This window comes from Methylosinus sp. is20ea (assembly GCF_059718135.1).
Genome location: NZ_AP046088.1, coordinates 3,665,194 through 3,721,905, shown reverse-complemented (window position 1 = coordinate 3,721,905; position 56,712 = coordinate 3,665,194). Strand labels below are relative to the sequence as shown.

50 protein-coding genes (2 of these 50 cut by a window edge) are annotated in these 56,712 nt (G+C 66.5%); 14 read left to right on the top strand and 36 right to left on the bottom strand.

What is annotated here, in order from left to right; genetic code table 11:
* The 12 genes from AC6IY7_RS17340 to recJ form a co-directional block, all read right to left on the bottom strand.
* A protein-coding gene (locus tag AC6IY7_RS17340) for a cold-shock protein (RefSeq protein WP_497780647.1) crosses the window boundary here: on the bottom strand, positions 1-449 show its 5' portion. Its footprint begins 226 nt before the window's first position; the window shows 449 of its 675 coding nt (coding positions 1-449); the start codon lies at positions 447-449; the stop codon falls past the left edge of the window.
* A 656-nt stretch (positions 450-1,105) separates the two neighbouring features.
* Positions 1,106-1,903 (bottom strand): MBL fold metallo-hydrolase, encoded by a 798-nt coding sequence (locus AC6IY7_RS17335; RefSeq protein ID WP_497780646.1) that lies wholly within the window; start codon positions 1,901-1,903, stop codon positions 1,106-1,108.
* Positions 1,900-2,709, bottom strand: a complete 810-nt coding sequence (locus tag AC6IY7_RS17330; RefSeq protein ID WP_497780645.1) for a TatD family hydrolase — start codon at positions 2,707-2,709, stop codon at positions 1,900-1,902. Before AC6IY7_RS17330 ends, AC6IY7_RS17335 begins: the two co-directional genes overlap by 4 nt.
* Before the next feature lie 15 nt (positions 2,710-2,724).
* Positions 2,725-3,231 carry a hypothetical protein gene (locus AC6IY7_RS17325; protein ID WP_497780644.1) on the bottom strand — a complete coding sequence of 169 codons (507 nt, stop codon included), beginning with the start codon at positions 3,229-3,231 and terminating at the stop codon, positions 2,725-2,727.
* Positions 3,232-3,250: 19 nt separating this feature from the next.
* Positions 3,251-4,804 carry a methionine--tRNA ligase gene (metG, locus tag AC6IY7_RS17320; protein WP_497782875.1) on the bottom strand — a complete coding sequence of 518 codons (1,554 nt, stop codon included), beginning with the start codon at positions 4,802-4,804 and terminating at the stop codon, positions 3,251-3,253.
* Between the two features lie 106 nt (positions 4,805-4,910).
* Positions 4,911-5,546, bottom strand: coding sequence for a hypothetical protein (locus AC6IY7_RS17315; RefSeq protein WP_497780643.1), 636 nt, complete (start codon positions 5,544-5,546; stop codon positions 4,911-4,913).
* 7 nt (positions 5,547-5,553) lie between these two features.
* The gene (locus AC6IY7_RS17310; protein WP_497780642.1) at positions 5,554-6,066 is read right to left on the bottom strand and encodes a DNA-deoxyinosine glycosylase; all 513 of its coding nucleotides are present in this window, start codon (positions 6,064-6,066) and stop codon (positions 5,554-5,556) included.
* An 8-nt stretch (positions 6,067-6,074) separates the two neighbouring features.
* Complete coding sequence (locus tag AC6IY7_RS17305; RefSeq protein WP_497780641.1) at positions 6,075-7,148, bottom strand: DNA polymerase III subunit delta'; 1,074 nt, start codon at positions 7,146-7,148, stop codon at positions 6,075-6,077.
* The gene (gene tmk, locus AC6IY7_RS17300) at positions 7,145-7,864 is read right to left on the bottom strand and encodes a dTMP kinase (RefSeq protein WP_497780640.1); all 720 of its coding nucleotides are present in this window, start codon (positions 7,862-7,864) and stop codon (positions 7,145-7,147) included. Before tmk ends, AC6IY7_RS17305 begins: the two co-directional genes overlap by 4 nt.
* Positions 7,861-9,012: a D-alanyl-D-alanine carboxypeptidase family protein gene (locus AC6IY7_RS17295; RefSeq protein WP_497782874.1), complete on the bottom strand. Its 1,152-nt coding sequence runs from the start codon at positions 9,010-9,012 to the stop codon at positions 7,861-7,863. Before AC6IY7_RS17295 ends, tmk begins: the two co-directional genes overlap by 4 nt.
* 192 nt (positions 9,013-9,204) lie before the next feature.
* Positions 9,205-10,179: a septal ring lytic transglycosylase RlpA family protein gene (locus tag AC6IY7_RS17290; protein ID WP_497780639.1), complete on the bottom strand. Its 975-nt coding sequence runs from the start codon at positions 10,177-10,179 to the stop codon at positions 9,205-9,207.
* Between the two features lie 279 nt (positions 10,180-10,458).
* The gene (recJ, locus tag AC6IY7_RS17285) at positions 10,459-12,279 is read right to left on the bottom strand and encodes a single-stranded-DNA-specific exonuclease RecJ (RefSeq protein ID WP_497780638.1); all 1,821 of its coding nucleotides are present in this window, start codon (positions 12,277-12,279) and stop codon (positions 10,459-10,461) included.
* A gap of 176 nt (positions 12,280-12,455) precedes the next feature.
* Between recJ and AC6IY7_RS17280 the strand changes: the two genes are divergently transcribed.
* Entirely contained in the window at positions 12,456-13,337 is an 882-nt protein-coding gene (locus AC6IY7_RS17280) for an aldose epimerase family protein (RefSeq protein WP_497780637.1), read from the top strand.
* Between the two features lie 69 nt (positions 13,338-13,406).
* Complete coding sequence (locus tag AC6IY7_RS17275) at positions 13,407-14,438, top strand: cysteine synthase A (protein ID WP_497780636.1); 1,032 nt, start codon at positions 13,407-13,409, stop codon at positions 14,436-14,438.
* A 105-nt stretch (positions 14,439-14,543) separates the two neighbouring features.
* Here the strand turns inward: AC6IY7_RS17275 and mobA are convergent, their stop codons facing one another.
* From mobA to AC6IY7_RS17260, 3 genes are all read right to left on the bottom strand, one after another.
* Positions 14,544-15,155 carry a molybdenum cofactor guanylyltransferase MobA gene (gene mobA / locus AC6IY7_RS17270; RefSeq protein ID WP_497780635.1) on the bottom strand — a complete coding sequence of 204 codons (612 nt, stop codon included), beginning with the start codon at positions 15,153-15,155 and terminating at the stop codon, positions 14,544-14,546.
* Positions 15,156-15,180: 25 nt separating this feature from the next.
* Positions 15,181-16,047: a hypothetical protein gene (locus AC6IY7_RS17265; protein ID WP_497780634.1), complete on the bottom strand. Its 867-nt coding sequence runs from the start codon at positions 16,045-16,047 to the stop codon at positions 15,181-15,183.
* Positions 16,048-16,171: 124 nt separating this feature from the next.
* Positions 16,172-21,616 carry a GH36-type glycosyl hydrolase domain-containing protein gene (locus tag AC6IY7_RS17260; RefSeq protein WP_497780633.1) on the bottom strand — a complete coding sequence of 1,815 codons (5,445 nt, stop codon included), beginning with the start codon at positions 21,614-21,616 and terminating at the stop codon, positions 16,172-16,174.
* A gap of 463 nt (positions 21,617-22,079) precedes the next feature.
* Here AC6IY7_RS17260 and AC6IY7_RS17255 point away from each other — a divergent pair, with 463 nt between their 5' ends.
* Complete coding sequence (locus AC6IY7_RS17255) at positions 22,080-22,826, top strand: hypothetical protein (RefSeq protein ID WP_497780632.1); 747 nt, start codon at positions 22,080-22,082, stop codon at positions 22,824-22,826.
* A gap of 7 nt (positions 22,827-22,833) precedes the next feature.
* Here the strand turns inward: AC6IY7_RS17255 and AC6IY7_RS17250 are convergent, their stop codons facing one another.
* Positions 22,834-23,715 (bottom strand): metallophosphoesterase family protein, encoded by an 882-nt coding sequence (locus tag AC6IY7_RS17250; RefSeq protein WP_497780631.1) that lies wholly within the window; start codon positions 23,713-23,715, stop codon positions 22,834-22,836.
* A 9-nt stretch (positions 23,716-23,724) separates the two neighbouring features.
* Entirely contained in the window at positions 23,725-24,696 is a 972-nt protein-coding gene (mbfA, locus tag AC6IY7_RS17245; RefSeq protein ID WP_497780630.1) for an iron exporter MbfA, read from the bottom strand.
* A gap of 153 nt (positions 24,697-24,849) precedes the next feature.
* Between mbfA and AC6IY7_RS17240 the strand changes: the two genes are divergently transcribed.
* Positions 24,850-25,323 (top strand): NUDIX domain-containing protein, encoded by a 474-nt coding sequence (locus tag AC6IY7_RS17240; RefSeq protein WP_497780629.1) that lies wholly within the window; start codon positions 24,850-24,852, stop codon positions 25,321-25,323.
* On the opposite strand, the gene AC6IY7_RS17235 is transcribed toward AC6IY7_RS17240, so the two are convergent.
* Positions 25,314-25,844 (bottom strand): GNAT family N-acetyltransferase, encoded by a 531-nt coding sequence (locus tag AC6IY7_RS17235; protein ID WP_497780628.1) that lies wholly within the window; start codon positions 25,842-25,844, stop codon positions 25,314-25,316. The genes AC6IY7_RS17240 and AC6IY7_RS17235 overlap by 10 nt on opposite strands.
* Positions 25,841-26,401, bottom strand: a complete 561-nt coding sequence (locus tag AC6IY7_RS17230; RefSeq protein WP_497780627.1) for a GNAT family N-acetyltransferase — start codon at positions 26,399-26,401, stop codon at positions 25,841-25,843. Before AC6IY7_RS17230 ends, AC6IY7_RS17235 begins: the two co-directional genes overlap by 4 nt.
* A 101-nt stretch (positions 26,402-26,502) precedes the next feature.
* Between AC6IY7_RS17230 and AC6IY7_RS17225 the strand changes: the two genes are divergently transcribed.
* The 3 genes from AC6IY7_RS17225 (at position 26,503) to AC6IY7_RS17215 (ending at position 29,818) form a co-directional block, all read left to right on the top strand.
* Positions 26,503-27,000, top strand: coding sequence for a GNAT family N-acetyltransferase (locus tag AC6IY7_RS17225; protein WP_497780626.1), 498 nt, complete (start codon positions 26,503-26,505; stop codon positions 26,998-27,000).
* Between the two features lie 22 nt (positions 27,001-27,022).
* Positions 27,023-28,168: a cell division protein ZapE gene (zapE, locus tag AC6IY7_RS17220; protein ID WP_497780625.1), complete on the top strand. Its 1,146-nt coding sequence runs from the start codon at positions 27,023-27,025 to the stop codon at positions 28,166-28,168.
* A 198-nt stretch (positions 28,169-28,366) separates the two neighbouring features.
* On the top strand, positions 28,367-29,818 hold the full coding sequence (locus AC6IY7_RS17215; protein WP_497780624.1) for an outer membrane beta-barrel protein: 1,452 nt from the start codon (positions 28,367-28,369) through the stop codon (positions 29,816-29,818).
* Between the two features lie 17 nt (positions 29,819-29,835).
* Here AC6IY7_RS17215 and AC6IY7_RS17210 read toward each other — a convergent pair whose 3' ends face one another.
* The 9 genes from AC6IY7_RS17210 to dusB form a co-directional block, all read right to left on the bottom strand.
* Positions 29,836-30,162: a DMT family transporter gene (locus AC6IY7_RS17210; RefSeq protein WP_497780623.1), complete on the bottom strand. Its 327-nt coding sequence runs from the start codon at positions 30,160-30,162 to the stop codon at positions 29,836-29,838.
* Positions 30,163-30,216: 54 nt separating this feature from the next.
* On the bottom strand, positions 30,217-31,608 hold the full coding sequence (gene hflX / locus AC6IY7_RS17205; protein WP_497780622.1) for a GTPase HflX: 1,392 nt from the start codon (positions 31,606-31,608) through the stop codon (positions 30,217-30,219).
* A 116-nt stretch (positions 31,609-31,724) separates the two neighbouring features.
* A complete protein-coding gene (hfq, locus tag AC6IY7_RS17200; RefSeq protein WP_024879963.1) occupies positions 31,725-31,997 on the bottom strand; it encodes an RNA chaperone Hfq in 273 nt (90 codons plus the stop codon).
* Positions 31,998-32,260: 263 nt separating this feature from the next.
* Positions 32,261-33,625 carry a nitrogen assimilation response regulator NtrX gene (gene ntrX, locus AC6IY7_RS17195; RefSeq protein WP_497782873.1) on the bottom strand — a complete coding sequence of 455 codons (1,365 nt, stop codon included), beginning with the start codon at positions 33,623-33,625 and terminating at the stop codon, positions 32,261-32,263.
* Between the two features lie 12 nt (positions 33,626-33,637).
* Positions 33,638-35,890 (bottom strand): sensor histidine kinase NtrY-like, encoded by a 2,253-nt coding sequence (locus AC6IY7_RS17190; RefSeq protein ID WP_497782872.1) that lies wholly within the window; start codon positions 35,888-35,890, stop codon positions 33,638-33,640.
* Positions 35,891-36,037: 147 nt separating this feature from the next.
* Positions 36,038-36,541, bottom strand: coding sequence for a hypothetical protein (locus AC6IY7_RS17185; protein WP_497780621.1), 504 nt, complete (start codon positions 36,539-36,541; stop codon positions 36,038-36,040).
* A gap of 162 nt (positions 36,542-36,703) precedes the next feature.
* Complete coding sequence (gene ntrC, locus AC6IY7_RS17180; RefSeq protein ID WP_497780620.1) at positions 36,704-38,185, bottom strand: nitrogen regulation protein NR(I); 1,482 nt, start codon at positions 38,183-38,185, stop codon at positions 36,704-36,706.
* 25 nt (positions 38,186-38,210) lie between these two features.
* Positions 38,211-39,449, bottom strand: a complete 1,239-nt coding sequence (locus AC6IY7_RS17175) for a two-component system sensor histidine kinase NtrB (RefSeq protein ID WP_497780619.1) — start codon at positions 39,447-39,449, stop codon at positions 38,211-38,213.
* Between the two features lie 59 nt (positions 39,450-39,508).
* The gene (gene dusB / locus AC6IY7_RS17170) at positions 39,509-40,513 is read right to left on the bottom strand and encodes a tRNA dihydrouridine synthase DusB (protein ID WP_497780618.1); all 1,005 of its coding nucleotides are present in this window, start codon (positions 40,511-40,513) and stop codon (positions 39,509-39,511) included.
* A gap of 147 nt (positions 40,514-40,660) precedes the next feature.
* Between dusB and AC6IY7_RS17165 the strand changes: the two genes are divergently transcribed.
* The 3 genes from AC6IY7_RS17165 (at position 40,661) to AC6IY7_RS17155 (ending at position 44,415) form a co-directional block, all read left to right on the top strand.
* Positions 40,661-41,869, top strand: a complete 1,209-nt coding sequence (locus AC6IY7_RS17165) for a bifunctional 2-C-methyl-D-erythritol 4-phosphate cytidylyltransferase/2-C-methyl-D-erythritol 2,4-cyclodiphosphate synthase (protein ID WP_497780617.1) — start codon at positions 40,661-40,663, stop codon at positions 41,867-41,869.
* Positions 41,870-41,998: 129 nt separating this feature from the next.
* Positions 41,999-43,843: a methyl-accepting chemotaxis protein gene (locus tag AC6IY7_RS17160; RefSeq protein ID WP_497780616.1), complete on the top strand. Its 1,845-nt coding sequence runs from the start codon at positions 41,999-42,001 to the stop codon at positions 43,841-43,843.
* A 71-nt stretch (positions 43,844-43,914) separates the two neighbouring features.
* Complete coding sequence (locus AC6IY7_RS17155) at positions 43,915-44,415, top strand: CinA family protein (protein WP_497780615.1); 501 nt, start codon at positions 43,915-43,917, stop codon at positions 44,413-44,415.
* On the opposite strand, the gene AC6IY7_RS17150 is transcribed toward AC6IY7_RS17155, so the two are convergent.
* Positions 44,400-44,870 (bottom strand): type II toxin-antitoxin system RatA family toxin, encoded by a 471-nt coding sequence (locus AC6IY7_RS17150; protein ID WP_497780614.1) that lies wholly within the window; start codon positions 44,868-44,870, stop codon positions 44,400-44,402. The genes AC6IY7_RS17155 and AC6IY7_RS17150 overlap by 16 nt on opposite strands.
* A gap of 114 nt (positions 44,871-44,984) precedes the next feature.
* Here AC6IY7_RS17150 and AC6IY7_RS17145 point away from each other — a divergent pair, with 114 nt between their 5' ends.
* Positions 44,985-45,389: a DUF488 domain-containing protein gene (locus AC6IY7_RS17145; RefSeq protein WP_497780613.1), complete on the top strand. Its 405-nt coding sequence runs from the start codon at positions 44,985-44,987 to the stop codon at positions 45,387-45,389.
* Here AC6IY7_RS17145 and lipA read toward each other — a convergent pair.
* The 4 genes from lipA to AC6IY7_RS17125 all read right to left on the bottom strand — a co-directional run bounded on the left by lipA (position 45,316) and on the right by AC6IY7_RS17125 (position 50,889).
* Positions 45,316-46,290: a lipoyl synthase gene (lipA, locus tag AC6IY7_RS17140; RefSeq protein ID WP_497780612.1), complete on the bottom strand. Its 975-nt coding sequence runs from the start codon at positions 46,288-46,290 to the stop codon at positions 45,316-45,318. The two genes, AC6IY7_RS17145 and lipA, sit on opposite strands and share 74 nt — an antisense overlap.
* On the bottom strand, positions 46,287-46,637 hold the full coding sequence (locus AC6IY7_RS17135; RefSeq protein ID WP_497780611.1) for a GlsB/YeaQ/YmgE family stress response membrane protein: 351 nt from the start codon (positions 46,635-46,637) through the stop codon (positions 46,287-46,289). Before AC6IY7_RS17135 ends, lipA begins: the two co-directional genes overlap by 4 nt.
* Before the next feature lie 230 nt (positions 46,638-46,867).
* Positions 46,868-50,335, bottom strand: a complete 3,468-nt coding sequence (gene dnaE, locus AC6IY7_RS17130) for a DNA polymerase III subunit alpha (protein ID WP_497780610.1) — start codon at positions 50,333-50,335, stop codon at positions 46,868-46,870.
* A gap of 212 nt (positions 50,336-50,547) precedes the next feature.
* Positions 50,548-50,889, bottom strand: a complete 342-nt coding sequence (locus AC6IY7_RS17125) for a phasin family protein (RefSeq protein ID WP_497780609.1) — start codon at positions 50,887-50,889, stop codon at positions 50,548-50,550.
* Positions 50,890-51,156: 267 nt separating this feature from the next.
* Between AC6IY7_RS17125 and AC6IY7_RS17120 the strand changes: the two genes are divergently transcribed.
* Positions 51,157-52,845, top strand: a complete 1,689-nt coding sequence (locus AC6IY7_RS17120) for an SPOR domain-containing protein (protein ID WP_497780608.1) — start codon at positions 51,157-51,159, stop codon at positions 52,843-52,845.
* 56 nt (positions 52,846-52,901) lie between these two features.
* On the opposite strand, the gene AC6IY7_RS17115 is transcribed toward AC6IY7_RS17120, so the two are convergent.
* Both AC6IY7_RS17115 and AC6IY7_RS17110 read right to left on the bottom strand, forming a co-directional pair.
* Positions 52,902-53,627, bottom strand: coding sequence for a DnaJ domain-containing protein (locus AC6IY7_RS17115; RefSeq protein ID WP_497780607.1), 726 nt, complete (start codon positions 53,625-53,627; stop codon positions 52,902-52,904).
* Between the two features lie 12 nt (positions 53,628-53,639).
* Positions 53,640-54,290: a VWA domain-containing protein gene (locus AC6IY7_RS17110; protein ID WP_497782871.1), complete on the bottom strand. Its 651-nt coding sequence runs from the start codon at positions 54,288-54,290 to the stop codon at positions 53,640-53,642.
* A 229-nt stretch (positions 54,291-54,519) separates the two neighbouring features.
* Here AC6IY7_RS17110 and AC6IY7_RS17105 point away from each other — a divergent pair, with 229 nt between their 5' ends.
* On the top strand, positions 54,520-55,074 hold the full coding sequence (locus tag AC6IY7_RS17105) for a DUF2478 domain-containing protein (RefSeq protein ID WP_497780606.1): 555 nt from the start codon (positions 54,520-54,522) through the stop codon (positions 55,072-55,074).
* Between the two features lie 67 nt (positions 55,075-55,141).
* Here the strand turns inward: AC6IY7_RS17105 and AC6IY7_RS17100 are convergent, their stop codons facing one another.
* On the bottom strand, positions 55,142-56,161 hold the full coding sequence (locus tag AC6IY7_RS17100; RefSeq protein ID WP_497780605.1) for an amino acid ABC transporter substrate-binding protein: 1,020 nt from the start codon (positions 56,159-56,161) through the stop codon (positions 55,142-55,144).
* Positions 56,162-56,327: 166 nt separating this feature from the next.
* Here AC6IY7_RS17100 and metC point away from each other — a divergent pair, with 166 nt between their 5' ends.
* Positions 56,328-56,712, top strand: partial view of a cystathionine beta-lyase gene (gene metC / locus AC6IY7_RS17095; RefSeq protein WP_497780604.1) — the beginning only. The gene runs 812 nt beyond the window's last position; 385 of the gene's 1,197 nt are visible here — the first part of the coding sequence; it begins with the start codon at positions 56,328-56,330; its stop codon lies beyond the right edge, outside the window.

Here is a 56,712-nt window from a genome sequence, read left to right as displayed (position 1 = left end):
GCCTGGCGACGCGGAGGCCGGTCGAAGCCGCCACTGCCGCCGCCACTGCTGCTGCGCGGGCGCTCGGCGGTCGCGGTCGAAAGATCGACCTCGAGCACGCGCGACACCTGCTGGCCCTTGACCGAGCTGGCGACCTGAACCTTCAGCTTCGCGCCGGGCGGCAAGGCGTCGAAGCCAGCCGCCTGAACCGCGCCGATATGCAGGAACGCGTCGCCCGTGCCATTGCCGAGCTCGACGAAGCCGAAGCCTTTGTCGGGCTTGAACCATTTCACGACCGCGTCGATCGCGGGCTCGTTCGAAGACGGGGGCGGCGAATCGGAAAATCCACCACCTCCGCCGAATGGCGACCGCGGCGGCCGGCTCGGCCGCGGGCTATCATAGCCGTACGGGGGGTCGTCGTCGAACCCACGTTTTCTGGGTCCCCGGAAGTCTCGACCTTTGCTGCTCATGTCTTAGTACTCGTCTCCGCCATCCGCCAAAAGACCGCTATAGCCACATGCACGGCCTCTCGCCGGGCGCAAAAGCGCCACGACGCGCGCGTCCGCCGGCGTCTCGCGGAGAGCCGGTTCCGGTGCGTTCGTAAGTGTGCCAGTTGAATGCCATATAGTCCCGCGCAATCGCCTTTTTACCAGGAAACGGCCCGTTCTGGCTAGATGAATTTGCCAGCCAAGTCGAAAAAACCACGGGCCGCTATTCGCCGCGCGACGAATCACGCGGACTGAACCCCTTGATCGAAGGCCTGAAAAGTGGCGCGAGCGCGGCAGCGGACACATTTGTCGTCGCTGTGCCCGCCGCTCATTGTCCCCGGAACACAGGAGGAGAGGGAGGGGCGTCGACAAAGTGTCGACAAGGCAAATCACCGGAAATACAAGGAGGTTACGAAACCAGAGATTCGCATAATCGATATTATGGAACCTAAAATCCATTCCGCGGAGGGGTGGAAGCGGTCGGTTCGGCGGCTGCGTCTGGTCGGCGCAGCCGCGAGGCTTTTGTTCTGCCGCGTTTCCAACGCCGAACTGGCGGCGACTTCGGCTGGAAACATTCTAGCACGCGCCAAATCGGCGCGGTTCGAGCCGCTGCGGTCATGGATAATGAAGAGATCGGCTCAGGCCAGCTCGATCCGCATTCCGTCGAAGGCCGGCGTCACATTGTCCGGCAGCGTCGCTTTGAGCGTCTCGTAATCGAGATCGACGTGCAGATCGGTCAGAATCGCGCGGCGCGGCTTGAAATGGGCGACCCATTCCAGCGCCTCGCCGACGGAAAGATGCGTGCCGTGGCGCTTGTGGCGCAAAGCGTCGATGATCCAGACGTCGAGCCCCTCGAGATGGCGGAAGCTCTCCTGGGGCACGGAATTGAGGTCCGGCGTATAGGCCAGGCCGCCGATGCGAAAGCCCAGAGCGTCCATATCGCCATGGTCGAGCCGGAACGGCATGGCCTCGATCGCTCCACCGGGCCCTTCGATCATCACTTCGCGACCGAGATGGATGCGATGCTCGTCCAGCAGCGGCGGATAATAGCTGCCGGGCGGCGTCTTGAAGATATAGTCGAAGCGATCGGTCAGCATTTTCGCCGTCGGCTCGTCCAGATAGGCCGGAATCCGCCGGCCGCTCTCCAGGACGAGGCCGCGCACATCGTCGACGCCATGGGTATGGTCGGCGTGCGGATGGGTGAAGAGAATCGCGTCGAGATGGTCGACCTTCGCGTCGATCAATTGCTCGCGCAGATCGGGCGATGTGTCGATCAGCATATTGGTTCGTGCGGCCCCGTCCGTCCGCGTCGCCAGGATCGAGCAGCGGCGACGGCGGTTCTTCGGATTGGTCGGATCACAGGCGCCCCAGCCTTGGCCGACGCGCGGCACGCCGCCCGAGGAGCCGCAGCCCAATATGGTGATCGTCAGGCTCATTCCGCCGCCCGCCGTTCGCGACTCTCTTCGATCGGCGTCATTTTGGAGAAGAGCGCCAGCGCATTGGCCGTCGTCCGCGCCGCCATCTCCTCGAAGGAGACGCCTTTGGCCTCGGCCAACGTGCGCGCCGTGTCGGCGACATAGGCCGGCTCATTGCGCTTGCCGCGATGCGGGACGGGGGCGAGGAAGGGCGCGTCGGTCTCGACCAAGAGCCGCTCGAGCGGCACATCGCGGGCGATCTCGCGCAATTCGCCCGAGTTTTTGAATGTCACAACGCCCGAAAAGGAGATGTAGAGCCCGAGCTCCACGGCCGTCTCGGCCAGAGCGCGCGAGCTGGTGAAGCAATGGAGCAGGGCCTTGAAAGCCCCCTTCCCCATTTCCTCGCGCAAAATGGCGGCGCAATCGGCGTCGGCGTCGCGCGAGTGGATGACGAGCGGCAGCCCGCTCTCGCGCGCGGCGGCGATATGGGCGCGGAAGACGCGATGCGCCAGCTCGCGTGGGGCCTTGTCATAGTGATAGTCGAGCCCCGCCTCGCCAATGCCGACACATTTCTCGTGGCGCGCCAGCGCGACGAGCTCGGCCGCGCTCGCCTCGCGCTCCTCATGCGCGTGGTTGGGATGCGTGCCGACAGTGCAAAACACATCCTCATAGCGCTCGGCGATAGCGCGGATCGCGTCGAATTTCTCGACATGGGTCGAGATGGTGACGAAACGCGCGACGCCCTGGGCCCGAGCGCGGGCGACGACCTCCTCCTGCTCCGGAGCGAAATCGGGAAAGTCGAGATGGCAATGTGTGTCGATCAGCATTCTCTATTCGCCTCGTCAGGGGCAATCGGTCACCAGTCCCTCGGCCCGTCCCGGGCGGAGCGAACGCGCGACTCGCGTCACCAGCGCATCGAATTTCTTCTTCTCGGCCGCGGGATAATCGATCGCCACACTGTTCCAGATCGTTCCGTGGCAGGACAGCAGCGATTTTCGATAGAAGATGCGGTCGCCCTTCGTCCCGGAGACCGCGAGCCAGTCTTTGCCCTGCCGTTTGTAGGTGACGGTCTCGCCCTCGCCGGGCGCGAGGCGCTCGGCGAGCTCCTGCTCCTTCTGGAAGATCCGAAAACCGCCATAGACGATGATTTCCGACCTTTTGTCCGGCGAGGCGAAGACGCGTCCGTCGTCATTCTCCGGCGCCTCGCGCATGGTCCAATCCTTCGGCACATCGGCCGTCGTCCCGAAACGCGCGTTGCGATAGCTGCGCCAGCCTTCGGCATGCAGGGCGCCCGCATAGAGGATGGCGGCGATCGCCGCCGCCGCTCGAAGCCGGCTCCCTTGCAGCATGCCCAAGATCGTCTCCGTTTCAGCTCTTCCCGCCGGCCGCTTCGCCTTCCTCCACATAACGCGGAAAGACGGGAGCAGGCGCCGGCAGCGGCGCGCCGGGCGCGAGCGCTTGCGCCTCGCCCGCATGGGCGAAATCGCGCGCGTCGTCCGCAACGCCGAGCAGCCCAAGCAAGCTGGAGGCCGCGGCCGGAATGAAAGGCTGCAGCGGGATGGCCAGCCGCCGCAGCGTCTCCGCCGTCACATAGAGAATGGTCTCCATGCGCTTCGGATCGGTCTTCTTCTTGGCCCAGGGCTCCTCGCCGGCGAAATAGCGATTGGCGTCCCCCACGACGCCGAACAGCTCCGCCAGCGCCAGATGCGGCGCATAGGCGTCCATCGCCTCGCGCGCCTTGCCGAGCGCGGCCGAGGCGTCGGCGAGCAGCGCGCGGTCGGCCTCGGTCAATTCGCCCGGCGTCGGGACGGCGCCGCCGCAATTCTTGGCGATCATCGACAGCGAGCGCTGCGCCAGATTGCCGAGGTCATTGGCGAGATCGGCATTGATGCGATTGACGATCGCCTCATGCGAATAGCTGCCATCCTGGCCGAAGGGCGCCTCGCGCAGGAAGAAATAGCGTAGCTGATCGACGCCATAGCGCTGCGCGAGATCAATCGGATCGATGACATTGCCGACGGATTTCGACATTTTCTCGCCGCGGCTGAACAAAAAGCCATGCACGACGATCTGCTTGGGCAACGGCAGCCCGGCCGACATCAGAAAGGCCGGCCAATAGACCGCATGGAAACGCGTGATGTCCTTGCCGATGACATGGGCGTTCGCCGGCCAGAAGCGGGCGCGATCCCCCTCCCCGGTCAGAAAGCCCGTCGCTGTGATGTAATTGGTGAGCGCGTCCACCCACACATACATCACATGCGGCGCATTGGTCTGCGGCTTCGGCGGGACCGGAACGCCCCAGTCGAAAGTGGTGCGGCTGATCGAGAGATCAGTGAGGCCGCGCTTCACGAAAGAGACGATCTCGTTTCTGTATTTCTCCGGCGTGATGAAATCCGGATGCGCCTCATAGAGAGCGAGCAGCTTCTCCTGATAGGCCGAGAGCTTGAAGAACCAGCTCTCCTCCTCCACCCATTCGACCGGCGTGCCCGTGGGCGCGAGCTTCTTGCCCTCGACCTCGGTGATCTCGCCTTCGTCGTAATAAGCCTCGTCGCGCACCGAATACCAGCCGGAATATTTGGCGAGGTAGATATCGCCAGCCGCCTCCATGCGCTTCCAGATCTCGAGCGCCGCCTCCGCGTGGCGCGGCTGCGTCGTGCGCACGACATCGTCGGCGAGAGCGTTCAGCGTCTCGCCCATGGCCTGGAACTGGCCGGCGGTGCGGTCGGCGAGCTGCTGCGGGGTCAGCCCCTCGCGCTCGGCGGTGCGTTGCATCTTCTGGCCGTGCTCGTCCATTCCGGTCACGAACAGCACGTCGAAGCCGTCGAGCCGCTTGAAGCGCGCGAAAGCGTCGGTCGCGATACGCTCATAGGCGTGACCGATATGCGGGGCGCCATTCGCGTAAGGAATGGCGGTAGTGATCATGAAGGTCGGACGTTCAGCCATGGGCCAAGGGTCTAGCGCGCTTTGCCGCGGCGGGGAAGCGGCAGGCGTGCAGCGCAGCAGATTTCCCTACGCCGCTCCGAGCGCTTCAATCCGACGTCGAGGCCACGATCAGCGTCAGCCGCTGCTGAGCGGGGACATGAACGGCGAAAAGGAAGACGCCCCACCAGTCGAGGCCACGTTCGAAAAGTTTCGCCGCCTCCGCCAGCTTCGGGGAACTCCAGTCGAAAATTTCGTGGTCGAGGCCCGGCGGCAGGATGAAGTCCCGGATGGCGACGAACATCTCCTGTATTTCGCTCGGCTTCGCGTGCAGGCCGTAGGGCGGCGACGAAAAGGCGTAGGCGAATTGTCCTCCCGCTCCCACCTCTGGTATCGGGCCTCCGCCCCCTGCGAGCGCGGCGCCATCGAGATCCCGAAACTTCGGGTCGACCAGCTTGCGGCCATCGCGCGTGTGGAACCAGCCCCGTTTGACGAGGGAATCGGTCTCGGAATCATACCATTCCCCGTAAAACTCTCGGTCGCCGATTTGGCGATAGTGTAGCTCGGCGAGCTTTTCCCGGTCGACGTCGGGAATGACTGTCGCAATGGCCTCGAGCATCCAAGCCTCATCGCCTCGGGCGTCGTCGAAGATCAAGAAGCCAACGACTCCGCCAGCCCCCCAGAAACGCAGGAAAGCGCTCGGCAGCTTTTCGACCGGCCGGAATTTCGGCTCCGCTTTCGTCATCGAATTCTCATAACTCCGCGAGCGCGTCCCGCCAATGTTCGAGCTTGCGTTCGAAAGGCATCGCCGCATGCGCCGGGCTCGTGGATGGGAGCACGATGCTGCGCGGCGCCGATGAGCCAAGCGTCGGCGCGACCTTGCGGCGGAACAGATCGCCGGCCTTGGCGCCGTTGAGGCAGATCAGCCCGATCTGGGCGTGAGCCACGAGAAAACCGGCGAAATCATTCGTCTCGACGCTGGCGACGTCGATTTTCTGGTCGAGACTGCCCGGCCGCCGTCCCTCGGCGCAGACGTCCCACAGCGCGACGCCCCGCGCCATCAGCCGCTCGAGCCGTTCCTCATAGGGAAGCTCCGGCGCGGCGCCGAAGAGCCGCCCCATGATCGGCCAGAAAGCGTTGCGCGGCTGGGCGTAATATTGGACGCGCGCGAGCGAGACCTGCCCGGGCAGCGAGCCGAGGATCAGCACGCGGGCGTCGGCGCGGGAAATCGGCGGAAAACCTTTCGAAATCGGAATGTCGTCCAAGGAAGCCTCTATCGACTCGCCGCTTCTTCGAGATCGGCGAAGATCGACAGAATGAGCGCTCTCTTGTCGAAATTGAAGACTTCCGTGTCGCGCGCCGCCTCCGTGATGCGCTCCCAGGCGCGTGCGTAAGGAGCGAGGCTCGCCGCGCTCGCGCCCTCGCCCGCCTTCGCCCGCACTATGCGGTCGAGGAAGCGATAGAGCCCGCTCATGAAAGTCTCATAAGCGTGCTCATTATCGCGCCCGGCGAGCCGATCCGCGAGCGAATGCACGGCGAGCCAATCCACTTGCGGCAGGCGCGCGAACATCGCCCGCAGCGCCGCGTCGAAGGCGACGCCGTCGCCATCCAGCAGGCGCAAAGCCTCGCGGACGGAGCCTTCCGCCCCCGCGGCCGCGCCGGCGAGCGTTTGCTCCGGCAGCTCTCCCCATGGCGCGCCGAGCGCGCGGATCGCGGCGACGACATCGGGCTCGGCGAGCGGCGCGAGCGTCAGCTTGCGGCAGCGCGAGCGGATCGTCGGCAGCACGCGGCCCGGCTGATGCGCGACGAGCAGGAACAGCGAGCGCTCCGGCGGCTCCTCTATGAGCTTCAGCAGCGCGTTGGCGCTGGAGCGGTTGAGATCGTCGACGCAATCCACGATGGCGACGCGCCAGCCGCCCTCGCCCGAGCTCTGATGGAAGAGATGAATCAGCCGCCGCACATCCTCGATGCGGATTTCCGTGAAATGCTTCTTGGTCTTCTCGTTCCACTCGCGGCGCAGCAGGAAGAGGTCGGGCAGCGCCAGCGCCGCTATGCGCCGGCTGACGGCGGTCGCCTCGGCGACGAAAAGCGATTGCGCGCGCGCCGCCTCCGGCGCGGACGGATCGGGATAAGCGAGCAGAAATCGCGCGAGGCGCCAGGCGAGCGTCGCCTTTCCGATTCCCTCCGGCCCGCCGATGAGAATGGCTTGGGGCAGCTTGCCGCGCCGAAAGGCGTCGAGGAATTCGCTCTCGGCGGCCACATGGCCGAACAGCGCATGGGTCTCGCGCGGATGCGGCGCGTCGGCGAAACGGTCGCTCTCCGGCGGGGCCTCTACGTCGCGCTTCACGCGATCACGCTCTGCAGAGGAATGACGATCTCGGGCCGAAAGAAGCGGGCTTCGACAATGTGCCAGATCGCCTCGGACACTTCCTGCTCCGGCGCCAGCGCGTCGACGACACAGCAGCGGCCGGGCTCGCCGGCGGCTATGTCGAGATAGGCCTGGCGCAGCCCCTTGTGGAACTCCAGCCCCTCGCGCTCGAAACGGTCGGCGGCCTCGTCCGGCGCGCGGCGTCGATGCGCGCGCTCGAGGCCGATCTCGGGCGGAAGATCGAGAATAATGGTCAAATCCGGGACGGAGCCCATCAGCGCGACGCGCTCGAGCAGAGCGATGAGCCGCGGATCGACCCCGCCGCGCGCGCCCTGATACGCCCGAGTGGAATCGGCGAAACGGTCGCAGATCACCCAGGCACCGCGGGCGAGCGCCGGCTTGATCAGCCGGTCGAGATGATCGATGCGCGCCGCCGAGAACAAGATCGCCTCGCCGAGCGGGCCGAGCGAAGCCGCCTTGCCGCCGAGCAGCGCTTCGCGCAGCACTTCGGCATGTGGCGAGCCGCCGGGCTCGCGCGTCGCGATCGCCTCGACGCCCTTTTGCGCGAGGCGTTCCTGCAAGCGGCGCATCTGCGTCGACTTGCCGGCCCCTTCGCCGCCTTCGAGCGTGATGAACTTGCCGGCCCGGCCCTTGTCCTGCCCACGCGCCGGGCCGAGCGGCGGCTCTGCGCTCATTGTTTCTTCGACAGTTTATTGTGAATGGCGCCGGCCGCATATTCATAGGCCGCGTCGAAGGCGCGGCTCGGGAGCGAGCCTTTCTCGACCGTCTCGGCGGCTTCGAGCGGCTGCTCGAGCACGACGGTCGAGCCGCGGCGGATCTCGAGCTTGGCGACCTTGGTCCCCGCCTCGATCGGCGCGATCAGCGGCCCCTCATAGACGATCTTGCCGGTGAGCTTCTCCGAGCCGCCACGCTGCAGCAGCACCTTGATGTCGCTCGGCGCACTCAGCGGCACGGAGCCGGCGGTTCCGCCATAGACCTGCGCCGAACCGACGCTCTCATTGGCCTTGAACAGCGACTTCTCCTCGAAATTGCGGAAACCCCATTGCAGCAGCTTGCGCGCCTCTTCGGCCCGATCCTTGGCCGTATGCAGCCCATAGACGGCGACGATGAGGCGCCGATCGTCCTGCACCGCCGAGCCGACCATGCCAAAGCCGGAATCGTCGATATTGCCGGTCTTCAGCCCATCCGCGCCAATGCTCATGGTGAGCAGCGGATTGCGGTTCTGCTGGCGGATCTTGTTCCAGGTGAACTCCTTCTCGCCGAAATAGCGATAGAGGTCCGGATAGGTCTTGATGACGTGCGACGCGAGCTGGACCATCTCGCGCGGCGTCACCTTCTGGTCCGGCCCGGCCTGGCCCCAGGGATTGCCGAAGATCGATTTGGTCAGGCCGAGCTCGGAGGCGCGCTTGTTCATGCGGCCGACGAAAGCCTCCTCGGACCCCGCGACGCCCTCCGCCAGAGTGATGGCCGCGTCATTGCCCGAGTCGATCACGAGGCCGCGGATCAGATCCTCGACCCGCGCCTTGCTGTTGACGGCGAGGAACATCGCCGAGCCGCCGGCCGGCGCGCCGCCGGCGCGCCAGGCATGCTCGGAGACGATGAACTCGTCGTCGAGCTTCAGCCGTCCCTCGGCGATCTCGTGGAACACGATCTCGGCCGTCATGATCTTCACCGTGGAGGCGGGCGTCACATATTCGTCGGCGCCCTTCTCGAGCAGCACCGTATGCGTTCCCGCATCGACGAGAATGGCGCGCGGCGCGCTGGTCTGAAAGCCTTCGGCGAAGACCGCCGTCGGCGCGACGAGGGAAGCCGCCAAGGCCATGCCGAGTTGGACTTTGCCGAGGCGGATGAGGAATTTGGGAAGGGAGACAGGCACGCGTCTTTCGCCTTCGTTCAAAACGCCGTCGGAGGGCGTCGACGGCCTCACGCAATGAGTTCCGCTAAAATGTGGCGCGTCGGGCCGCAGAAAGCAACGGCCTCGCGCAGAGCTCGGTCGGCGGGAGCGCCGTCGAGGTTAATTGAGTGCTTGCCTCAGCCGGACGCTGCGGGGCGACGCCGTCCCGAGGTCGAAGGGCCGCGAGGGCGGAAGCGGCGCGCTCTTGGCCATAGCGAGGGCCTTGGCCGAAACGGGCGTCGGAAGGGTCGAGATCGACTCTTTCTCAGCGGCGCGCTCGGCGGCGCGCGCCTCGGAGCGGCGCGGGCTCTCGACCTCGCGCGCTTCGGCGCGGGATACGCCCTCATCCTCCCGCGCCTCGGCGCGGGAAGCGGTCGCGCGTTCCGGCTGCGGCGTCTCTTCCGCGCGCTCGAGCCGGGCGACGCGGCTCGGCGTCTCGCGCAGATTGGTCGCCACCATGATCGGCGCGCCGCCCGGCAGCGTCGCCGGCCTTCCGTCCTCGCGCAGAGTCGCGAACAATTTGGTGTCGTCGGAGCCCGCGAGCGCGGCGTGGCCGACATAGTCGACCTTCACCCGCGCGGTGCCGATTCGGTGGAAATCGAGCGCCTCGGCGACGCGCTGCGAGACATCCATCACGCGGCCGCCGTGATAGGGGCCGCGATCATTGACGCGCACGATCATCGAGCGATGGTTGCGCAGATTGGTGACGCGCGCATAGCTCGGCAGCGGCATGGTCGGATGCGCGGCGCTGATCGAGGCGCTGTCGAACACTTCGCCATTGGCCGTCTTGCGTCCGTGGAAATCCGATCCGTACCAGGAGGCGAGGCCGACAGCCGAATAGGACCGCTCGCTCGGATAATAGGTCTTGCCGGCGATCTGATAGGGCTTGCCCACCATGTAATAGCCGCCGCCGCGCGGCACCTCCTCGCCATCCGCGACAACGCGCGGGCTCGGCGCCACGCCATAGCGCGGATCGACCTGCGAGCGCGCCATCTTGTGGACGGCGGGCGGAGCGGAAGAACATCCCGCGAGCGCGCAGAGGCCCAGAAGCACGAAGGAGTTGCGAAAGTTCGGCAGTGTTGATCTCGATCGCATGTCAGGGGCGCATTCGCTCGAAATGGGGGACGGTGTCGCTTCGCTCGCGGGGCCTCACGGAACCGCGTTTGCGACGCGCTCTGATCAACCACGCGAAATCGGCGCGACCGCACGCCTCAATGTCTCGCGCCCGAATTACTCGAGAGTTAACGCGCCTCGCGCTCCCTCTCCCGCATCCTCGAGCTTCGCCATGAGAAAGGGCGATTGCGACCAAAATGCGACGCGGCCGATCCTTGTCGCCGCGCAGGCTCCCGGGAATCGCCCGGCGTAGCGCGGCGTTCACCATGTTTCGCGATCCGGGACGGCGAGATCGACGATGCGCGTCTCCACCCGCTCCGATCCGCGAAACACATTCATTCCCAGTCGCGCAGCGACATGCAGCCGCCGCCCGCGACCCTCGAGCAGCGCATCGCCGATCGGCGTTCCCACCACGCGAAAGGCGATGGCGTCGAGCCGCGTTCCGTCGCCGGACTGGATCCGCGCCCGCACATGGGACGCGCCGACGATCGCCGCGTCGAGAATGCGATGGTCCGGATAGACGAAGAGCGGCTCGGGATTGCCGGCGCCGAACGGTCCCGCCCGCTCGAGCTCGCGGGCGAGCTCGACGCCGGCGCCGCGCGCCGTCAGCGCGCCGTCGACGAGCAGCGCATCGGAGTCGCGGGCGCGCTCGACATCCTCTTGGAGCGCGTCGTTCATGAAGGCGCGGAACGCCTCGAGCCGCTCGCTCGAAAGCGTGACGCCGGCCGCCATGGCGTGTCCGCCGCCCTTTTGGAGCAGGCCCTCCTCGACAGCGAGCCGCACCGTTCGACCGAGGTCGACGCCACTCGAGCCTCTACCTGAGCCTGAGCAAATTTCACCAGTCTTTGCAATGACAAAGGCCGGGATCTTGAACTTGTCCTTGAGCCTCGAGGCGACAATTCCGACAATGCCCGGATGCCATCCCTCCGAGGCCACGACGAGGCAGGAGAGGCGATTGGAGCGCATGAGCTGTCGATCCGCCTCGGCCTCCGCCTCCTCCAGCGTGGCCTTCTCGAGAGCCTGGCGCTCGACGTTCAGCCGGTCGAGCTCGGCGGCGATTCGGGCCGCCTCGATGGGATCGCGCAGCATCAGCAAGCGCGCGCCGAGCGCCGCATCGCCGATGCGTCCGCCGGCGTTTATGCGCGGCCCCAGGACGAAGCCGAGATGATAGGCCCGCGGCGCCCCATCCACGCGCGCCGCGTCGAGCAGCGCCGAAAGGCCGACCCGCCTCCGGCCCCGCATGACGGCGAGGCCCTTCACCACAAAAGCGCGGTTGAGGCCCTGCAGCCGCGCGACATCGGCGACCGTCCCCAGGGCGACGAGATCGAGGCCGGCGAGCAGATCCGGCTCCGGCCGCGCGCTGGTCCAATGGCCGCGCCGGCGCAGCTCGCGGGCCAGCGCCGCGAGCGCGAGAAAGGCCACTCCGGCCGCGCAGAGATGGCCGAGGCCGGAGAGATCGTCGGCTCGATTGGGATTGACGACGATGGCGTCCGGCAGGATCTCCGGCGCTTGATGATGGTCGATGACGATGACGTCGAGCCCCGAGGCGCGCCCGGAGGCGAGCGCGGCATGGCTCGTCGTCCCGCAATCGAGCGTCACCAGCAGGCTCGCGCCCCGCGCCTGCAGCTCCGCGATCGCTTCGGCATTGGGGCCATAGCCTTCGAGGATGCGGTCGGGGATATGGAGGAAGGGGAGCGGGCAGCCGGCGGCCTCCAGAAATTCGACGAAAAGCGCGGAAGAGGTCGCGCCGTCGACGTCATAATCGCCGAAAACGGCGATCTGCTCGCCGGTCTCGACCGCCCGCGCCAGACGCTCGACCGCCGCGTCCATGTCCTGCAGCAGCAGCGGGTCCGGCATGAGCGCGCGCAGTGTCGGATCGAGAAAGGCGGCCGCCGTCTCCTGCGTCACGCCCCGCCCCGCCAAGACGCGCGAGAGGGCGTCGCCATATCCGTGAATCTGGGCGATGGCGGCCGCCTGCGCCTCCTCATGCGGCCGCAAGCGGGCGCGCCAGGGGCGGCCGGCGATCGAGCGCTCGACCCCGAGGAAGGGCGGTCGGTCGCTCCCGGCGATTTTATCCAGCATCCAAGGCCCGGCGGCAAAAAGCGAATCGTTACCGAAAAGCATCGCGGCGCGGGTCCGGCGGGTCAATGCGGCGGAGCCGCGTCTCCACCGGGTTCTTACGTTCTTCACCGTCCGCAGAAGGCGCAGCGCCAGCGCGGGCCCTCCCCGGCCAGGGTCGCGCTCGCTACGATCGGCGCATGACCGATATGATTCGCCTGCAGGCCGGCCCCAGCGACATGGCCGAAATCTCGCCGCTCGGCGCCGAGCTGGTCTCCTGGCGCGCCGGCGAAGTCGATCTCGTCTGGGAGCCGCAGGCAGAGGTATGGCCGCAGACCGCGCCGCTTTTGTTCCCCGTGGTGGGCTGGACGCGCGATGGAATTCGCGTCGACGGCGCTCGTTTTCCGCTCGGCCTGCACGGTTTCGCGCGCCAAAAACGCTTCACCATCGAAGAGCAGTCGAAGGAATCCGTCTCCCTCGTCCTCGAGGAGGACGAGGCGAGCCGCGCGCTCTATCCCTTCGCCTTCCGCCTCGAGGCGCATTTCGCGCTACGGCCGGGCGCGCTGCGCGTGTCGCTCACGACCTCCAATCGCGACGCCCGGCCCCTGCCCTACGCCGTCGGCCTGCATCCGGGGTTTCGCTGGCCGCTGGGCGGCTCGGCCAAGCCCCATGCGATCCACTTTGACGCGGTCGAAAGCGGCCAAGTCCCGATCATCGCGCCGGGCGGGCTGTTCTCCGCGCGCCGGCGCGCCATCCCGCTGGAGGAAAATCGGCTTCCGCTGTCCGCCGCGCTCCTTGAGCACGAGGCGCTGTGCTTTCTCGGCGCGGCGAGCCGCCGTCTCCTTTACGACAATGGCGACGGGCTCGCGCTGGCGGTCGAGCTCGAGGATTTTCCTCATATCGCGCTATGGTCGCGGCCCCCTGCTCCGTTCCTCTGCATAGAGGCCTGGACCGGACACGGAGACCCGGAGGATTTTCACGGCGATCTGCATGAGAAGCCGTCCATGCGCATTCTCGCCCCCGGCGAGAGCGCCGCGCATGCGGCAACTTTCCGCTTGGAGCGGCGGGCGGGAAGCGAATAGGAATAATCCTTGCTTCCCTACACTCTATCGGCTAGCGCGGATTTGTCGCGCGTAAAGGACGGGTCGGACATGAAATTCGCCGCCAATGTCATCGAAGCGATCGGCAACACACCGCTCATCGAATTGAAGGCGGCGTCGAAAGCGACCGGCTGCCGCATTCTCGGCAAGGCGGAATTCATGAATCCGGGCGGCTCGGTGAAGGACCGCGCCGCGCTCTCCATCGTCGAGGCCGCTATAGCCGAAGGCTCGCTGAAGCCGGGCGGCACCATCGTCGAGGGCACGGCAGGCAATACGGGCATCGGCCTCGCGCTGGTCGCCAATGCGCTGGGTTTCCGCACCGTTATCGTGATCCCAGAGACGCAGAGCCAGGAGAAGAAGGACACGCTGCGCCTGCAGGGCGCGCAGCTGGTCGAGGTGCCGGCGGTTCCCTACGCCAATCCCAATAATTATGTGAAGCTCTCGGGCCGCCTCGCCGAGCGTCTCGCCAAGGAGAGCCCGCAAGGGGCGATCTGGGCCAATCAATTCGACAATGTGGCCAATCGCGACGCCCATATTCGCGGCACCGGGCCGGAGATTTTCGCCGACACGGACGGCGAGATCGACGGTTTCGTCTGCGCGGTGGGCACGGGCGGCACGCTCGCGGGCATCGGCATCGCGCTGAAGGAGCGCAAGCCCTCCGTCAAGATCGCTCTCGCCGATCCGCTCGGCGCGGCGCTCTATTCCTATTACACGAGCGGCGAGCTGAAATCCTCGGGCTCCTCTATCACCGAGGGCATCGGGCAAGGCCGCATCACCGCCAATCTCGAGGGCGCGCCGATCGATCTCGCCTATCAAATTCCCGATACGGAGGCGCTGCCGATCATCTTCGATCTCGCCGAGAACGAAGGTCTACTGCTCGGCGGCTCCTCCGGCGTCAATGTGGCGGGGGCGATCCACCTCGCCAAGGAGCTCGGGCCCGGCCATACGATCGTGACCATCCTCGCCGATCTCGGCACGCGCTACGCGTCCAAGCTCTATAATCTCGAGTTTTTGCGCGGCCAGAATCTGCCGACGCCGCGCTGGCTCGAGCGGACGGGGACGATCGATCCGGGGTTCGTGTGACGAGGGCGCGGGGCCTGCTCGCGGCGCCCAGGCGAAGGACGGAGTCTCGAGTCTTTTGTTTCGACGCGTTTCCGACGCCGAACCGCGTCCACGTCTGGAAAGGATCTAGAGGCTCGCCGCGATGCGCTCGGCCTGCTCGACATCCTCCGGCCGGTTGACGTTGAAGAAGGGATCGTAAGGCGCATCCGGCCATTCGACGAGCGTGTTGGCGTAGCGCTCGATGAAGCCCGAGACCTTGCGCAGTTCCTCCTTCACCAGCGCATGGCGCAGCTCCTCGCGCAACGCCACCGGCCAGAGAGCGACGGCGTGATGAATACGGTCGCCGGATTTGGCGACGGCGATCTCCGCTTTCGCCTCCGCGCGCGCGCCGGCGAGGCGCTGGGCGAGATCGAGCGGAACGAAAGGCGTATCCGCCGGAACGCTCAGCACGAGAGGAATATCCGGGAAGTTCGCGGCGACATGGTCGAGTCCGGCGAGCACGCCGGCGAGCGGCCCAGCAAAACCCTCCACCTCGTCCGGCACGATCGGCAGATGGAAGGCGGCGTAGCGCGCCGGATCGCCATTGGCGTTGAGCGCGAGGCGCACGCATTGCGGCGCGAGCCGGCGCACGACATGCTCGAGGATCGGCGCGCCGGCGACCGCGATCAGCGGCTTGGCGACGCCGCCCATGCGCCGCGCCTGCCCGCCGGCCAGAATGAGTCCGAAACAGCGCGTCATCTTCCCCTCGCCCCAGCGGCCCGTCTCAGAACCTATACCATAGGGCGCCGAGAAGGCCGCGCTCGGCGGATTCATTGACGCCGCGCAGCGCCGTGCGAACGCCGAGCTGCACGGCGACCGCCTTCGTCACATCGCAGACGGCGCTCAACTGCGCCTTTTGCGATGACATGAAAGGCGCCGAACCGCTCCAGGGCGAAAAGGCGATGAAGCTCTGGGCGAGCAGCAGCACGCCCTCGATCGGCCGCAGGCCGAAGGTCATCTCGCCGCGCAGCTCGTCGCCGCTCTGGCCAAAGGAGCGATAGCCCAATTGCGCCTCGCCGAAGCCGGAGAAGCCGAAGATTTCGAGCGGCCAGCCGAATTGCAGACGCGCGTCCTGCTGGAGCGGCCGCTTCATGTCGAGATAGGTCTGCGCGCCGGGCGTCGCGGCCCGCAGGCTCGCTTGAACGGAAAGGACCGTCGCGCCCCATTCGAGAAGACGCAGCCTGCCGCCGAGCCAGCCGGCGCCGAGCCCCTCGTAGCGCGGGCCGCCGCCGAGCCCCGGCGGCAGATAGAGCGGCGCCCCGGCGAGCGCCTCCGCGGTCAGAAACTGCAATTGCCCGAGCTGGCGCGAGCCGTCGGAGCCGCGGAAGCGCATGTAGCTCGACTCGGCGACGACGGTGAGCTCGTCGATGAGGCCGTATTCGACATAGGCCTGCGTCTCGAATTTGGCGTAGGAGGGCGCGGCGACGAGCTTGCCGCGGGAATCATAGGCCTTGTGCGCGTCGCCGAAGCTCGTCGAGAGGATGACGATCCCCTCGCCCGGCTTCTGCAGAAACGCGCCGGCGCGGCACGCCGTCGAATGGAGAATCGACAGAGCGACAGCGCAGGAGCAGAAATGCGCCCATGAACGCATAAAGGGAACGCCGCATGATGCTCGCGCGTAAGTCGCAGATCGAGCTCATAAAAGCTAAATTGAAATCACTTTGTCCACAAGCGGCGCCCGCCCCGGGCGCCGATTCATGGTGAACCGCTGCGCATCAGGCCGAGAATGTCTCGCCGCGCCAGCTCACGCTCTCGAGCTGCAGATCGCCCTTGGCCTCGAAGGCGTCGGGGCGCAGGCGCAGCTCGCCGCCGATCATCTCTATTCCGAGCAGCCCATAGGCGGCCGAGAGCATGCGCGCCGCGGCGCCCGTGTACCAGCTCCAGCCCCCGCGGCCGTCATAGCCCTCGCCCTCATAGACGTCGGCCGGCTGCTGATGCGGCGCGAGACCGTAGACGTCCGCGGCCTCCGGAGTTGTGAGGCGCGACAGCGGCGAGATGGTGAACCAGGCCCGCCATGCGCGCTCGAACAGCGCATCGGCTTCGGCGCGGTCGCCGCGATCGGCGGCGTCCAGCGCGAGGCGCGTCAGCGCATCGACGAGCCAGGAGACGCCATGCGAATATTGGCCGCCATTCTCGCGCACGCCCGGCGGATATTCGGCGCTGCGGCCGGGATAGGGGCTGGAATTCTCGTCGAAGAAAGGCGTCACCAGCAATATGCGGTCGGGCCGCGCCAGCTGCGCCAGAGCGGCGTCGAGCGCCTCCTTGCCGCGCGAAAAATCCACGGCCCCGGAGAGGATCGGCCAGGAGGCGGTCATCGCGCTCATCGGCGCCACTTCGCGTCCGTCGTCGGCATAGGCGCGCAGGAAGCGGTCGCCGCGCCAACAGGCGTCGAGCGCAGTGCGCAGCGCCTCGGCGCGCTCGCGATAGCGCGTCGCGCGCGCCACATCGCCGCGCGCCTCGAACAGAGGCGCCATGTCGACGAGAATTCCATGCAGGAAGAAGCCGACCCAGACGCTCTCGCCGCGCCCCTCGGCGCCGAGCAGATTGAGGCCGTCGTCCCAATCGCCCGCGCCCATCAGCGGCAGGCCATGGGCGCCGAAACGATCGAGCGAATAGTCGATCGCCCGCGCGCAATGGCCGAGCAGGCTGTCCTTGTCGCGCGAGGTCAGCGGGACGCTGGCGTTTCCTTCCCGGTCGGGCGGGGTGAGCTCCGCCTCGAGGAAGGGCTCGATCGCATCGAGAATGGCGTCGTCGCCCGTGCCTTTCACATAGCGGGCGGTCACATAGGGCAGCCAGAGATGCGGGTCGGAGGCGTGGGTGCGGTCGGCGATGCCGCAGCCGCCGTCGGGCGCGTCATGCCACCATTTGACCGCGTCGCCCTCGATGAATTGATGCGCGGCGTGCGTCAAAATCTGCGCGCTGGCGAGATCCGGCGCGAGATGAATGAGCGGCAGCACGTCTTGCAACTGGTCGCGATAGCCGGTCGCGCCCGAACGCTGCGCCGGGCCGGAGCGGCCCCACAGGCGCGAGACGAGCAGCTGATAGGGCAGCCAATCATTGACCAGCCGGTCGAGCTCCGGCCGATTGGTCTTCACCCGCAGCACGCCGAGACGTTGGTCCCAATCGCGCTTGGTCTCTTCCAGCGCGCGCGCGGCATAGGCCGGATCGCTGGCGAGGGCGGCGAGAATCTTGGAGCTTTCGAGCGTCGGCGTCTGCCCCATGGCGACGACGACGAGAGATTCGCCCTGAGCAGGAACATCGATCGCGCCGGAGAAGCTCGCGACCTTGCGCTGATGTTCCGGCGCGCCGGCGTCTGGATGGCCGTGCTCGACCATATAGGGAAGCGCCGGATCGCGGCTCTCATGGCCGAGGAAGCGCCGCCGCGAGGTCTCCGCGAATTCCGCCGGAACCGAGGTGGAGACGAAGGCCCAGCCCTGGACGAAATTATTGTCCGGGTTGCGGAAGTAGAGCGCGCGCTCATTCTCGCCCGCGACCGCCTCGACGCGGCCCAGGCTTTCGTTCGGCGTCTCGGCGAGGACGATCTCCATCGCCGGGGTGATCTGCAGCAGGCGCTCGTGATCGCGCCGGTTGATGATGCGCAGCAGCTTGATTTCGACCGGCTGGTCGGGCGGGACGAAGACGGTCAATTCGAGATCGAGACCATCGCGGCTCGCCCGATAGACCGCGTAGCCGAGACCATATTCGACAGAATGCTCCGCGTCGCGCCGCCGCAGCGGGGCGAAGGTCGCCGAATGCGCGTCCTGCCGGGCGAGGTCGTAGACATAGATGGCCTGACCGGCCGGCGTCATGCGCCCTTCGCCCATGCGGAAGGGCGTCAGGCTGTTGAGCCGCGAATTGCCGTGGAAGGAATAAATGTCGCCGTGATTGCCGAGCACGGCGCCCTGCCCGACCGCATTGGCGATCACATGAGCGTAGAGCCGCGGCGTGTCGGGACGTAGCGTCAGGCTGCGGCCGTCCTCGGCGAAAGCGTAGCGATGCTCGGACGGCGCCGGCGGATGCAGCAGCGCGCGCTTGCGCGCCAGCGCTGTTTCCACGCTCGCGAAATCGAAGTCGCGCGCGAGGTGTTTGGCGATCATGCGCGTCGCCGAAGCGATGTCGCGCCCCCAGCCGTCGACGATGACGATCTCCGCCGCGCCGCCCGCTGAAATTTCCAGCTCGGCGCGCAGGCTCGCGATCGGCTCGAAGCCGAACAGCAGGCCTTCGTCGGACGGATCGCGCGGCTGATCGCCATCCTGGAGGCTGTCGGGCGCGCCGGCGGCGCCGAGCCCGTAGAAGCGCGCTTTCACATCCTCATAGCCGATGAGGCGAAGCCGGGTCCCCTCGCTGGCGCCGATCGCATGGAAGCCGACCTCGGGCGACAGGCGGCGGTCGACGTCGCGGCGCGCGCCGCCCTTGAGCAGGCGGTTCTGCGCGATGATCGCATTCAGCCCCCCGACGAACCATGTGCCGATATGAATGGCGTTGTAGGCGGCGTCGCGCTGCTCGACGCCGGTCTCGTTCAGCACCCATTCGCGCAAGGTCGCGAGGGTGATCTTGCGTGGGCGCTGCTCGAGATCGACGAGGCGAAGCCGCGTGATCTCGACCGCCTCGTCCGGCGCGAGCGATATTTTCGCCTCTATGGCGAAACCGCCCTGCTCAGTCAGCAAATAGAGGAAAGTGCAGCCCTCGCTCTCCAGCGAGACCTTCTCGCAGCGAACGCAGGTCGGCGCGGAGCCGAGCGACCAGAGATCGCGGCCCTCCTCGCGGAAGAACAAAAAGCGTCCGCGCGGATGCGCGTGATCGTCCGGCCGGCGGGTGAGATCGATCGGCGGGCCGCCGCGGGCGACGCCCTCGACGCGCATCGCGCCCTGCCCGTCCTCGAACCATTGGCTGGTGACGAGGCCATTGGTCAGTTCGAAGGGCTTGGAGCCGGGCGCGCCGCCGGCGCCGGTGATGCCTTCCAGCGGCAGCTTGCCGGCCTTGGCCAGCTGCATCAGCAGGAAAATGACGAGCGCGATGGAGAGCACGCCCGCATAGGCCATATAGCCGCCCATGAGATAGGAATAGGACGGCGGTCTGAGATGCGCCATGCGCTCGGCGGCGCCCCAGGCCTGATCCCATTCCGCGCCGCGCGGAATATAGAAAGGCAGCAGCAGCGGCGCCCAGGTCGCGAAGCGGCGCAGGCCTTCCGGTATCGCGCGGCTCTTCTGCGCCTTGCCGATGAAGCGCGCGGCCTTCTCGTCGGCGACGTCGCCGCCGACGAAGGAGAGGTTCACCAAGGTCGCGACGCGCAGACCCATATGGTCGAACCAGATCAGCACGCGGATCGCGTCATAGGCGAGCAGAGCCGTGAAGATGTCGAGGCTCCAGGCGCGGAAATCCTGGTCCGGCAGCGCGTGATTCATCCATATGGCGACGCCGGTGCGGATGAGGCCGTCCTGATTGTACCAAGTCGGATCGGGCGTCGCCTTCAGGAAGGAATAGATGACCGGCGCCATCCACAGACCCCAGCGCAGGACGCGCACGGCGTTCTCGACCAGCATGTCGAGGCCTTCCCAGCTCGCGAGCTGGCGCAAAGGCGCGAGGCTGCGGCGAACGAGCGCCGTCAGGAAGAAGAGATTGATCGAGAACAAGGGCGCGGCGAACACCCATTGGATGACGCCCGAGAGCGATTCGTCGAAGAACAGCCGCACGCCGCCGTCGACGAAGCCGAGATTGGTCGCGCCCCATTTGGAGAAGAGCGGCCGGATGACGTAATCGGCCACTGGACGCCCATCGGCGGCGTAGCTCAGCGAGATATAGGCAAAGAATTTCTTGGCGATCGTCTCGAGCTGGCCGGCGTCTAGATACCAGGCGACGGCGCCGCCGACGAGGCCGCCCAGCAACGCGCCGAGCGCATAGACGCGCCAGCTGCGGAGATGCTGGCGGCGCTTCTGCTGCAGAGCATAGAGATCCAAACCCATGTCGACGCCGGCATAGGCGAGAAGACCCGCCCCCGCGCCAAAGAGGAAGCGCGCGCCGCCGTCTTCGTGCGGCAGGCCGAAGAGAAGCGCGAAGCCCACCGCCGCGCCGGCGACGACGCCACGCGGGAGATTGGCGATCCGCCGATATTCGCGCCGCAGCCGGGCGGCGAAGGGCGGCGTCGAATCCGTGCTCTCGACGATGGCGCGGACGAGCGGGAATGTCGCCGCGCCGATGAGCGCGCCCGCGACCGGCCCTGCGGCGACGAGAAGGCCGAGCGCCGGCGGGAAGGTCACGACCATACCCGCGACCAGCAGCAGCGCCATGAAGACGAAGCCATAGACGGCGCCCTTGGCCGCGCCGGTCTTCCAATCGCTGAGCACGATGACCGGCAGAGAGGGCGTCCCGCGCAGCATTCCGGCCATGGCCTGGGTGACGAGATAGGTCTCGCCCCACAGGCCCGCCTGGGCGGCGGCGGCGAGCAGCGCGGCCACGACGATGGCGATCGGCGCCGGCAGAAAGGCGACATGCGGATGCGCGCCGAGGCTGGCGATCTCCGGCGTGACGGCGGCGATCAGCGCGGCGAGGAACAGCACGCCATGCGGGCGCCATTGCTGCGGCAGATAGCGGCCGAGCGCCAGCGGCGCGCCGACGATGACGGCCTCGTTGAGCAGGAACAGGACCAGAGTCCGGGCCGCGATGACGCGCGCCGTCTGCGGCGCGTCGAGGCCCAGAAAGAGGAGCCCGCCCAAATCGCCGATCGTCCGCGAGCCGAGCGCGACCAGGAGACAGAACAGGAACGGCAATAGGAACAGCGCCCCGCGCAGCGCGAAACGGGAGCCGGGCAGAATGGCGACGCCGAGGAGATAGAGGCCGACCGCCGAGCTCGCCCCGATCGGCGTCAGCGTGAACAGATCGCCGAGCGAATCCGGCGCGCGCCAGAGCACGCCGGAGGGATCGCAGAGGAAGGCGAGCGCGCCGACGGCGGAAAAATCGAGCGCGAAATCGACGCCCTGGCGGATGCGCCCGAGCGCGGGCCGCAATAGGAACAAGGCCGTCGCGGCGAAGAAGCCGGCGACGAGCAGATGCTCCCGGCCGCCGCCCGCCTCCATGGCGGAGACCAGTCCGCAGATCGAACCGAATGCGATCCGCCCGAATCGCGCGCCGACAGTCGGCAGGCCGGCGTCGAATGGCGCCATGTGGGTCTCCAGCTTGCGCACGGCCTGCGGCGGGCTGCGGCCTCCTCCTGCGCGCGAATCGCGGGCGCCCGCTCTCGTCGGCCGGAGATTTGCCGGAAGCCGGGGCAAATGTCGACTCTTCCGCAAGCTCGGCTGTCGGCGGCGATCCTCCTCATCGCCTCCTCACGTGCTTCCATCGAAGCACATGAGGAACACTGGTAGAAAAGATGCAGGATCATCTACTATTCATGTCGAATTATAAGTATTATTCCTGATGTCACATTGGGGCGCTCGTAACGACGGTCATGTTTTATCCGCCTTTGCGGTCTAACAAGGAAAAGCTCGCCGCCGATAATGGGTCGATACATGAGACGGAGACGCTGGCCGGAGCTGTGCGGCCCCAGGCGCTTTCCAGTCGAAACTCGGTTGCGACAGGGTATAATGAATGAGAAGCGCCATGCGGTCTTTCGTGCGAATGAGTGAGATGGACGAGTCCAAGAGGGACGGCCAACCGGCGACGACGGGCGACTCGCCCGCCGCCACAGCCCTTGTCGCCGACAGGCGGGCCGCCGGAGAACGGGGCGCCGCCGGCCAGCGCGCCGTCGCCGCCGAGGCGAAGGAAACGCGCGTCGCCAATCTGACCGGCGCGATGCGACGAGCGCGGCTCGCCAACGCCGAGCGCTCCGGCGTTCTCGCCGACCTCCGCGACGCGGAGATCGCGCGGCTCGAAATATTGCGCGATCATTTGGACCCCGTCCTCGCCCAGGCGCCGAAGGATTGCGATCTCTTCGACATCGGCGTCTCGCATGGCGACCGTCCCCGACTCTTCATCGATCATGTCGGCTTCGTCGAGATGGGGCGCGACCGCCGCACCTATCGTTTCCTGCAGGACACGCGCCACGGCCGCGTCACCATCGGCGAGAGCGACAATGTCGCGACGGTGGTCGAGGCGGTCACCGAATATATCGCGCATCGGCTGATCGAGCGGGAAAGGGCGCTGGCTTTCGATTTCGCCGGCCAGGGCGGCGCCCGCGCCTTTTCGGCCGAGGCGAAGAAGAAGCGTATCGTCGCCGCGCCCCCGAGCCTGCCCGCCTTGCCTCGGCCCGGCGGGCTCGGCGAGAAATTCTATCGCGCCATTCTGTTCCTGGCGCAGGGCGCGGGCGCGGCGGCTTTCTTCTTTCTGCTGTGGCAGCTCGGCGTCTACGCCATCGGCCCCTATCTGACGCGCTGACGCTTCCTCACAGAGCGAGCGCGTCCAGATCTTCGATCGTCTCACCGTCGTCCCTGATCCCGCGCGAGCGGGCGGAGATGACGATTTTGCCGTCCTCGCGCGCGATCGAATAGAGATTATAGGCCGCGCGATGATTATGCGTGCCGGCCTTCGCCGAGGCGGAGGCCGCGCCGACGACCATCGTCTCGCCATGCGCGCCGGCTAGCCGATGCAGGCTGATCTTGTGATTATGGCCATGCAGGACGAGCTCCGCGCCATGGCGGGCGATGATCGCCTCCAGCTCGGCGGCGTCGTCGAGGCCGCGCAAAACCTTGGCGCCGCCACGATGCGGCGGGTGATGCAGCAGCACCACGCGAACGAGCCCTTCGGCCCTGGTCTTGTCGAGCAGCGCCGCCAATTTTTCGCGCTGCTCCGCGCCGAGCCGGCCGGAGGCGACGAAAGGCGCGGTCGGCACCGCCGAATCGAGGCCGATGAGCGCGACTCCGCCGCGACGCCGCAGATAGGGAAAGCCTTCGCCCTCCTCCGAAGTGGTCCAGGGCGCGAAGGTCTCGGCGATGCGCGGGACGGCCGCCGGCACATAGGCGTCGTGATTGCCGGGGGTGAAGCTCACATCCTCGGGACGGCCGAGACTCGACAGCCAGCGCCGCGCCGCCGCGATCTCGGCGTCGAGGCCGATATTGACGATATCGCCGGTCATGACGACATGGTCGGGCTTTTGCGCTTCTATGTCCTCGACGATCCGGCCGAGCACGCCCATGTCATGCGCCTGCGCGCGCTTGTTCAGCCAATTGGCGTAGCCGGTGAGCCTTTTGCCGGCGAGTTCACGCAGGCTCGGCCGCGGGATCGGCCCGATGTGGGCGTCCGAGAGATGGGCAAGCAGAAATCCCATGAGCAACCCTCACGCGCCGCCGATCAGAATGCCGGCCGCGAGCACGATCGCGCCGCCGAGCACGATCTGAAATACGGCCTGCAGGAAGGGCGTGTCCATATAGCGCGCGCGGATGAAGGCGATCGCCCAGAGCTCGACGAAGACGACCGCGCCGGCGATCGTCGTCGCTATGCCGAAGCTATTGGGGATCGAATCCGGCACGAGATAGGGGAGCGTATGGCCGAGGCCGCCGACCGTCGTCATCAGCCCGCAGACGCCGCCGCGCAGCATGGGCGAGCCGCGGCCGGTGAGCGAGCCGTCGTCGGAGAGCGCCTCGGCGAAGCCCATGCTGATGCCGGCGCCGATCGAGGCGGCGAGGCCGACCAGGAACGTCTCCCAATTATTATGCGTGGCGAAGGCGGCGGCGAAGAGCGGCGCCAAGGTCGAGACCGAGCCGTCCATGAGGCCGGCGAGGCCGGGCTGCACATATTGCAGGATGAAGAAGCGCCGATAGGCGATGTCCTCGGCCTTTTTCGCGCCGGGCGTGAGGATCTGCGCGCCGAGGCGCGAGGCCAAGGTCTCGTGGCCCTGCTCCGCCGCGGCGAGATCGCCGAGCAGCTTGCGCACGCCGACATCGGTCGCCCGCGCCGCCGCCCGCTGGTAGAAGAGCGCGCTCTCGTACTCCATGACCTCCGCTTCCTTGCGGATCGTCTCCAGCGAGAGATTGCGCGTCAGCCAGATCGGCCGGCGGCGCAGGAAGCCCTTCACATCCTCGCGCCGGATCGGCGGCAGATTGGGGCCGAAACGCTTCTGATAGAGGTTGAGCAGCGCATGGCGATGCGCCGCCTCCTGCTCGGCCATTTCCTCGAAGACCTGGGCCGAAGAGGGATAGCGCTCGGAGAGGTCTTCGGCGAAGCTCTGATAGATGCGGCCGTCCTCTTCCTCCGAGGCGATGGCGACGGCGAGAATCTCGCGTTCGGAGAGGTCGGAGAAGGATTTCAATCTGGCGCTCCTTGCGCGCGGCGGAACGGCTGCGCTAGTTAGCGCTCGACGTCCCGGTCGCGCCGGCGACGAATTAGAGCGGTTCTAGAGTGTCGAACCATGGAACGCCAGTCATTTGAATCGGCGGGGTCTCCCTCGCGGGAGCTGCAGCCGATGAGCGAGCCCGGATGGCGGACCCGGCTGACGACGCGGCTCGTGGTGCTCGGCGCCATGGCGCTGCGGCCGATGACGCTGGGCGTGCGCGGACTCGTGGTGGACGCCGAGCAGCGCGTGCTGCTGGTGCGCCACACCTATATTTCGGGATTTTATCTGCCCGGCGGCGGCGTCGAGCCGGGCGAGACGCTCGAGCAGGCGCTCGCCCGCGAGCTGGCCGAGGAAGGCAATATCCAGCTCGAGGCGCCGGCGGAGCTGCGCGGCGTCTATCTCAACCGCCGTATCTCCAAGCGCGACCATGTGGCCTTTTTCGTCGCGCGGGCCTTCCGTCAGAGCGCGCCGCGGCCGCCCGATCGTGAGATCGCCGAGGCGGGTTTCTTCCCCCTCGACGCCCTCCCCGAGAGCGCGACGCCGGCCACGCGCGCCCGCATAGCGGAGGTCTTCGCCGGCGCGCCGGTCTCGCCCTATTGGTGAGCGGCCAGCCGGCCGATGTCCCGCCAGCCATAGGCCACCTGCGCGACCCCGCGCCAGGACAACTCCCGGCCGAAGCGGCGCGCGCCCAGCGCCTCGTAGAAGCGGCGCGCGGCGAGATTGTCGCGCAGCACGACGAGGCTCGCCCATTTGAGGCCGCTCGCGCGCATGTCCTGCGCCATCAGCCGCATCAGCTCGCGGCCGAGACCGCGTCTCTGCGCGGCGCGGCGCAGATAGATCGCGCGGATCTCGCCGCCGCGGCCGAGCCGGCCGCCGAGCGCCAGCTCATGCGCGCGCCAATGCGAGAAGCCCGCCGCCGTTCCAGCCCGGTCGATCGCCAGCGTGACGCGCCCGCCGCCGGCGAAAACGCCGCGCCAATGGGCGAGGCGCTCCTCGAGCGTGAGGTCGGCGAAAAACTCCGCCGGCGCGAGATTCTCATAAGTCTCGCGCCAGCAGGCGAGATTGAGCGCGGCGAGCGTCTGCGCATCGGCGGCCGTCGCGGCGCGGATGGTGAAATCGCTCACCAGGGCTTTGCCGGCGGCGGATCGATGAGCAGGCCGAGGTCGCGCCAGCCATAGGCGACCTCCGGCACGCCGCGCCAGGCGCCTTCGACGCCGATCTTGCGACCGCCGAGCTTCTCGTAGAAGCGCCGCGCCGTGAAATTATGCCGCAGCACCCAGAGACTCCCCCATTCGACCCCGCGCTCGCGCAGAGCCTGCGCCATCATGCGCATCAAACGGCGACCGACGCCGTGGCGCTGCGCCTCCTTCAACAGATAGATCGCCTGGAATTCGCCGGCATAGCCGCGCTGCCCGAGACTATCGCTCTGCTGCGCGCCGCTGGCGGCGAAGCCGATGACGGCGCCCTCCCGCAACGCCAGAAACACGTTCGGCGGCGGCTGTTGCGGCCCGGTTCCGTCCAGAGTCTCGCGCCATTGCGCGAGGCGCGTCTCCCGCGTGTATTCGGCGAGAATCTCCGCCGGCGCCAGAGGCGCGTAGGTCTCCGCCCAGCAGGCGACATGGAGGGCGGCGATGGTCTCGGCGTCCTCCAGCGTCGCGGGTCTGATCTCGATCGCTGTCATGTGCGGGCGAGAGCAAGAGTCGGGCCGACTCGGCAGGCCACTCGCCTCCGGCGAGCGCACGCGATGCTTTGCCCTCACCGTCCCCCATGTTATGCGCAGCCATGATCGATCTCGTCATCCGCTTCTCGCCGCAGACGCCGGCCGACGCGCCCCAAATCGAAAAGCTCGAGGAGCGGGCTTTCGGTCCGGGACGCTATGCGCGCACGGCCTATCGGCTGCGTGAGGGCGTCGAGGCCGATCTCTCCCTCTCCTTCGTCGCGCATGTCGGCACGCTGCTGGTCGGCGCCAATCGGATGACCTCCATTCTCATCGACGAGACCGCAGCTCTGCTGCTCGGTCCGCTGACGGTCGAGCCCGCCTTCCGCTCGCAGGGGCTCGGCGAGGCGCTGGTCAAGACATCGCTGGACGCCGCGCGCGAGGCGGGACACGGCCTGGTGCTGCTGGTCGGCGATCTCGACTATTACGCGCGGCTCGGCTTCGCCCGCGTTCCGCGCGGCAAGATCGTCATGCCCGGCCCGGTCGACCCCGAGCGCCTGCTCTATTGCGAGCTGCGCGACAGCGCCTTCGCGGCGGCCAATGGCAGGATGCGCAGACTGTGACCTCGACGACGAGGCGCCGCGGGTGACGGCGCCACGCCCCCTCCTCTCCCGCTATGAGACACTGGTCGCGAGCGGCGCGCTCGAACGCGACCCGGCTCAGCTCGTCGCGCTCGAGCGGCTGGAAGCCCTCGCGCGCGAGCTGACGCGCCGGCCGTCCCCGGCCGCCGCCGCCAGCGGCCTGGTTGCGCGGCTGCGCCGATTGCTCGGACGCCGCGCGCCCTGCGGAACGCCGCGCGGCGTCTATCTTCACGGCCTCGTCGGGCGCGGCAAGACGACGCTGATGGACTTGTTTTTCGCCGCTCTGCCGCTCGAGGCCAAGCGCCGCGCGCATTTCCACGCCTTCATGGCCGAGGCGCACGCGCGTCTCGCCGCCGCCCGCAGCGGCGCCGCTCCCGATCCGCTCGCGCGCGTCGCGCAGGATATAGCGAGCGAGACGCGCGTGCTCTGCTTCGACGAGTTCAGCGTGACCGACATCGCCGACGCGACCATTCTCGCGCGCCTGTTCACCATGCTGCTCGCGCGCGGCGTCATCGTGGTGGCGACCTCCAATGTCGAGCCGCGCCGACTCTATGAGGGCGGCCGCAATCGCGATCTCTTCCTGCCCTTCATCGCGCTGATCGAGGAGCGGTTGGACATTTTGCGCCTCGACGCGCGCGCCGACTTCCGTCTCGAGAAGACGGCGCTGGGCGAGACCTTCTTCACCCCGGCGGATGCGCGCGCCCGCGCGGCGCTGGACGCGATGTTTCTGCAGCTGACCGGCGTTGCGCGAGGCGAGCCGACGACGCTGCGCGTCGCGCGCCGCGACATAATGGTTCCGCAGGCGGCGGGACGCGTCGCGCGCTTCCCATTCGAGGAGCTCTGCGCGCGCCCGATCGGGGCCTCGGATTATATGGCTCTCACAGAGGCCTTCGACACGATCTTCATCGACGAGGTCCCGGCGATGACGATCGAGCGCCGCAACGAGGCCAAGCGCTTCATCACGCTGGTCGATGTGCTCTATGAGAAAAAGACGCGGCTGGTTCTGTCCGCGCAATCCGAGGCTCGAGACCTCTATCGCGCGCCGACGGGACATGAAGCGCAGGAATTCGCCCGCACAGTCTCGCGGCTGATCGAGATGCGGTCGCAGGATTATCTGGCCGAATGCGAGCCGGCCGGGGCCGTGGAATAACCGACTCCCTCGCGCCCGCGGAATCGGATAGGCCTCGCTTTCGTCGTCGGACCTTCTCGGCCCGATCGACGGCGTTTTCGATCATTCCCGTTTCATTCGATTTTTTCCAAGGAAGAGGCTGGCCTGCTCGTGGTCGAGACTTTGCGGTCGAGGCTTGTGCGGTCGACGATCGCGCTGTCGAGGATCGCGGCCGGCGTCATGACGGCGACGCTCCTCGTCGCTCCCGCATCGGCGGAAGACGACGATGGCGGCGCGCTTCTGGGATGGCCGACGTTGCCTGCTTCCGCTGGCGCGCGAACCTCCTCACGCTCCGACTCGGACAAGAAAGCGGACAAAAAAAAGCCGCCGCCCTCCTGGCTCGACGCATTGAAGGTGGATGGCTTCGTCGACGCCGGCTCCACTTTCAATTTCGACAATCCCTTCAACAAGCTCAATTGGGGACATCTCTTCACCGATCGCGCCAATCAGCCGCAATTCAACGCCGGCGTGATCACGATGCAGCGCCTGCCCGATCCCGAAGCGACGAAAGACTTCGACTTCGGCTTCAAGATTCAGGGCATGATCGGCTCCGACGCGCGCTACACACATTTTCTCGGCGAGCTCGATTATGCGATGCGCGACCGCACGCAGCTCGACGTGCTCCAGGCTTTCGCGACCGCGCATTTTCCCTGGATCACCGACAATGGATTCGATGTGAGGGTCGGCCAATTCGTCACGCTCGAAGGAGCGGAATTGGTCGACAGCGCGTTCTACACGCATTCCTATATTTTCAACTTCGGCATTCCGCTCAAGCAGACGGGCGTGATGCTCTCGTCCGATCTCACCTCCTGGCTCTATGTCCATGCGAGCGTGATGTCGGGCGACAGCACGAGCCTCGGGTGGCCCGGCGACAATAATAATTCCGCCTCCTTCCAAGCGGGCGTGCGCATAAAAGCCTTCGACGGAAAGCTGACGATTCTCGGCACGACTCATATCGGTCCGGAAGATCCCCAGCAGCTCGACCCGCTCGGCGTCGGCTGGCCGAACATTCCCTATGAATGCGCCTGTGATCCCAATCGGGCCTTGTCCTACAGCAATGACGTCACGCTCACTTGGAAGGCGACGGACAAGCTCACTCTGAGCACGGATATCAATTACGTCCGCGACGACGGATGGAACGCTCTCTCGATCACCGGATTGTCCGACGGCGTGTTGAACAGTCTCGCCGATATCTATGGTTTCAACGCGGCGCTCATTCCGCGTCGGGCGCGCGGCGTCAATGGCTATGGCGTCGCGCAATATGTGTCCTATAAGATCGACGATGTGTTTCAGCTCAACGGCCGCGTCGAATTCTGGCGCGACCACAATAATTATTTCGTCGGCGCCTATCCCGGCTATTTCGATTACTCGAACGTCGAGCACGGCTTTTATACGCCCTCGGCGATCTTCCAGCCGGAGGGCCGCGGAACCAGCTATCTCGAGCTTACCGCGGGGCTGACCATCACGCCGCAAATTCCCAAAGGACTGCCCATCACCGGCCTGACATTGCGGCCGGAGCTGCGCTACGACGCGTCACTGACCGGCGCGGCGCCTTTCTTCGGCGCGAGCGGATTCAGGCGCTCGACGGGCATGTTCGCCATGGATGTGATCGTGCCCTTCACGGTGAGATGAGGCGGTCGTCGCTTCCCTCAATGCGCGGTCTGCGACGACAGGCTCAGCAAGACGACGCCGGCGATGATGAAACCCATTCCGGCCATTTCTCCGGCATTGAGCGTCTGGCGAAAAGCGAGCCAGGCGACGAGAGCGATCAGCGCCTGACCGACGCCGGACCATATCGCATAGGCGACCGCGACCGGAATGCTGCGCAGCGCGAGCGACAGCAGGAAGAAGGACACGCCATAGCCGATAACGACGATGATCGACGGCAGAGGCTTGGAAAAAGCCTCGCTCGCCTTGAGCGCGGAAGTCCCGACGACCTCGCAGAGAATAGCGACGACGAGATAAATTCGATCCATGATGCCGTTCCGCCGGTTCGAAGGCCTCGGGGCTCGAGGCGCGCCGAGGGGAAATTAGCGCGCGCGCCGCTTGGTCGGCGCTCGCGCGCGCACTTCCGCCTGCGGATAACGGCGCGTCACCTCGTCGAATCGCTCTGGCGCGACACGCACGACGAGCCGCGCGCGGCCGTCCGGCAAAGTCTGGCGATCCAGCACCTCGGTATGGGCGTGCAACCAGGCGATGCCGGCGCCGTCGGCGGGGTCGAGCTCGACCTCGAGCTGAACGCGTCCCTCGGCGAGCCGCGTCTCTATGCGGCCGAGCAGGGCGTCGAGCCCCTCCCCTGTCAGCGCCGAGACGAGAGACGGCCGATCGACGATCTTCTTCCCACGCGCGGCGATCTTCATCGCGGCGACGATGTCGTCGTCCAGCGCGTCGATCTTGTTCCAGACTTCGAGAATGCGCGTTCCCGCCTCGCCGGAAAGTCCGAGCTCGCCGAGAATGGATTCGACGTCGGACGCCTGCGCCTCCCAATCCGGGTGCGAGACGTCGCGCACATGCAAGATCACATCGGCCAGCGTCACTTCTTCCAGCGTGGCGCGGAAGGCCGAGATCAGCATGGTCGGCAGATCGGAGATGAAACCGACCGTGTCGGACAGCAGCACCTTCGCGCCATGCGGCAGGCGTATCTGCCGCAACGTCGGGTCGAGCGTCGCGAACAGCATGTCCTCGGCCAGCACGCCGGCCTTGGTCAGACGGTTGAACAGCGTCGATTTGCCGGCGTTGGTGTAGCCGACGAGCGCGACGACCGGATAGGGAACCTCGCGCCGCTTCTTGCGATGCAGGCCGCGCGTGCGCTTGACCTGATCGAGGTCGCGCTCGATGCGGGCCATCCGCTCCTCGATCAGGCGGCGGTCGGTCTCGATCTGCGTCTCGCCCGGCCCGCCGAGAAAGCCGAAGCCGCCGCGTTGGCGCTCGAGATGGGTCCAGCTGCGCACGAGGCGCGATTTCTGATAGGCGAGATGGGCGAGCTCGACCTGCAGCGCGCCCTCCTTGGTGCGGGCGCGGCGGCCGAAAATCTCGAGAATGAGCCCGGTGCGGTCGATGACCTTCGCGCCCCAGGCTTTTTCCAGATTGCGCTGCTGCACCGGCGAGAGCTGGCAATCCATCGTCACCAGCTCCGCCTCGGTCGCTTTCACCGTCTCGGCGATCTCCTCGACCTTGCCCTTGCCGAGATAGGTCGCGGGCCGGACGTCGTGCAGGGAAACGGCGATCTCGCCGACGATGTCGAGCTCGATCGCCTCCGCCAAGCCGACAGCCTCCGCGAGCCTCGAGACCGGGTCGCGCTCCGCCCGCTGCCCCGCGCCGCTCTCCGAGGGCCGCGCCCGCGTGGGATAAGGGCCCACCACGAGCGCTTTCGTGGACGTGTCCGCCGTCCGGTCCTCGGACGCTGATGTTTTTTCGTTCAACCCGACCTCGGCCCGCTGAGCGGAGCGCGTCGGCGGTTTGCCGCGCGCCTTGCCAGCGTCTGTTGTATTCGCGGGAATTTCAACGGAAAACCGGGGCCGATCTTCCGAAATCCCGCTCAGCGGTGACGTTGCTCCGGCGCGGGCTCCGCGCCCTCTTCGCCCGGCTCGAACATATGGATCGGATGGCCGGGCATGATCGTCGAGATCGCATGCTTATAGACGAGCTGCGAGTGCCCATCGCGGCGCAGCAAGAGGCAGAAATTGTCGAACCAGGTCACGATGCCCTGCAATTTGACGCCATTGACCAGAAAAATCGTGAGCGGGACTTTGTTCTTCCTCACGTAATTCAAAAACGTGTCTTGCAGATTCTGCGCGCGTTCGGAGGACATCGGCTATCCTGTTCTGTTTTTCGTTATCGGGGCGATTTGCGTCGCTCTTATCGGTCCATAGCCATCCGACCGCACATTAGAGCCCGCGTTGGCGCAATGCGCAAGACGCAACTCCTTCATGCGGCGAAAGGCCTCCACTTACGGTTCTGTAACCCGCTGTTTCGACGAGTTTACGACGAGACGAAACGCATCAACTAGAGCCAAACCGTCGCGCAGCCAATAGGAATTTTTCGCAAGATCTTGTATCGGCGAGATTTGTCGCCTCATTCGATGGCGAGCGACTTCAACTTACGATGGAGCGCCGATCGCTCCATTCCGATGAATTCCGCCGTTCGGGAAATATTGTTGCTGAAGCGATTGAGCTGAGCGATCAGATATTCTCTCTCGAACACTTCGCGCGCCTCGCGCAGTGGCAGGCTCATCAGCTTCTCGCCGCGCACGCCGGCCGGCGTCGAGGGGACGAGCTGGCCGATCTCGGAAGGCAGCATATCGGCGGAAACCTCGGCCGTGGCGTCGCCGGCGGTCAGAATCATCAGCCGCTCCACATTGTTGCGCAGCTGGCGGATATTGCCGGGCCAGTCGTGCAATTGCATTACCGCGAGCGCATCCTCGCTGATCTTGCGCCGCGGCATGCCGGAGGTCGCCGAGACCTGCTCCATGAAATATTCGATGAGCTCGGGAATGTCCTCGCGCCGCTCGGCGAGCGAGGGGATGCGGATCGGCACCACCGAGAGGCGATGGAAGAGATCCTCGCGCAGCGCCCCCTCCTCTATCGCCGAGGTGAGATCGCGCGCCGAAGAGGAGATGATGCGCACATCGACCTCGACGCGCGCCGTCCCGCCGACGCGCTGAAAGGTCTGCTCGACGAGGACGCGCAGGATTTTCGACTGCGTGTCCTTGGGCATGTCGGCGATCTCGTCGAGGAAGAGCGTGCCGCCATGGGCCTCCTCCAGCGCGCCGATCTTGCGCGGCCCGTCGCCGCCCTCGCTGCCGAACAGCTCTATTTCCATATTTTCCGGCGTGATCGTCGCCGCATTGATGACGACGAAGGGGCCGGCGGCGCGCTGCGAGGCCGCATGGATGCAACGCGCGGCGAGCTCCTTGCCGGAGCCCGGCTGGCCGGTGATGAGCACGCGCGAATTGACCGGCGCGACGCGCGCGATGACCTGCTGCAGCTGATGCGCGGGGAAGGAGCTGCCGACGATGCGGTCCGAGCCGCCGGCGCGCTGGCGCAGCGCGCTGATCTCGCGGCGCAGATGCGAGGCCTCGAGCGCGCGCTCGGCGACGAGCACGAGACGATCCGCCTTGAAGGGCTTCTCGATGAAGTCATAGGCGCCGAGCTTTATGGCGCTCACCGCCGTTTCTATATTGCCGTGGCCGGAGATCATCACCACGGGAAGGTCTTTGTGCTGCTTCTGGACCATCTCCAGAACCTGCATACCGTCGAGACGCGAGCCCTGCAGCCAAATGTCGAGAAAGACGAGATGCGGGCGGCGCTGCTCGATCGCCGCCAGCGCGCCGTCGGCGTCCTTGGCGGTGCGCACGCCATGGCCCTCGTCGCCGAGAATGCCGGCGACGAGCTCTCTGATGTCTTCTTCATCGTCGACGATGAGAATATCGCTGACCATCTGCCTCACCATTCACGAAATCCGCGCCTGCGCCTCCCCGGCCGCCGAGGCGGCCTCGCCGAGCGGAATGAACAGGCGCACGCAGGCGCCGGTTCCGGAGGGAGCGTCGAGCAATTCGAGTCGCCCGCCATGGTCCTCGATGATCTTGGCGACAATAGGCAGGCCGAGCCCGGTGCCCTCGGCCCGCGTCGTCATATAGGGTTCGAGCAGGCGCTGCCGGTTGATGGTCGGAAACCCCTTGCCATTGTCGATCACGTCGACCTCCGCCATGCCGTCGCGCACGCCGAGGCTGATGTCGATGCGCTTGGCGTCATGCGCTGCGGCGTCCTCGCGGGCGGCGATGCCCTCGGCGGCGTTCTTCACGATATTGGTGATCGCCTGCGACAACAGCCGCCGGTCGAAGACCGCGAAGACCGGCGCATCCGGCAAAGTCAACGTCATTTCCACGTCGTTATGGGCGACTCGCGTCAGAAAAAAGGCCTGGCGCATGCAGTCGCACAGATCGTCGCGCACGGGACGCGCCTTGGGCATGCGGGCGAAAGAGGCGAATTCGTCGACCATGCGCTTGATGTCGTCGACCTGACGCACGATCGTGTCGGTGCATTGGTCGAAAACGTCGCGCTCGAAGGTGATGTGCTTGCCATATTTGCGCTTCAGCCGCTCGGCGGAGAGCTGAATCGGCGTCAGCGGGTTTTTGATCTCATGGGCGATGCGCCGCGCCACATCGGCCCAGGCCGAGGTGCGCTGCGCGGTGACGAGATCGGTGATGTCGTCGAGCGTCACGACGAAATCCGAGCCGCCCTGCTGCGTGCTGGCTGAAGTGACGCGGACGGCGAGCGTCAGCTCCTTGGCGCCGCGCCTTATGTTGATCTGCGTCTGAATGGCGCGCGGAAACGCTTCCACCGCGTCGGCGAGAATGGGCGCGATCTCGGGGAGCGCTTCCGCGGCATTGGCGCCGATCGCCGCCGCGCCGCCGCCCTGCCCCGCCCCGCCGACGAGCAGCTCCTCCGCCGAACGGTTGAGCACATTGATTCGCCCCTTCGCGTCGACGCCGATGACGGCGGCCGGCACGCCCGAGAGCACGGCCTCGGTGAACAGGCGCCGCTCTTCGTTCTGGCGATTGGCGGCGAGCAGGCGGCTCTGCTGCTGCTCGATCTCGCTGGTCATATTGTTGAAGACGGAGCCGAGGCGCGCGAGATCGCCATGCGAGCGCTCGACATCGACGCGCACATCGAGATTGCCGGCCGACACTTGATCGGTCGCGGCGATGAGCGCGCGGATCGGCGCGACCAGCCGGTCGACGAAGTCGAGGCCGACCCAGACCGCCGACAGCAGCATTATGGTGGCGAGCAGCGCATACATGACGGTGAAGGCCTTTTTCACCGCGCCGCGATAGGCCTCGAAAGCGTCATAGGTGGCGATGAGGCTCGCCGCCTGCTCCGGGAATTGCACGCCGAACGGATCGACCGGACGCGTCACATAGAGGAACGTGTCCGCAAAGGTCGACAGCGGCCGCAGCGCGACGAAGGTGCGCCCGTCGTCGATGACGAGGCAGAGCGGCTCGCCGATGCGCGCATCCTCGAAATCGGAAGCCGGCGGCGCGATGACGATCGCCGAGCCGTCGGTCGTCACATCGACGCGCTCCAATATCTGCCCGTCGGTCTTGACGATCGCCGCCACCGAAAAGCCGAGGAAACGCGCCCGCGAGACGAAGAATTCGTGGAACAGCCCGCGATCGGCGTTGAACATGGCGCGCGCGCGGTCGAGGTCCGAGGCGGAGAGCTGCGCCTCCTGCAGCAGCGAGCGGCATTGCGTCTCTCGGAACACGCGCGCGGCCTCCGCCGTGCTGTGCACCGAGGTCTTCACCATGGCGAGAAATTGCGGGTTCAGCGCGCGCTCGAGCGTCACCGAGCCGACGATGGCGAGAATGATCGCCGGCGTCAGCGCCAGCACGGAGAAATAGCCGACGATGCGAATATGGAGCCCGGCCGCCGCCGCGCCGCGCCGCCAGGAGCCGATGAGCGAGCCCGCCTTGACCAGCACCAGAGTGGCGAGCAGGACCAGCGCGACCGCATCGGCGAAGAACAGCGGATAGACGACGTCGCTGGTCGGCGCGACGGGCGCGAGCTCGGCCATGACGAAGAAGGTGGCGAGCGCGCAGGCCACTGCCGCGACGACCGCGATCGGCCCGAACCACAGGCGCCAGGATCTTTTCCTGGGCGCGGTCGGCGGCGCAGGCGCCTGAATCTCTCCCGCCATGGACATGCGCCTGTATAGGTCGCGATGCGCGGAGAGGCAATGCGCCGCCTGGCCCGCTTCAATCGCTTGGTCGCCGCGCGGCATGGCGGAAGCGCAAAATCACGATTTCGTCGGCGGTCGCTCGATAATCCAAGAGATTGGCATTCGATTCATTCAAGCATATGCAAAGGCGGATCCTATTAAAAGTCCTTCACTGCATAAGACTATCATCTCAAGAAAAAATAGCTTCGCCGCCAAATCCGGTGTTAAAAACGAAGCGGGTATAAAGGAGATAAGAAAAATCACAATACAGAATAGAGCGGCAAGCCATAACGTGAGTTGAAAGGCCCGCTCCGGTCCAGGGTTTGGCATGTTTCTACGGTACTGCGCATCAGTAGCTAGCAGGCGTATGTGATCGCGAAAAAACCAACTGCCGCCGATGGCGGCCGCCCAAAATGGGATGAGCATATCTTCAAAGACACAAATCTGGTCAGAGCTGACACGCCCAGCTTCGACCAGTGGACGAAAAATCGCAATGGTCTCGAGCACCCCAACATGCGCCAGACACCAACTTACATTGAATGCCACTGTCGGTAATGCAATCGACATAACTAGCATTATGGTAGAATATACTTGGAATAACCGCTTCTGGCGATTAGCCATCTTTCCATCAAACAACGTGGTCCCCCTAAGCCATCTTCATTGTGACCGTCACTATATAACTCAACTCGGATGCCGACCTTAGCGCGAAATCCGATCAAGCAGAATCGTAGCCGCATGGCGTCAGGCTTCGCAGTGCTTCGCCGACCGCCGTAGGCCGCGGCTCCTCGGCGCGTCCCCTCACCGCGGCGAGCGCATCAGGCGGATGTCGAGGTCGTTGACCTTCTTGCGCAGCGTGTTGCGGTTGAGGCCGAGCAACTCCGCCGCCTTGATCTGATTGCCGCGCGTCGCCGCGAGAGCGGCGGAGATCAGCGGCACCTCGATCTCGCGGATGACGCGGTGATAGAGGCCCGGCGGCGGCAAGCGGTCGCCATGGTCGCGGAACAGCTTGGCGAGATGCTGCTCCACCGAGGTGGAGAGCGTCACATCCTTGTCGGAGGGGAGGAGATCCGCGCTCAGGGATGTCCCCGGCAGGTGCCGGTCGCCGGGCGAGGCCTGACGCATCTCATGCTCGAGCTCGAGCTCCACCACCTGCTCGGTGATGACCTCCTGCGGATGTAGGGCGGCGAGGCGCCGGATCAGATTCTCCAGCTCGCGGATGTTGCCCGGCCAGCGATAGCGCTTCATGCGGTCGAGCGCCGCCTGTTCGATATATTTCTGCGGCAGGCCCTCGCTCGCGGCGACCTTGAAGAAGTGATGCACGAGGTCGGCGATATCCTCCGAGCGCTCGCGCAGCGGCGGCAGCCGCAACGGCACGACGTTCAGGCGGAAATAGAGGTCCTCGCGGAACAGGCCCTGCTGGATCAGCGCGCGCAGATCCTTATTGGTCGCGGCAATGATGCGGACATTGGTCTTGATCGGCGTGCGGCCGCCGACGGTCGTATATTCGCCCTGCTGCAGCACGCGCAGAAGACGCGTCTGCGCCTCCATCGGCATGTCGCCGATCTCGTCCAGAAACAGCGTGCCGCCTTCGGCCTGCTCGAAGCGGCCGATCGAGCGCTGATTGGCGCCGGTGAAGGAGCCCTTCTCATGGCCGAACAGCTCGCTCTCGATGAGATCGCGCGGAATGGCCGCCATATTGATGGCGACGAAGGGGCCCTTCTTGCGCTTGCCATAGTCGTGCAGCGCGCGGGCGACGAGCTCCTTGCCGGTGCCGGACTCGCCATTGATCATCACGGTGAGATCGGTCTGCATCAGCCGCGCGAGCGAGCGATAGATCTCCTGCATCGCCTGCGAGCGGCCGACGAGGGGCATACCCTCCATATCGTCCGGGCCGTCGATCTCGTTCTTCTTGCGCGGCTCGGCCATGGCGCGGCCGACGATGCCGACCAGCTCCTTCAGATCGAAGGGCTTGGGCAGATAATCATAGGCCCCGCGCTCGGAGGCGCGGATCGCGGTCATGAAAGTGTTCTGCGCGCTCATCACGATGATCGGCAGATCGGGACGCAATTTCTTGATGCGCGGCAGCAGCTCGAAAGCGTTCTCGTCCGGCATCACCACATCGGTGACGACGAGATCGCCCTCGCCCGATTGCACCCAGCGCCACAAGGTCGCGGCCGTGCCGGTGGTGCGCACCTCGTAACCGGCGCGCGACAGCGCCTGCGCCACCACAGTCCTGATCGCGGCGTCGTCGTCGGCGACCAGAATCTCGCCGTGGGTCATCGGATTTTTCTCCAGCAGATCGTTCTCACGAGCGGCGCTCTCTCGGCGTCGGCTCCGGTCCCTCGGCGGTGGGATGTTGTTTTCTGGCTCGTCGCTCGTCCGCTCGCTTCTCCTCGTCCTTGTTGCGATACATCGGCATGAGAATACGGAAAGTGGTACGCCTCGGGTGGGATTCGCATTCGACGATGCCGCCGTGGTCATTGACGATCTTAGCCACCAGTGCAAGTCCGAGGCCAGTTCCAGAAGTCTTCGTGGTGACGAAGGGATCGAACAAATGCGCGGCTATGTCCTCGGGCACGCCGCGGCCATTGTCGCGCACGCAGAATTCGAGCGGCAGGCCGACCGGCCGCTTCTCGCCGAGCGTGCGCAGGCTCACCCCCGGCCGGAAGGCGGTGGAGAGCTCGATCTCGCCGTCGATGGCGTCGCCGATCGCCTCGGCGGCGTTCTTCACCAGATTGAGGAACACCTGCACGAGCTGGTCGCGATTGGCGGCCACCGGCGGCAGCGACGGATCGTAATTCTCGATGAAGCGAATGTGGCGGGCGAAGCCGCTGCGGGCGACGCGCTTCACATGGTCGAGAACGACATGAATATTGACCTTTTCCCGCTCGAGCGGCCGCGAGTCGGAGAACACCTCCATGCGGTCGACGAGGCGGACGATGCGGTCGGTCTCCTCGCAGATCAGCTGCGTCAGCGCCCGATCGGCGTCGCCGACCGAGCTTTCGAGCAATTGCGCGGCTCCGCGTATGCCCGACAGCGGGTTTTTGATCTCATGCGCGAGCATGGAAGCGAGCCCAGAAACCGTGCGCGCCGCCCCCCTATGGGTCAGCTGCCTGTCTATTTTATCGGCAATTGTGCGCTCTTGCAGCACGACCAGCACGCCGCCCTCGCTCTCGGGCAGCGGCGCGCAATGCACATCGACGCGTCTCTCTCCCTCCATTCCGGGGCGACCGAGATCGATGCGATATTCGTTGATCGCCGAGCCGCGCTCGCGCACCTGCTCGATGAGCGCGAGCAGAGGCGAGCCGAAGGGCACCAGACGGCCGAGTTCCTGCCCGATGAGGATCGGCTTGCCGATCTCGAAAAAGGATTCGGCGGCGGCGTTGGCGTCGACGATCACGCCGTCCGGGCGGATCGCCAGGATCACATTGGGCAGCGCCTCGAGAATGCAGGCGCGATTATCTTCGGCGATGACGCGCAGCCTCGCGCCGACGGGCGTCGCGAGGGCGCTCTTGCGCCGGTGCGGGTTGGATTCGGCGGTCATCTCGACACCTCGGACTCGCTTTCCGGCGCAGCGCGCCGTTCCTCTACCGGAGTTACGCGTCAGCAATATGCCGGAGCCGGCTCCCTCGGCGCCGGCTCGAGCGAGAACAAGCGGCGCAGAAGTCCGCGGACTTCGTCGGCCGAGGCGGAGGCGACGAGCGCCCTGCGCAGACGGGCGCGCTCCTCGGCGTCCCCCTCCGCCCGCTCGGCATAGGCGGAGAGATGCTTGCGCGCATGGCGCAGGCCGGCGTTCGCGCCCATGGCGGTCAGCAGGCCGTCCAAATGGTCGAGCGCCGCCTCGAGCCGCGCTGTCGCCGAAGGCGCCGCGCGGCGGCGACCGGTCGCCAGAAAATGGGCGATATCGCCGACGAGCCAGGGCTGCCCCAGCGCCGCCCGGCCGATCATCACCGCATCGGCGCCCGAGGCCGCGAGCATGGAAGCGGCGTCCTGCGGCGAGGCGCAGTCGCCATTGGCGACGACCGGAATTTTCACGGCGGCCTTGACCGCGGCGATCGCCCGCCAATCGGCCCGGCCCTCGTAGAATTGCGCGCGCGTGCGGCCATGCACCGTCACCATGGCCGCGCCCTCGGCCTCGACCAGCCGGGCGAGCTCGGCGGCGTTGCGGCAAGAATTATCCCAGCCGAGCCGCATTTTGACGCTGACCGGAACGGAAACCGCGCCGACGGCGGCGCGCGCCAGCTCGGCGGCGAGCGCGGGCTCACGCATCAGCGCGGCGCCGGCGAGGCCGCCGGTCACGCGCTTGCAGGGACAGCCCATATTTATGTCGATCAGCGTGGCTCCTGCGGCTTCGGCCCGGCGCGCCGTCTCGGCGACGGCGGCGGGATCGCGCGCCGCGATCTGGACGATATGGGTATCGAGGCCGGAGCCGTCGAGCCGCTGGCGGGCCTCGGCGTCGCCGCGCGCCAGCGCGCTCGCCCCGACCATTTCGCCGACCGCCGCAGACGCGCCGAAACGCAATGCGATCCGCCGCATGGCGAGATCGGTCACGCCGGCCATGGGGGCGAGCAGCGCCCGCCCACCGAGATGAAGCGAACCGATGCGCAAAGGCGTGGCTCCTATGGTCTCGCCTATAATTTCATCAGTTGTCATCGTGCCTACACTATATGCAGAGGGCCATACGTACGCAATGAGTACATCCCCGAGATTCGTGAAAATTGACGCGAAGTCGAAAAAGCGGGAGAGGAACCGTCTATGAGCTCTTCCTCGACCATTGCGATCCTCACCGTCGCCGGCGGCCGCGGCGTGCGTGCGGGCGACGGCCTTCCAAAACAATATCGTGCGCTTCTCGGCAAGTCTGTGCTGGCGCGCACGCTTGAGGCCATGCATCAGGCTGCGCCTTCGGCTACGCTCATCGTCGCGATCCACGCCGACGACGCCGCGCTCTATCGCGCCAGCGTGGCGGAACTCTCGGAGAGCGCGCGGGCGCGGCTGCGGGAGCCCGCGATCGGCGGCGCGACGCGGCAGCTGAGCGTGCGCAATGGCCTCGAGGCGCTGGCGGCCCTCTCCCCCGCCCCGGAGATCGTGCTGATCCAGGACGCCGCGCGGCCCTTCGCCGATGCGGCGCTCATCGGCCGGGCGATCGAGGCGGCGCGCGCCCATGGCGCGGCCGTGCCCGGCCTGCCGCTCGCCGACACGGTGAAGCAGATCGACGCGGAGGGCGTCGTGATCGCGACGCCCGACCGCGCCGGCCTGCGCTTCGTGCAGACGCCGCAATCTTTCACCTTTCCGCTGATCCTCGAAGCGCATCGGCTCGTCGCGGGGCGCGGCGGCGCCGAGCTCACCGACGACGGCATGGTCGCCGAGGCCGCCGGCCACAAGGTCCATGTGTTTGCGGGCGACGCGGACAATTTCAAGCTCACCACGCCGGAGGATTTTTTGCGCGCGCAAGACAGGCTGCTCGGCGATCTCTCGGACATTCGCACCGGCCAGGGCTATGACGTCCACGCCTTCGGCCCCGGAACCGAGGTCTGGCTCGGCGGCGTCTCCGTGCCGCATACCCACGGCCTCGCCGGCCATTCCGACGCCGATGTGCTCGCCCACGCCATCACCGACGCGCTGCTCGGCGCGCTCGCCGATGGCGATATCGGCAAACATTTCCCGCCTTCGGACCAACAATGGAAGGGCGCGCCCTCCTCCATCTTCTTGGCCTTCGCGGCCAAGCGCGTGCGCCAGCGCGGCGGGATCATCGCCCATGTCGACGCCACCATCGTCTGCGAGGCGCCCAAGATCGGGCCGCACCGCGACGCCATTCGCGAGAGCCTCGCGAAAATCATGGAAATCGATATCGGCCGGGTGGCGGTGAAGGCGACGACCTCCGAGCGCCTAGGCTTCACCGGCCGGCAGGAGGGCATGGCGGCGCTGGCGTTGGCGACGGTGCGGCTGCCGGCGCTCGCGCCCTGAGCACAATTTAAAAAAGTGGGTCCGCTGGCGGTCTGGTCCGCCCGCGGCCACCGGCCATTCACAAATATGTCATAAAAAATAATGCCTTATCGACTGCGACGTTAGCCGTTTCGAAACGCGAGCCTCTGCATGGTCGCGCGTCGCTTCCTCCTCACGGCTTTCGATCAGATGAAATCGAGCATTGCACGCAAACTCGGCGGCGTCGTCGCGCTGCTCGGGGCTCTCGCCCTCTGCCTCTCCGTTTTCGCCTTCTGGCAGTCGCGTCTCCACGCGCGGCATACGGATGAGATCGAGGCGGCCTATGACTTCGTCCTGGAGGTGCGCGGCCTCGCTCAATCCGTGCAGCATGTGGCGATCCTCGCCAATGCGGTGTTTTCGTCGGACGACAAGAACGACATCCAGCGAAAGCTGGTGATCTTGCGACAGGCGCTCGAGCGGCTGCGCGAATCGACCGACGCGCTCTTGCCTCGCGCCGGCGATCGCATGTCGGAGCAGCAGAAGACGAGGCTCTCGCTCGCGATAAGCGAATTCATCGCCTATCAGAACGATACGATCGAGTTCGGCCTGACGATCTCCCCCAAGGCTGCTCTGGTTCAGGCCAATGACGAGGCGACGATCGCCAATCGCGAGCGCATGATCTCGGAAATGGACGCCTTCGTGCGCGAGACGCTCGAGCGGCTCTCGACCGAACGTCGCGCGGAGGACGTTCGCCGGCGCCGCGACGAGGCGTTGACGCTGACCGTCCCGACCATTGCGACGGCGCTCGCCATAATCGTCGCGCTCTGGATCGTCGCCACGCAGATCCGCAGACCGCTCTCGACGATCGCCTTGGCCTTGAAGCGCGCCTCCGAAGACGAGTTCGACGAGCATATTCCCTTCGTCGAGCAGCGCGACGAGATCGGCGATATGGCGCGGGCGCTGCGCGCTTTCGAGGCGGCGGCGCAGGAAAAGCGCCGGCTCGAGCGTGAGGCCGAGGCGCAACGTCGTTTGGCGGCCGAGCTGCGCGAAGCGAGCGACGCAGAGCGCCGCCGCGCGGCCGATGAGCAGGCGCAAGTCGTCGCCACTTTGGCGCATGGGCTCGAGAGGCTCTCCGGCGGCGACTTCACATCCCGGCTCGAAAAACCCTTCGCGCCGCAATACGAGCCGCTGCGCGCCGACTTCAATCAGGCCGTCGAAAAGCTGCGGCGCGCCATGACCGCCGTGGCGAAGAACTCCAAGGCCGTTCTCGACCGGACGATGGAAGGGGCCCGCGTGGCGGATCATCTCGCCGAGCGCAGCGAAAAGCAGGCGCTGGACCTCGAGAAGGCCGCCGCCGACCTCGGCCACTCGTCCAATGCGATCAGGCGGACCGCCGAGACCACCGCCGAAGCGCGCGATCTCGTGACCCGCGCGAGCGACGGCGCGCAAGCAGGCGGGCGCGTGCTGCAGGAGACGATCGCGGCGATGAACGCCATCGAAACCTCCTCCGGCCAGATTGGTCAAATCGTCGATCTCATCGACGAAATTGCCTTTCAGACCAATCTTTTGGCCTTGAACGCCGGCGTCGAGGCGGCGCGCAGCGGCGAGGCGGGCCGCGGCTTTGCGGTCGTCGCCTGCGAAGTGCGCGCGCTCGCCCAGCGTGCGCTGGAAGCGGCCAAGGCGATCCGTCGGCTGGTTTCCAATTCGCAGACGCAGGTCGAACGCGGCGTCGCTCTGGTCAAGGAGACGAGCGGCACGCTGACGGGGCTCGTCGAGCTGACGGCGGCGACCAATGTGCTGGTCGCCGAGATCACCGCCGCGGCCAAGGAGCAATCGACCAGTCTTGGCGACATTTGCGCGACGATCGGGCGTATCGACCAGGCGACGCGCGAGAACGCCCAAATGGCCGCCCAATCCTCCAGCGTCAGCGCGGCATTAGCGGATCGCACGCAAGAGCTGATCGAGCAGGTCCAGCGATTGCAGATCACCGAAGCGCGCCCCGCACGCGCTGCATAAAGGCCGCGCTTTGACGGCTCGCGGAGCCGCACTATGCTTCCAGAAGACCCGCTCCGAGATCGATGGACGCCATGCCCGCCCCCGATATTGTCGTCCTCGCCGAACGTCTGCTCGACCTCTGTCGCGGGCAGACTCTCCGCCTTGCGACGGCGGAATCCTGCACCGGCGGGCTCGTCGCCGGAGCGATCACCGAGATTGCCGGCTCCTCCGACGCTTTCGACCGCGGCTTCGTCACCTATTCCAACGCCGCCAAGGAGGAGATGCTCGGCGTCCCGCACGATATCCTCGAGCGCTATGGCGCGGTCAGCGCCGAGACGGCGCGGGCCATGGCGAGCGGCGCGGTGGAGCGTTCCTTCACCGATATAGCGGTCTCCATCACCGGCATAGCCGGCCCCGGCGGCGGCAGCGCGGAAAAGCCCGTGGGGCTCGTCCATTTCGCCTGCCTGCGCAAAGGCTTCGGCGTGGAGCATGTGGAGCGCCGCTTCGGCCCGGAAACGCGCGAAGCGATAAGGGAAGCCTCGGTCCGCCAAGCTCTGGAGCTGATGATCGAGGCCGCTCAGCGGCGGCCATAGACCTCGCCGGCGCGCTTGACGAAGGCGTCGGAATATTTGTGGAAGGCGGAGTCGAACATCGCCCCCATGACGAGCCCGAGCGTGCGGCTGCGGAACTCGTAATCGATGAAGAAGTCGACGACCGAGCGCGGCGCGCCGTCCGGCCCCGAGACTTCGTCGGCGAAGGTCCAGCGGTTCTCGAGCTTCTTGAACGGGCCGTCGACATATTCGACGAGGATCTCGCGCTTGTTCGGATCGCAGGTGACGCGGCTGGTGAAGCGCTCGCAGACCGCCTTGAACCCCACCTGCATCTCCGCGAGAATCACCTCCACGCCGTCCTCCGTCGTGCTGCGGCGACGCACGCGCAGCGCCTCGCAGAGGGGCACGAATTTCGGATAGGATTCGACGTCCCGGACCAGGGCGAACATGTCGTCGGCGCGGAAGTTCACGCGGCGGCGGTTGCGGAAGCTCTTCATGGGCGAAGCTATTACCACTATTGCGGAAGTCGGGAAAACCGCCTTTTCGCCCGCGCGACGCGAGCGCCTCGCGCCCTATGTCGCTCCCCGGGGGCTTCGACCCTGAGGAAAAGCATGTTCAAGATCAAGCGCGCCTATGAGCCGGCGGCCGCCGAGGACGGCAAGCGCATCCTCGTCGATCGCCTGTGGCCCCGCGGCCTCGCCAAAGCGAAAGCCGAGCTGGACGAATGGGATCGCCGCGTCGCGCCGAGCGACGCGCTGCGGCGCTGGTATGCGCATTCCCCGCAGCGCTGGCGGGAGTTCAAGGCCCGCTACGCGCGGGAGCTGCGCGAGGCCTGCCCGGAGGAGCTGAAGCGTCTGCGCGCGCTCGGCCGCGACCGCGTGGTGACGCTGGTCTTCGCCTCGCGCGCGCCGGCGATGAACAACGCCGCCGCGCTGAAGGAGATTATCGAGGCGCGCCGAGCCGTTTTGCCCGCAACCTCTCGAAATCCGCGCCCGCATGGTGCGAGGAGCGGGTGAGCGGCGAGGCGGAGACCATCGAAAAACCCTTGGCGTAGGCGATCGTCGCGAAGGCCTCGAACTCCTGCGGCGTCACGAAGCGGGCGACCTCGTGATGCTTGCGGGTCGGCTGGAGATATTGGCCGATGGTGAGGAAATCCACATCGGCCACGCGCAGATCATCCATCACCTGGAGAATTTCGTTCCGGCCCTCGCCGAGCCCGACCATCAGGCCGGATTTGGTGAAGATCGTGGAATCGAGCTCCTTGACCCGCTGCAACAGGCGCAACGAGTGGAAATAGCGGGCGCCCGGCCGCACCGTCACATAGAGCGAGGGCACGGTCTCGAGATTATGGTTGAACACATCCGGCCGCGCGGCGACGACTTCTTCCAGCGCGCCGTCCTTGCGCAGAAAGTCCGGGGTCAGCACCTCGATCGTCGTCGTCGGACAAGCGGCGCGTATGGCCCGGATCGTCTCGCCTATATGCCCCGCGCCGCCGTCGTCGAGATCGTCGCGGTCGACCGAGGTGACGACGACATGGGAGAGGCCGAGCTTGGCGGTCGCCTCCGCGACCCTCTCCGGCTCGGTCGGGTCGAGCGCCGTCGGCAGGCCGGTGGCCACATTGCAGAAGGCGCAGGCGCGCGTGCAGACCGACCCCATGACGAGGAAGGTCGCGTGCTTTTTCTCCCAGCACTCGCCGATATTCGGACAGGAGGCCTCCTGGCAGACGGTCGAGAGTCCGCCGCCGCGCAATATCTCCCCGGTCTCGCGCCAGGCCGCCGAGCCCGGCGCCTTGACGCGGATCCAGTCCGGCTTGCGCGCGACCGGCGTGTCCGGCCGATGCGCCTTTTCGGGATGGCGCGGAGCGGCCGCGTCGCGCTTGCGCGGGTCGTCATTGAGGAGATCGAGAAGGACGGTCATAGCTTTTGCCTAACGTCTTTCGCTCGGCGAGACGGGCGCGCGGGGATGCGGTTCGACGCGCCGACGAGATGGCCTTCGCCATCGACTCGGGCCCAGAGCGAGACGATGATTATGGACCCGAGCAGGCCGGCGAGGAAATGGCCGATCGAGCCCGGGACGGCGAGCCCGCAGAGATCGGCGAATTGCGCGCCGAGCCAAGCTCCGGCGACGCCCACCGCCATATCGGCGAAGAGAGTGTCCGACGCCCACAGGAACACGCCGACGAGCCAGCCGGAAAGAGCGCCGATGACGACAAGAGGGAGGAAGCCCACGTCTGGCCTTCCGAGAAAACCGATCGCCTCATTCATTCCCGCCTCCTCGATCGAAGCGAGCGCCGCCCCGCGCGGCGAATGCATTCTAAGATAGGCGCGCCGTCCGCGCGCCAGAAGTGGCGCAGCGTCGCAAGACACGAAAAGGCAGGCCACGAAAAGAGATGTCGAAGTGAAGTCTCAGGCGAAAAGTCTTCTATATGATTTTCAATACTTAAGGATAAGCACTTAAAGTAGAACGCCAAGCGCTTGCGCGCCCGAGCGCGGCCTCAGACATGCTCCACGGCGAGGACGCCGGGGATCGTCTTCAGCGCCCCGGCGACATCGGCCGAGACGGAATAGCCGCCCGGCAGTTTGATCTCCACCTCGCTGGCCATACGCTCGAGCGCCACCACGATCGACACCTCGCCTTCGCCTCGCGTCGTCAGCCGCGACTTCAGCGCATCGAGCGGCGCGGCGTCCTGCAGGAAGATGCGCAGCCCTTTTTGCGCCCGCGCCGCCGCGGCGGCGAGCGGCTGCACCTCGGTGATGCGCGCCCGCACATCCTCGCCCTCGAGCGCGGCGGAGAGCGTCACCAGCACCGTCGCGCCCTTCTCGAGCAGGTCGCGATATTGATTGAGCCCCTCCTGGAACAGGATCGCCTCATATTGCCCGCTGTCGTCCGAGAGCTGGACCACGCCCATTTTCGAGCCCGATTTGGTCCGCCGCTCGGCGCGGTCGAGCACGACGGCGGCGAGCCGCGCGGCGGTCGCTCCGCGCTTCACAGCCGCGGTGAACTCCGCCCAGCGCGTGAGCCGCAGCCGACCGAGCACGCCCGCATAGGCGTCGAGCGGATGGCCGGAGAGGAAGAAACCGGCGGCGTCGAATTCGCGCTTCAGCTTTTCCGAGGCGGTCCAGGGCTGCGACTTGGGCAGGACGATCTCCTCCTCCGCCTCGGCGCCGCCGAACAGCGCATTCTGGCCGGCCTGCCGATCCTCGGCGCAACGATTGGCGCAGGCGAGGATCGTCTCGATCGCGCCGACGACGCGAGCGCGGTCGGCGTCCAGCTCGTCGAAGGCGCCGCAGCAGGCGAGATTCTCCAAAACCTTCTTATTGACCTCGCGCGGATTGATCCTGCGGGCGAAATCCGAGAGGCTGCGGAAGGGTTTTTCGCCGCGCAAGCGCACGATCGACTCCGCCTGCCCGTCGCCGACGCCCTTCACGGCGGAGAGCGCGTAGCGGATCGCGAGCGCGCCATCGACGCCGGGAGCGACGTCGAAATCGACGCCCGAGCGGCGAATGGACGGCGGCTCGACGGCGATGCCAAGACGCCGCGCCTCATTGCGGAATTCGGCCAGCTTGTCGGTGTTGCCCTTGTCCAGCGTCATGGAGGCGGCGAGGAACTCGACCGGATAATGCGCTTTGAACCAGGCCGTCTGATAGGCGATGAGCGCATAGGCCGCCGCATGGCTCTTGTTGAAGCCGTAATCGGCGAATTTCGCCAGAAGATCGAAGATTTCGCTCGCCTTGGCCGGCTCGAGGCCCCTTTCCAACGCGCCGCTGACGAAGCGTTCGCGCTGCGCGTCCATCTCCGCCTTGATCTTCTTGCCCATGGCGCGGCGCAGCAGATCGGCCTCGCCCAGCGAATAGCCGGACAGGACCTGCGCGATCTGCATCACCTGCTCCTGGTAGATGATGACGCCGAATGTCTCCTTTAGGATGTGCTCGATCTTGGGGTGGATATAGTCCGGTTCCTCGTCGCCGAGCTTCACGGCGCAATAGGTCGGTATATTGGCCATGGGGCCTGGCCGGTAGAGCGCGACGAGGGCGATAATGTCCTCGAAATGGTCGGCGTGCATCTCGACCAGCGCCTTGCGCATGCCAGCGCTTTCCAGCTGGAACACGCCCACCGTCTCGCCACGTCCGAGCATCTCATAGGTTTCGGAATCATCGAGCGGAATGGCGGCGAGATCGAAATCGGGCGCGCGTCGGCGCACCAGATCGACGGCAGTCGCCAGCACGGTCAGCGTCTTGAGGCCGAGGAAGTCGAATTTGATGAGGCCGGCCGGCTCCACCCATTTCATATTGAACTGGGTCGCCGGCATGTCGGACTTCGGGTCGCGATAGAGCGGCACGAGCGAGTCGAGCGGACGGTCGCCGATGACGACGCCGGCTGCATGGGTCGAGGCGTTGGAATAGAGCCCCTCGAGCGCGCCGGCGATCTTGAACAGGCGCGCGACCTTGCCATCCTCGGCAATCGCCTCGCGCAGCTTCTGCTCACCGGAGACGGCCTCCGCCAGCGTCACCGGCTTGGCCGGATTCTGCGGGACCAGCTTGGCGAGCTTATCCACCTGCCCCAGCGGCATTTCCAGCACGCGGCCGACGCTGCGCAGCACGCCGCGGGCCAGGAAGGAGCCGAAGGTGATGATCTGCGCGACCTTTTCCGCGCCGTAGCGCTCGCGGACATAGTCGATGACCTCGCCGCGCCGGGTCTGGCAGAAGTCCACGTCGAAATCCGGCATGGACATGCGTTCCGGATTCAGGAAGCGCTCGAAGAAGAGGCCGAAGCGCAGAGGATCGAGATCGGTGATGGTCAGCGCATAGGCGACCAGCGAGCCGGCGCCCGAGCCGCGCCCCGGCCCCACCGGAATCCCTTGCGATTTCGCATATTTGATGAAGTCCGACACGATCAGGAAGTAGCCCGGGAAGCGCATTTTCTCGATGACGTCGAGCTCGAATTCGAGGCGCGCGTCATAGGCGTCGCGCGTCTGGCCCTCCGCCGGCGGCTGGGCGACGAGGCGCGCCTCCAGTCCCTCCTTGGCCTGACGGCGCAATTCCCGCGCCTCTATATCCTCGAGCGCTTCGCCTTCCCCTTCTCCGTCCAGCATGAAGCGCGGCATGATCGGCTTGCGCGTGAGCGGTCGGAAGGACACGCGCCGCGCGATCTCCACTGTGGAGTCGGTCGCCTCGCGCAGATCGGCGAAGAGCTCGCGCATCTCGCGGCGGGTCTTGAAATAATGCTGCGGCGAGAGCCGCCGGCGCTCGGCGACGCTGGTCACCGTACCCTCGGCGATGCAGAGCAGCGCGTCATGCGCCTCGAAATCCTCCGAGGCGGCGAAGAAGGGCTCATTGGTCGCGACGAGAGGCAGACCGCGCCGATAGGCGAGATCGAGCAATTGCGGCTCGACGCGGCGCTGCTGCTCGAGGCCGTGGCGCTGGATCTCCACATAGAGCCGGCCGTCGAACAGCGGCAGCAGAGCCTCGAGCCGGGCGAGCGCCTGCTCCGACCGGCCCTTGGCGAAGAGAGCGTCGATCCCACCCTCCGAGCCGCCGGTGAGCGCGATCAGCCCTTCGCTGTTCTCGGCGAGGCTCGCCAGCGAGATATGGGAGGCCTCGCCCTGCGCCGGCTCGAGATAGGCGCGCGAGGCGAGCCGCATCAGACTGGCGTAGCCGCGCTCCGACTGCGCGACGAGCACGATATGGCCGCGGCCATCCGTGGCTCCCAAGGCGCTCTGCGTCCCATCGCCGAAATCGACAGTGAGCTGCACGCCGGGGATCGGCTGGACGCCGGCCTTGGCGGCCTTTTCCGAAAACTCCAGCGCGCCGAAGAGATTATCCGTATCGGTGACGGCGAGGGCCGGCATCTGGTCCTTCTGGGCCAGATCGATGAGCCGCGTGAGCGTCAGCGCGCCTTCGCGCAGCGAGAAGGCGGTATGGACATGCAGATGAACGAAGCCGACCTCGTCGATCGCGCTCATTTGGCAGCCTCCTCGGACGCGCCTCCAATCCCTGGCGGCCATATCGCGCCGCAACCTCGGGATTCGCAACGCGCTCGTCTCCGCCTGTGGATTTTACGCACAGGCTTCGCGATTCTACCGCGGCGCCACAGGCCCGAACAAACGAAAAGCCGGGCGGAACGATCCGACCGGCTTTTCCGAGACGAGTGTCGAGGACGCGTCGAGCCGGCGGCTCACTCGCCCGCGGAATAGACTTTCGTCGCCGCGACTTCGACCGGCTTGAAGGCTTCCTTGGCGAGGCTGGAATAGAGCTCGCCGAGCTTGGTCGCCTCGGCGAGGAAATCCTCGTACGCGCCCTTGGCGTAATCCGACTGCAATTGGATGGCTTCGTCGATCTTCTTGACGCCAATCAGCTTTTCAGCGAGGAGACGGCTCTTTTCGAAGGATTTCTTCGAATAGTCGGTCGTCTCCGCCGCAATGGTCTGCCAGCCCTTGGTGAGGGCGGCCGCCGCCGCGGACACCGCTTCGAATTGCTCCTTGCCAATCTGCTGAACGTTTTCGAAAGTGGCAACCATCGGTCTCGTCCTCGTATAGAGCGCGTTTCGGCCTTCGCCCCTTGGCGGACTCCATGCGCTCAGTTGACGACCGAAACTTATATGCATTGCACAATCGAAGTCAATAAGAATGTTGCGATGCAAAACCACAATGCCGAACGGCTTTTGCCTTAACCAGGGGGTAACCTCGGATGGGTAAGATTGTAATCATGTGACTTTTCGGCAACGCTCAGGCTGACCGGGCCGCCGAACGCGCATGATGGGACAAGTGGAACGGGATCAGGATAGATGACGAAGCGTGGCGTCGCCGGAGGGCTCGAGCGTTGGAAGTGGGTGGCGGCGCTGGCGGCAGTGGCTGTCTTATCGGCGCTATTCGCCTTTCCCGCGGAGGCGAGGCGCCATCATTATTCCGGCCGCGGCTATCACGCGCGTCACGCCTTCATCCATCATGCGGCGCATCATCGCCGCGGCGGCGCGCATCTCGTCCATGCGGCGCGGCGCGGCCATTCCGAGGGCGGCGGCGGGCCGGCCTTCGCGGCGATCGTCATCGACGCCAATAGCGGGCGCATGCTCTATGGGCGCAATGAGCACGAGCTGCGCCACCCCGCCTCCGTCACCAAGGTGATGACGCTCTATCTCCTGTTCGAACAGCTCGAGAAGGGAAGGCTGCGGCTCGACTCGCCGCTCGTCATCTCGGCCCATGCGGCGTCGCAGGCGCCGACCAAGCTCGGCCTCACGCCCGGCCAGACGATCGACGTCGACAGCGCTATCAAGGCGGTCGTCACCAAATCGGCCAATGACATCGCCGCGGCGATCGCCGAGAACATCGCCGGCGACGAGGAGACCTTCGCCGAGATGATGACCCGCAAGGCGCATCAGCTCGGCATGACGCGCACCCATTACGCCAACGCCTCCGGCCTGCCCAATGACGAGCAGATCACCACGGCGCATGATCTCTCCGTGCTCGGCCGCGCGATCCAGGATCGCTTTCCGCGCTACTATCGCTATTTCTCGACCAGCGCCTTCGTCTGGCGCGGCCAGTCGCACCGCAATCACAATCATCTGCTCGGCCAGATCCGCGGCGTCGACGGCATCAAGACCGGCTATACCCACGCCTCCGGCTTCAATTTGCTGACCTCGGTGCGGCGCGACGGCCATCATATCGTCGCGGTCGTCATGGGCGGGCGCACCGCCGCCGCCCGCGACCGCGTGATGGCCGGCCTCATCGCCGAGCACATAGACGATGGCGCGGCGGTCCGCACCGCGCGCGCGATCACCGAGGGCGAGCCCGCGCCGGTCGCCCGGGCCGAGGCGGCGGATGAGGACAAAGAGGAGACGCCGGTCGTCGCGGCCGCGGTCTCGGCTCCCCCTGCTCAGGCTCCTCGCGCTCAGGCTCCCCGCGCCCTTGCGCCGCTGGCGCTCGCCTCCGCGGCGCCCGTTCTCTCGATTCCGACGCCCGAGCGCGCCGACAAGATTCGTCCGGCCTTCGTCGCCGGCGGCCATCAGGCGACCGAAGCGGCGCCCGAGCGCGGCTCGCGTCGCCTGGCCGAGACCATGCGTCATGACAGCATCCGCGCCGCGACGGCGGACGGCTCCACCGCGGCCAAGGCCGGACATGGGACGAAGATCGCCGCCGTGACGCCCGCCGCGCTGCCGCCGCGCGCGCCGGAGACGGATCGCACATTGGTCGCCCGCAGCGACCGCGGCGAGTTGTCCAAGGCCGAGGCGCGGCCGATTCATTCGGGCTGGATGATTCAGATCGGCGCCACCGACGACGCCGAAAAGGCGCAGCAGCTGCTCTCGCGCGCCCGCGCCAAGGGCGTGCCGGCCACCGCCAAGGCCTTCACCGAGAAGGTTCAGAGGGGAAGAGAAACGCTCTACCGCGCCCGCTTCGCCGGGCTCGAGGAGAAAAGCGCGGAGACCGCCTGTCGCGCCCTCAAGCGCTCCGGTTTCTCCTGTTTCGCGACGAAGAATTGATCGAGCGCCCTATAATTTTGAAAAAGCGACGAGCGTCGAGCGAACAAGGCCGAGCTTCAATGATGATGACGACGCATGAGGACATCTTTGGCTTCGTTCACCCGGGCCGCGAGATCAGTCGTCCCGCCATGGTCCGGATGAAGCTTCTTCATCAGATCGCGGTGCGCCCGCGCAATGTCCTGGCGCGCCGCTCCCTTTTTGAGGCCCAGAATTTCATAGGCCTCATCTTCCGAAATCGTGCCGCCGCGGCGGCCTGGTCCGACGCCGCCCGCATCGGAGCCCCCCGCGTCGCGTCGACCGTCTCCTGTCTGACGCCAGCCGGCAAACCGGCGGTCCAGATACACCTCTAAGAGACGCGCCCCTTCCGGATCGACGCCGCGGCAATGGCGGTAGAGTTCCATCACCGCCGTTCGCGTGAGCGCATCCAGACGCTTGCCCTCGTCTTTTCCGGCGAGGATCGTGCCGCGAACGGCGCCGCTCGCATGATCGAGCTCCATCTCGATCATGGCGGAGCGCACGCGCGACACGCCGCCGCCCGCGCTCGCATGACCGAAGCGCTTCACTCCGCGCGAGAAGGCGCCATAGAGCCACATGCCGGCCGAGGCCAGCAGCAGGCCGATGTCGATGCGCCCGCGCAGGATGAAGAACAGGCCGAGCGCGATCGTGGCCGCGCCGCCGCCCTTGCGGATCATGCGCGCCATCGCCGCGGGCGAGGCGCGCGTGAACATGCGCAATCCGTAGAGCGCCAGGACCAATGCGAGAAATCCGATCAGAACGGGCATGAAGCGGGCTCCTCACCCCATCTGTGACAAAAGAAGGCGGGCGGCGTCTTCGCCTTTTGTAGCGCGGCGCTCGAGCTCGGCCAGCCCGCCCGCGGCATAAGCGGCGGCGGCAGACAGAAGCTCGGCGAGACGGCGGGGCGCCGAAGCGTCGAAAGCCGCATAGGCGCCGCCGGTCAGCCGTGCGATCTCGCGAAAGGCGGAGCCGGCTTCCGCGTCGCCGCCCTCATGGAACATGAAAGCCTTGACGCCGAGCAGGCCGAGACGGCCGGCGAGCTCGCATAATTCATCCGCCTTTTCTTCCATCGCGTCGCCGACGAAGACCAAGGCGCCGACACGGCGCGCGCCCGTCTCCTCGAGCGCATGGCGAAACACCTTGGCGATCTGCGTGCGGCCGCCGCGGCAGGAGATTTTCGCCATCAACGCCGCGAGCCCCTGCCCGCCGCCGACGAAATCCGAAGCGCGGCATTCGCCGAAGCCGCGAAAGAACACGAGCTGGACGTCGAGCCCGCCGAGCGCGGCCGTCGTCTCGAACATGCGTCCCTGCAGCGATTGCGCGAGGTCCCATGTGGGCTGGCGGCTCATGGTGGCGTCGAGCGCGAAGATCAGCCGGCCCCGCTCGGCCGACGCGCTGACGCGCCGCGCCTCCCGAATGAACGCCTCCACCGCCTCCGCGCGAGCGGAGCGGGAAAGCGGCGCATTGCCTCGTTCATCGCTCACGGCTGTTCACGTCGCGTCCCTGACTGTTTATATCAGATCGGGCGCCGCCCCGGAATGACAAGAGGCGCGAGCCTCGCCGAACGAGGGCCGGCCGCCGCCGATCGCCCGAGGATAGGCGAGTCCGCCGGCCGCCGCGACAGAAATCGCGCCATTCAGCGCTGACGAGAAAAGCGAAATGACCCTTTACGCCCCCTTGCCACGTTCGGCGCCGATCGCCGCCCTTCCCGGCGAGCCCAGCGCGCAGGCGCAAGCGCTCATCGCCGATTTCGCGCGGCGGCTTTCCGAGAGCGGAGCGCGGGTCGCCGGCGTCACCCAGGCGCGCATCATCGACGAGGCGACCGGCCGCAGCCGCATCGTGCTGCGCGATGTGACGGACGGCGCGCTCTATGCGATCTCGCAGGATCTGGGCGCGGGCTCGGTCGCCTGCAATCTCGACTCGAGCGAATTGGCGCTCGCCTGCGCCGCGATCGAGAGACGCGTCACTGATGGCGTCGATCTCGTGGTGATCAGCAAATTCAGCAAGCAGGAGGCGTCCCGCGGCGGCCTCGCCGACGCTTTCCGCGCGGCTATGGTGGCCAAGGTTCCGGTGGTGACGGCCGTCTCGCCGCATTATCTGGAGGAGTGGCGCGCATTCGCCGGGCCGCTGGCGGAGTTTCTGACTCATGATCTCGACGCGCTCTCCGCCTGGTGGGAGCGCGCGCAAAGGGCTCGACTCACGCGCGCGGAGTGAGCGGAGTGATCCGTCGAACGGCGGCGATGACGCGCGCAGGAAGAACGAGACGGACCCTTGTTTTCGCTCACCGCACCGGCGGCGCATACATCAGCCCGCCCTTGGTCCAGAGCGCGTTGAGACGCCGATCGAGGCCGATGGGCGAGCCCTGCCCGAGATTGCGCTCGAAGACCTCGCCGTAATTGCCGACATGTTTGACGATGCGATAGACCCAATCCGCCTCGAGCCCGAGCCCTTCGACGCGCCCGCCGTCGACGCCGAGCAGACGCCGCACACGCGGGTCGGCCGATTTGAGTTGCTCGTCCGCATTGGCGGAGCTCACGCCGAGCTCCTCGGCGTCGACCATGGCGAAATGCGTCCAGCGGACGATGTCGAACCATTGGTCGTCGGCTTGCCGCACGATCGGGCCGAGCGGCTCCTTGTCGATGAGCTCGGGAAGAACCGCGTGATCGGCTGGGGCCGCGAGCTTTTGCCGCTCGGCGGCGAGCGTCGAGAGATCTGCGGTCAGCGCCTCGCATTTGCCGTCCGAATAGGCCTTGGCCGCGTCCTCGAATGTCGGGAACAGCTTGGGCTCCATCGGCTTGGCGCCGTCGCGGCGAGAATCGACGAGATCGAGCTCGAAGGGCGTGCCCTGCTGCACGCAGACCGAAAGCCCGCCGAGATCGCGTAGCGAAGCGACGGATTTTTTGCGCGCGAGAAATCCCTGCCCATCGAAGAAAGTGATCGCGGCGTAAGAGAGCCCCTGCCCCGCATCGCGCGACAAGGTCCAGGCGGCGCCGCGCGCCAGGAGATCGACCGTGCCCGATTGCAGCGCCTTCACGCGATCCTTGGCCGAGAGCGTCACGAAGCGCATTTTTTCCGGATCGTCGAAAATGGCGGCCGCGAGCGCGCGGCAGAAATCGACGTCGAATCCGCTCCAGCGACCCGCCTCGTCCTGGCGCGCGAAGCCAGGCAGGCCATTGCTCGCGCCACAGATCAGAAAGCCGCGCTTTTGCGCCTGCTCGAGCGTCGAGGCTTGGGCGGCGACGGCGGCGAGCAGCAGGGCGCTCACGGCGAGGATGGTGCGGCGGAACAGGAGAGAGATCATATCCGACCCGGGGTTATCGGCTTGCGAGGTCTCGAGCGATCATTGGACAAATTCCCCGTGATCGCCCATGTCCCGGCCATTGGCGCCGCGCGCGTCGAAACAGTCTATACTGCGGCGCGGAACAGGCCGCCGCAAATCCGTTCGACGAAAGGCCAATGGACGAGACATGAGCGAGACTAGAGGACAATCTGGGCGAAAAAAGAAAAGCCGCACCCGCCTCGCCCATGCCGGGCGCGAGCCGTCGCAGCAATTCGGCTTCGTGAACACGCCGATCTATCGCGGCTCCACCGTGCTGTTTCCCGATACGGCGTCCCTGCTCGCCAATCGCGGCGCCTATACCTACGCCACCAAGGGCACGCCGACGACGCATGCGCTGGAGGAGGCCTGGATCGACATCGCCGGCGCGGCGGATGCGGTCGCCGTCCCCTCCGGCCTCGCGGCCATCACCCTCGCGCTGCTGACCGCGCTGAAGGCGGGCGACCATCTGCTCGTCACCGATTCCTGCTATCTGCCGGCGCGCATGTTCTGCGACAGCGTGCTGAAGCGCCTCG

Coding starts and splice junctions, on each gene's coding strand:
- AC6IY7_RS17335 (WP_497780646.1), bottom strand. CDS start 1,903: ATGAGCCTGACGATCACCATATTGGGCTGCGGCTCCTCGGGCGGCGTG.
- AC6IY7_RS17330 (WP_497780645.1), bottom strand. CDS start 2,709: ATGCTGATCGACACACATTGCCATCTCGACTTTCCCGATTTCGCTCCG.
- AC6IY7_RS17325 (WP_497780644.1), bottom strand. CDS start 3,231: ATGCTGCAAGGGAGCCGGCTTCGAGCGGCGGCGGCGATCGCCGCCATC.
- metG (WP_497782875.1), bottom strand. CDS start 4,804: ATGATCACTACCGCCATTCCTTACGCGAATGGCGCCCCGCATATCGGT.
- AC6IY7_RS17315 (WP_497780643.1), bottom strand. CDS start 5,546: ATGACGAAAGCGGAGCCGAAATTCCGGCCGGTCGAAAAGCTGCCGAGC.
- tmk (WP_497780640.1), bottom strand. CDS start 7,864: ATGAGCGCAGAGCCGCCGCTCGGCCCGGCGCGTGGGCAGGACAAGGGC.
- AC6IY7_RS17295 (WP_497782874.1), bottom strand. CDS start 9,012: ATGGCCTTGGCGGCTTCCCTCGTCGCGCCGACGGCGGTCTTCGCCGAA.
- AC6IY7_RS17290 (WP_497780639.1), bottom strand. CDS start 10,179: ATGCGATCGAGATCAACACTGCCGAACTTTCGCAACTCCTTCGTGCTT.
- recJ (WP_497780638.1), bottom strand. CDS start 12,279: ATGCTGGATAAAATCGCCGGGAGCGACCGACCGCCCTTCCTCGGGGTC.
- AC6IY7_RS17280 (WP_497780637.1), top strand. CDS start 12,456: ATGACCGATATGATTCGCCTGCAGGCCGGCCCCAGCGACATGGCCGAA.
- AC6IY7_RS17275 (WP_497780636.1), top strand. CDS start 13,407: ATGAAATTCGCCGCCAATGTCATCGAAGCGATCGGCAACACACCGCTC.
- mobA (WP_497780635.1), bottom strand. CDS start 15,155: ATGACGCGCTGTTTCGGACTCATTCTGGCCGGCGGGCAGGCGCGGCGC.
- AC6IY7_RS17265 (WP_497780634.1), bottom strand. CDS start 16,047: ATGCGTTCATGGGCGCATTTCTGCTCCTGCGCTGTCGCTCTGTCGATT.
- AC6IY7_RS17260 (WP_497780633.1), bottom strand. CDS start 21,616: ATGGCGCCATTCGACGCCGGCCTGCCGACTGTCGGCGCGCGATTCGGG.
- AC6IY7_RS17255 (WP_497780632.1), top strand. CDS start 22,080: ATGGACGAGTCCAAGAGGGACGGCCAACCGGCGACGACGGGCGACTCG.
- AC6IY7_RS17250 (WP_497780631.1), bottom strand. CDS start 23,715: ATGGGATTTCTGCTTGCCCATCTCTCGGACGCCCACATCGGGCCGATC.
- AC6IY7_RS17240 (WP_497780629.1), top strand. CDS start 24,850: ATGAGCGAGCCCGGATGGCGGACCCGGCTGACGACGCGGCTCGTGGTG.
- AC6IY7_RS17230 (WP_497780627.1), bottom strand. CDS start 26,401: ATGACAGCGATCGAGATCAGACCCGCGACGCTGGAGGACGCCGAGACC.
- AC6IY7_RS17225 (WP_497780626.1), top strand. CDS start 26,503: ATGATCGATCTCGTCATCCGCTTCTCGCCGCAGACGCCGGCCGACGCG.
- AC6IY7_RS17215 (WP_497780624.1), top strand. CDS start 28,367: ATGACGGCGACGCTCCTCGTCGCTCCCGCATCGGCGGAAGACGACGAT.
- AC6IY7_RS17210 (WP_497780623.1), bottom strand. CDS start 30,162: ATGGATCGAATTTATCTCGTCGTCGCTATTCTCTGCGAGGTCGTCGGG.
- hfq (WP_024879963.1), bottom strand. CDS start 31,997: ATGTCCTCCGAACGCGCGCAGAATCTGCAAGACACGTTTTTGAATTAC.
- ntrX (WP_497782873.1), bottom strand. CDS start 33,625: ATGGTCAGCGATATTCTCATCGTCGACGATGAAGAAGACATCAGAGAG.
- AC6IY7_RS17190 (WP_497782872.1), bottom strand. CDS start 35,890: ATGTCCATGGCGGGAGAGATTCAGGCGCCTGCGCCGCCGACCGCGCCC.
- ntrC (WP_497780620.1), bottom strand. CDS start 38,185: ATGACCCACGGCGAGATTCTGGTCGCCGACGACGACGCCGCGATCAGG.
- AC6IY7_RS17175 (WP_497780619.1), bottom strand. CDS start 39,449: ATGACCGCCGAATCCAACCCGCACCGGCGCAAGAGCGCCCTCGCGACG.
- AC6IY7_RS17165 (WP_497780617.1), top strand. CDS start 40,661: ATGAGCTCTTCCTCGACCATTGCGATCCTCACCGTCGCCGGCGGCCGC.
- AC6IY7_RS17160 (WP_497780616.1), top strand. CDS start 41,999: ATGGTCGCGCGTCGCTTCCTCCTCACGGCTTTCGATCAGATGAAATCG.
- AC6IY7_RS17155 (WP_497780615.1), top strand. CDS start 43,915: ATGCCCGCCCCCGATATTGTCGTCCTCGCCGAACGTCTGCTCGACCTC.
- AC6IY7_RS17150 (WP_497780614.1), bottom strand. CDS start 44,870: ATGAAGAGCTTCCGCAACCGCCGCCGCGTGAACTTCCGCGCCGACGAC.
- AC6IY7_RS17145 (WP_497780613.1), top strand. CDS start 44,985: ATGTTCAAGATCAAGCGCGCCTATGAGCCGGCGGCCGCCGAGGACGGC.
- lipA (WP_497780612.1), bottom strand. CDS start 46,290: ATGACCGTCCTTCTCGATCTCCTCAATGACGACCCGCGCAAGCGCGAC.
- AC6IY7_RS17135 (WP_497780611.1), bottom strand. CDS start 46,637: ATGAATGAGGCGATCGGTTTTCTCGGAAGGCCAGACGTGGGCTTCCTC.
- dnaE (WP_497780610.1), bottom strand. CDS start 50,335: ATGAGCGCGATCGACGAGGTCGGCTTCGTTCATCTGCATGTCCATACC.
- AC6IY7_RS17125 (WP_497780609.1), bottom strand. CDS start 50,889: ATGGTTGCCACTTTCGAAAACGTTCAGCAGATTGGCAAGGAGCAATTC.
- AC6IY7_RS17120 (WP_497780608.1), top strand. CDS start 51,157: ATGACGAAGCGTGGCGTCGCCGGAGGGCTCGAGCGTTGGAAGTGGGTG.
- AC6IY7_RS17115 (WP_497780607.1), bottom strand. CDS start 53,627: ATGCCCGTTCTGATCGGATTTCTCGCATTGGTCCTGGCGCTCTACGGA.
- AC6IY7_RS17105 (WP_497780606.1), top strand. CDS start 54,520: ATGACCCTTTACGCCCCCTTGCCACGTTCGGCGCCGATCGCCGCCCTT.
- AC6IY7_RS17100 (WP_497780605.1), bottom strand. CDS start 56,161: ATGATCTCTCTCCTGTTCCGCCGCACCATCCTCGCCGTGAGCGCCCTG.